The organism is Dactylosporangium sp. NPDC006015, assembly GCF_040614215.1.
Lineage (GTDB): Bacteria > Actinomycetota > Actinomycetes > Mycobacteriales > Micromonosporaceae > Dactylosporangium > Dactylosporangium maewongense.
Genome location: NZ_JBEXUD010000001.1, coordinates 1 through 53,826 on the forward strand (window position 1 = coordinate 1; position 53,826 = coordinate 53,826).

Consider the following 53,826-nt stretch of genomic DNA (forward strand, 5'->3'; position numbering starts at 1 on the left):
ATGTTCTTGAGGACGTCCGCGCCACCGATCTTCGCGGCGCTGGTGAGGATGATGTTCCACTGGTAGTACGCGGCGTTGGCACCGGCGTAGGCGTAGGGGGCGATGCCCTTGGCCTTGATCTTGTCGCACAGCGCGGTGAACTCGGCCCACGTCTTCGGCGCGGCCCAGCCGTTGTCGGCGAAGAGCTTGCCGGAGTACCAGATGCCGAACACGGTCGAGACGTAGTACAGGACGTACGGCTTGCCGTTGAACGAGCCCGTGTCCACCGTGCCGGGGACCAGGGTGTCGCGGACCTTCTTGGTCGGGTCGTCGACCGACGGCGCGTCGAACAGCGCGGTCAGGTCCTGCAGCTGGCCGTCGGCGACGAGCGCGCCGAAGTCCAGCGACTTCTCGCCGGAGTTGTTCACGAACTCCGGCGCGTTGCCACCGGCGATGAGGGGCTGCACCAGGGTGGAGATCGCCTGGCTGGACTGGTGCTTGACCTCGGACTTCGGGTGAGCCTTCTTGTACATCGGCTCGTGCACGTCGGTCGCGTACTTGTCGCCGTAGCCACCGTTGAAGATGACGACGTTGATCGGCTGGTCCTCGGGGGCACCCAGCGGGTTGGTCGCGCTGACGGCACCGGTGTTGCTGGTGCCCGGCTCGTCGTCGCTGCCGCTGTCGGCGCACGCGGCGAGGAAGCCCGCCGCGGGCGTGGCGACGAGGCCGGCAACGGCGGCGCGCTGCAGGACAGTCCGCCGCGAGAGCGCGTTCGGCGTCGACGGGGACTCGGGGGTAACGGACATGATCTGTCTCCTCGGTTCGGGTCAGGCGGTGCGCCGGACACGTCCGGCGTACCGCGACTCGAGGGTGTGGTTGTGCTCGTCCCCGCCGGGGACGTTTGCGGACAGGTAGACGGGAGCCACCTCGCCCGCAGCCTCGATGCGTCGCACGACCTCGGCGACCACCAGCTGCGCCATGAGCGCGTTGGTGACCGAAGAGACCGGGCAGACCGCGCCGCCGCTATCCAGCGACAGCAGTGCGTCACCGTACGGCGCGCCGTTGTCCAGCACGACGTCGGCGATATCGGCGAGTCGCTTGCCCGAGGGGTGCCTGGGGGACACCCGCTCGGTGTGCTCGACCGACGTGATTGCGATCAACTTGTGTCCACGCTGCTTGATCAGCAGCGCCATTTCGACGATCCCCCCGTTGATCCCGGACTGTGAGGCCATCACGAACACGTCCTCGGGACGCGGCGCGGCGATCTCGTACAGCTGGGCGGCGATCCGGGGATCGCGTTCCAGCTTCTCGTCCTCGAGGATCTGCGGGTCCTGGCCGCCGTAGACGACGAGGTCCCGCAGGAGGATCTTGTTCGTCGGCACGAGCCCGCCGGCGCGGCCGGCGAAGTCCACCGCCACCGCCTCGGAGTGCCCGGTGCCGAACGCCTGGAGGAGGCCACCGGCGCGCAGCGCGGTGACGATGTGGTCGGCCGCCTGGCTGACGTTGCCGACCTGGGTGGTGGCGATCCGGTCGATGACCGTCTGGATCGCGGAGACATAGCCATGGGCAGTGACGGTCATGCGGATGCCTCTTTTCCACTGGCCGACCGGTGACCGGCGACCGCCTGCGCGGTGACACTGAAGGCCGCGTGCGCGCGTTCGTGCGTGCGCTGCGCCACCGCGATGTACAGCAGGTCCAGCACCACCAGCTGGGGGTGCCGGGCGGAAAGGGCATCGGGCCGGAAGGTCGTCGCCTGCGTCGCGGTGAGCATGACGATGTCGGCGACCTCGGCGAGCGGCGAGCGCGGGAAGCTGGTCAGCGCGATCGTGGTCGCGCCCCGGCTGCTCGCCTCGGCGATCATCTCGATGGTCTCGCGGGTCTGGCCGCTGTGCGAGACGCCCAGCGCCACGTCGCCGGACTTCAGCAGCGCCGCGCTGGCCAGGCCGTTGTGCACATCGGTCCACGCCCACGCGGCGATGCCGATGCGGTGCAGGCAGAACTGCATCTCGCCACCGACGAGGGCACTGCCGCTGGCGCCGTAGATGTCGACCCGGTCGGCCCGGGCGATGGCCTCCGCGGCGCGCTCGACCTCGGTGAGGTCCAGCAGCGAGGCGGTGTCGTGCATCGCCTGCGTGTCGGCCGCCATGATCTGGCCGAGGACACGCTCGAGGGGGTCGGTCGGCTGGATCTCGCGGCCGATGTCCATCGTCCAGCCGCCGGTACGCGACGCGCGGCCGGTCTCACCGGCGATGGCGAGGCGCAGCTCGGCGTACCCGACGAAGCCCAGTGCCCGGCAGAAGCGGGTCACGGTCGCCGGTGAGGTGCCGCTGCGCTCGGCGAGCTCGACGATCGTCGAGCGGGCCGCGGCGGCGGGGTCGGCGAGGATCAGCTCGGCGACCCGCTGCAGGGCACCGGTGAGCTCGGGCAGCTGCGCCCGGACCTTCGCCAGGACGCTGTCGCCGGTGACGATGGCCGGGAAGCCGTCGGCGCCAGAAAATGGGCCGGACGGTGCGCCCGCCGGGATCGACGACACCGGCGAGGCACTGACAGCGGTGTGCACCGCCGTCGTGAGCTCCTCGCGAGATGCCATGTCGTTCCCTTTCAGCAAAGTTCCTTAACTGTTAGTGGTAAAAGTTCTTACTGAGGGGCCCTTCTTGTCAAGGAGTTGGGCGAAGTTTTCAAACTGTTACCTAAGAAGTGGATCTTAAAGACAGCTAAACGTGCAGCTCAGAGCCGTTCGACACGTGTCTGCACCCCGGCCGCCGAGCGCTGGCCGACCCGACCAAGAAGACCAGACGCGACCGGGTGATCGTCAGGGTGAGCCGCAGATATAGCCCGTTTTGTTACAAGCGGGGATGCCGCGGTGATCGGTGGTTTTCATGAAGAAGGGCCGAACAGACCCTTTCGGTCCGTTCGGCCCTTTGCACCGCTTGTGAGCGCACTCAGTCGGAAGCGCTCCCATGCGCCGTCAGTACCTTGGTCAAAATTTCCAGCCCTTCACGGGCTTCCTGCTCGCTCAGGTTCAGCGGCGGGCCCATCCTGATCGTCGTGCCGTACAGGCCGCCCTTGCCGACCAGCAGCCCTTCGCGCTTGCACGCCTCGAACACCGCGTTGGTCGTGGCGACGTCGACGAGCTCCACGCCGAGCATCAGGCCCTTGCCGCGGACCTCGACGACGGCCGGCGAGGACACCGCCCGCAGCCCGTCGAGCAGGATGCCGCCGACGCGCGCGGCGTTGGCCTGCAGGTCGTGGTCGAGGATGTAGTCGAGCACCGCGTTGCCGGCGGCGGTGGAGATCGGGTTGCCGCCGAACGTGGAGAACGAGATGCCCTGCACCGACTCCATCACCTCGGCGCTGCCGACCACACCGGCGAGGGCGAAGCCGTTGCCGATGCCCTTGGCGAAGGTCAGCAGGTCCGGCGTGACGCCGTGTGCCTGGTAGCCCCAGAAGTGCTCGCCGGTGCGCCCCCAGCCGGTCTGCACCTCGTCGGAGACGAGCAGGATGCCGTGCTCGTCGAGGATCTCCTTCCAGACCCGGAGCAGGCCGTCAGGGCCGCTGGTGAAGCCGCCGACGCCCTGGATCGGCTCGGCGATCAGGCACGCCACCGGGCCGGCCGTGGTCGTGGCGAGGACCTCGCGCAGGTCCTCGGCGGCGGCCCGCAGGTAGTCCTCGTCGGAGAGGCCCTTCAGCACGCCACGCAGCCGGTCGCCGGAGTGCAGGTAGCTGACGTTGAACGGGCTGAGCGGCGACGCGGACCAGGCCCGGTTGCCGGTCACGCCGATCGTCGCCGCGGTCCGGCCGTGGTAGCTGTTGCGCACGGCCAGGATCGTGTTGCTCTGCCGCCGGTTGGTGGCCAGCTGCAGGGCGGCCTCGTTGGCCTCGGTGCCGGAGTTGGTGAAGAACACCCGGGCGTCGGGGATGCCCGACAGCCGCGCGATCTTCTCGGCGAGCTCGACCTGCTGGCGGATCAGGTACAGCGTCGACGTGTGCGCGATGCCGGTCCGCAGCTGCCGCTCGACCGCCTCGCGGACCTCCGGCACGTCGTAGCCGAGGGAGTTGGTGAGCACCCCGCCGAAGAAGTCGAGATAGCTCCGACCGTTACTGTCAGTGACTCTTGCGCCCTTACCGGTGACGAGCTCGATCGGCTCGGCGTAGTAGATCGGCATCCACGAGGGCATGACGCCCCGGTGCCGGCGGAGTAGGTCATCCATACCGCACATTCTCGCGCTGGCGTTTTCACGCTGCTTCGATATGCTGTCCGGCGATGTTGACGGCGCCGCGACGGATCCTCACGTTCCTGGTCACCACATGCATGCTGGTGATCGTGTTCGCCGACCCCGCGGCCGCCGAGCCCGGCGAGGACGGTGGCAGCAACCTCACTGTCCGTCAGGCTCTCGACAAGGCGCTCGGCGAGTACAACGACGCCAAGGGCCGCCTGGACAAGTCGACCGCCGACCAGGCGGCGATCGAGGCCGAACTGGGCAAGACCCAGGCCCGCCTCGCCGAGCTGGAGGTGTCGGCCGGGTCGGTCGCCAGCGCCGCGTACCGCGGCCGCCGCGTCAGCCTGTTCAACGTCCTGGTCGGCAGCGACAACCCCGACCAGCTGCTGCACGACATGTCCACGATCGAGTACATGATCTCCCGCGACGACAAGGCCCTGCACGAACTGGCCGAGACCCGCAAGAAGCTGGAGCAGCAGAAGGCGGACATCGCCGCGGCGGTCGCCAACCAGCAGGCCCAGCTGAAGGTCATGGAGGCGAACAAGAAGGCCGCCGAGGACGCGCTGAAGAAGGCGGGCGGCGGTGGAGCGACCACCGGCGCCCCGACGGGCGGCACGGTCACCACCAAGCCGGTCGCGCGCAACTCCGACGGTTCGTATCCGAAGGAGACCTGCAGCCTCAAGGACCCGACGACCGGCAACTGCATCTCCCCGCGGATGCTCAACGCCTACAACGAGGCGAGGCTGGCCGGGTTCACGCACTACACGTCGTGCTACCGCAGCGGTGGCGGCGGCGACCACCCGCTCGGCAAGGCGTGCGACTTCTCCGCCAACAAGAGCACGTTCGTCAACGCCCGGGCGACCGGCGACGACCTCGCCTACGGCAACCGGCTCGCCGCGTGGTGCGTCGCCAACGCGAAGAACCTCGGCGTCAAGTACGTCATCTGGTACAAACGGATCTGGCAGCCCAGCAGCGGCTGGAAGTCGTACGGCGGCGACGGCACCCCCGCCGGTGACCACTACAACCACGTACACCTGTCGATGCAGTGAGCTAGTCCCGCTGCGCGTCCAGGGCCAGCAGCGCGACGTGCAGCGACAGGCACGCCTGCACGTCGTCGAGGTCCGCGCCGATGATCCTGCGGATGCGGGCCAGCCGCTCGTAGAACGCGGGCCGTGACAGGTGGCTGTGCTCCGCCGCCGCCGACTTGTTGCGCCCGCACTCCAGGTACACCCGAAGCACACCCAACAGTTGCTCGCGGGGGTTCCTGGCGTCGTGCGCGAGCAGCGGCCCGAGCTCCCGCTCCACGAACGTCTGCAGCCGCGGCTCGTCACGCAGCATGTGCAGCAGCCCCGGCAGGCCCACGTCGGCGAGGCGGACGACGTCCCCCGGTCCGGCCGCCGGCCGCCGGACCGACACCGCGACCTGGCTCGCCTCCAGCAGCGAACGGCGCGCCTCCCTGGGCGTCGCGACCCCCTCCCCCGCCGCGACCACCACCGCGCCGCCGGCGAGCTCACGCACCCGCACCGCGAGCCGCCGCAGCGCGTCCGGCTCGTCCTCGGCGGCCCGCAACGCCAGCAGGACCCCGACGAGATCGCCGTCGAGCGCCCCGGCGAGCCCGGCCAGCGACGTGTCCCGCAACGCCCGCGCCGCCACCCCGGCGGAGCACCCACGCAGCACCACCCCGACGAGTTGCCGTCGCTCCAGGTGTACGCCCAGCGCCTTCGCCCGCACGATCACGTCCGCCACCGGGGCGGTGTGGCCCACGAGCGCCACGAGCAGCGCCGACTGCGCCTGCCGCTCCAGCGCGTCCTGGTGCTCGTCTCTCTTGGTGAGCCGCGCCAGCGCCAGCGTCGCCGCGGCCCGCTCGATCAGCGTCACGTCACGGTCCCGGGCCACCGGCAGCCGGATCAGCAGCCGCCCCCAGTCCTGCCCGCGCGCCCCGACGACCGTCACGAGCCAGCCCTTGCCGGCGTCGTGCCCGGTGCGCCCCGCCGGCTGCACCGCCCGCGAGTGCGCCTCCCAGTTCGCCAGGAGCAGCTCCGCGGACCCGCCCGCCGCGTCGTAGGCGAGGACCTGCCGCGACAGGTTCTCCAGCACGACGGGAGCCCCCGCGAGCGCCGCGGTCTGCGCCACCACCTCCGCCGGCGCCGCCCCCTCCACCGACAGGTCCGTGAACCGCTGGTGGATCTCGGCGGTCGCCCGCAGCTCGGCCAGCTGCGCATCCACGATCATCCCGTGCACCGCCTGCGTGATCAGCACGAACGGCGTCCCCCGGTGCAGCTCGACCAGCGGAAACCCGAGCTCCTCGGCGGTCCGCACCATCACCGCCGGCAGCCGCTGCTCGAACCGCCGCCCCATCTCCACCGCCAGCCCGCACGCCCCGACGTCGGCGATCTCGGCCACGAACCGCCGCAACCCCGCATCATCAGGCGGCAACCCGATCCCGGTGATGAGGATCAGCTCCCCACCCCGCAGCAGCGTCGCGATGTCGGGCACCTCGGAGCTGTGCACCCACCGCACCGCCTGATCCAGCCCACGCTCCCCCGCCACGACCCGCGGCGCACCGTTACGGACCGGGTCGAGCTCGAGCACCTCACGCACGGACGGGAACATCAGCGCGGATGCTACAACTTCCCACCGCACCCCCGACCGCTCCCGCCGCCACGCCCTCGCCCTCGTCGAGCCGTCGCCCCCATCCCCCGCCCAGGCCCCCGGCCTCCGTCGCCCCCACGCGAACCCACCGCGCTCCCGTCGCACCCGCCGGCCCTGCCCGAGCCCGCCGCGCGTTCGTCGAGCCTCCCCGCTCGTCGAGCCCGCGGACCCCAAGATCCCTGCGCGAGGCCCACTGCGCCCTCGTCGAGCGCCCGCCCTCATCGCCTCTGCGCGAGTCATCGAGCCCTGCCCCGTCGAACCCGCCGCGCCTTCGCCGAGCTCTGCCATCATCGAGCCCGCGGACACCGTGACCCCTGCGCGAGTTTCGTTGTGTTCCCGTCGAGGCCCCGCCCTGATCGCCCCCTGCGCGAGCCACCTATGCCGTCATCGAGCCCGCCTCCGTCGAACCTTCGCGAGCCCCCGCCGCGGCCTCGTCGAGCCCCGGCAAACATCGAGCCTGAGCCCTGCGCGAGCCCGCCACCCCGTCCGCCCGGTCGCCCGGTCGCCCACAGCCCTGCCCCAGCCTCAACGACCGTCACGAGCCAGCCTTGCCGGCGGCGTGCCCAGTACGCCCCGGCTGCCGAAAGCGGGCTTCCCAGTTCGCCAGGAGCAGCCCTGCCGCTCACCGCGTCGCAGGCCGAGCCCGCCGGCCCTGCGCGAGCCCGCCGCACCCTCGAACCCGCCACATACCGTCAGGCCCGCTGCACCCTCTCGGACCGCCGCACCCTCGGACCGCCGCACCCTCGAACCCGCCACATACCGTCAGGCCCGCTGCACCCTCTCGGACCGCCGCACCCTCGGACCGCTGCGGCCCCGGACTGCTGCGGCCCCGGACCGCCGCGGCCCCGGCCGTCCCGTCGCCGGATCCGCCGAGAGCCCTTGCCGCCCCGGGCACGCCCGGCTGTCCCGGCCGACCCGCCGATCCCCGCCGCCTGCCCTCAGGGCCATTGAGCCCCTGGCTGTCCCGTCGCGCCCATTGCGAGCCACGACGCGGTCCCCGTCGAACCCATTGCGGGCCGGGAGCCGCTGCGGGCCGAGACCGGTGCTCGGCGGGTACGCGCGCGGGAGCGGCGGCGGATGGCGGCGGTGTCTGGTCGGCTGGCGTTCAGGGGTCCACTTGTGTCGGGCACGGAGGTGGGTCGGTGCCCGGGCGTTCCGCTCTTCGAGACCGTAACACTGCCGACCAAATCGCGGACACGCGTTGTCATGGGTTGCCGACTCATCGCGACTACGTGCTGGTCAGCATAACTGAGGGGAGGCGGTGGCGGAGGGGGGTGCCGGGGCCTGCGGTGAGGAGGTGGCCGGCGTGGGCGGTCAGGGTGCGGGCGGCGCCGGCGTCGCACACGTCGGTGAAGGCGTGCGGGCGGGGTACCGGTGGGCGGGCGGCGATCCGGTCGTCGCCGGTGATGGCGTACAGGCGGCCGCCGAGGGTGGTCAAAGAGACGCTGCCGCCCGCGGTGCCGATCTGGCGCCAGGCGCCGGTCTCCAGTTCCAGGGCAGGCAGGTACCAGAGGGTGTCGCCGCGGGCGGCGGCGAAGAGGCCGGCGTCGCACAGGGCGAGGGCGCGGGCGCCCGGGGGTGCGTCGGTCACGTCGGTCCACGTCGTGGCGTCGAAGGCCGGGTCGCGGTAGATCAGCCGGCCCGTGGTGGTGAGGGCCCACAGGCCCTGGCGCATCCCGCCGGCGGCCTCGCGGGGGGAGGCCAGGCACAGGACGTCGGGGGCGTCGCCGATACGGTGCCAGGGGAGGTTCTGGCCGCAGGCCTCGCGGGCGAGGAGGGCGCCGTCGGCGTTGACGGCGTAGAGGGCGCCGCCGCAGGCGGTGAGGGCGTGCAGCTCGGCCGGGGGGCCGATGACGGTCCAGCCGGCGGGGGACGTCGCGGTGAAGCGGTCCAGGACGTTGCGGGTGATGCGGTCGACGACGGGGTCGGTGAGGCCCTTGCCCCAGTTGACGGTGGCGGCCGTAAAGACCGTGCCGGCGCCGAGGTCGAAGACGCCCATGGTGGCGGCGCCGCCCTGGCCGTAGCGGCGCCAGTGGCGCAGGTCGGCGGTGGCGAGCACGACGAACGACGGCGGGGTCCCGTCGCGGCCGGTGGCGCGGGGCACCCCGCCGACGTCGGCGATGTCGGCGGCGTCGGTCTCGTAGCCGAGGGTGCCCTGGCCGAACTTGTCGCCGTCGCTGAGGCCGGTGCCGTCGAAGACCCAGTGGTCGGCGAACCTGGCCGTGAACGTCTCCCGGCCGATGACGGCCATGCCGTCGCCCCAGGCGCCGGCGCCGCGGCGGAAGCTGACGCCGGTCATCGCGTTCTCGGGGCGGTTGACCGGGGCGCTGGACCACTCGACGGTGACCCGACCTGGGTCCACTGTGGACATGGGGTCGGTCGTGGCGTCGCGGTGGCAGACCATGGTGCGGCCCCCGTCCTCCAGGCGCATCTGCCACCAGGCGGTGTTGGCGCCGAAGACCGCGAGGTTGCCGCCACGGCGGACGAAGGCCTCGACGGCGTCGCGCTGCTCCCAGGTCCAGTACTCGTCGTGGGCGCAGACGACGAGGGTGCGGTGGCCGTCGAGGATCGCCGGGTCGAGGTGCAGGTCCAGATTGGAGCAGTAGTCGACCTCGTACCGCGCGGCCCGCAGCCAGCGCAGCAGCGGCTCCTCCCAGCGCTCCGGCGGTGGCCCGCCGCCCGGCCGGTCGAAGCTGACGGCGGCCGCGCGGGTCGGCTCCTCCGCGTAGTAGAGACCTTCGCCCGGCACGCCCGCGCGGTTGTACGCCTGCCACGTCGAGAACGGCACCGACACCAGGATCGGCGCCCGGGCGGCTGCCGGTCGCACCACGAACCAGGCCTCGTCGTCGCCGGCGGCGTTGATCCGTGGCAGGGTGCCCGGAGCGGCGAACGTCGCGCGGTACAGCGACGACGGCCACGACACGGGAACCCGCAGCGTCCACGTCGGACCGTCCGCTGTGTCCCGGCACATGACGAGCCCGGTGACGGCGTCGGTGACGACGACGGTCGCGGCGCCGGTCGTCACGAACGTCAGCGCGGCCCCGGCCACGACCGAGGTGGCCCGGGCGTACGCCGAGACGGTGACCGCGGCCCCGTCGGCGACGGTCACAGCAGCCCCGTCAGCGTGGACATCGGCACGTCCGAACCGGCGGCGCGGACCAGCAGCTCCTCGATCGCCCGCAGGTGCGCCTCGATCGCGGCCGGTGGCAGGTACGCGGTGTCGGCCGTGAGCGTGACGACGAGCGCCTGCCCGTCGAGCGTGACGTGCAGGCAGTAGCGGCACGCGACGCGTTCCTGGGTGGCGGGGAAGTCGAAGCGGGTGTCGCGCTGCAGGGCCCTCAGGTCGGTTGCCGTTCTCAGGGGCCGGCCGTCGATGAGCCGCATGTCGTTGAAGCAGCAGTACGGGTGGACCGGCTCGCCCCGGGCGGCTTCCGCGTCGGCGAGCATCGCGTCCCACCCGGCGGGGTCGTAGGCGGCGGCGCGGTACCCGCGCAGGGCCGCCTGCCAGCCGGGGCGCAGCAACGCGCCGAACGTGGGCCGGTCGACGTCGAGGACGAACAGGCCGTCCTGCGACAGCGTGCTGACGAGGTCGCGGTGCCCGGTGGTGAACCGGTTGCCGACGATCGGCATGACGGCGGTCGTCGGGTGCCCGCCGGCGGCCGCGGCGAGCGCCCCGGCGGCGGTGAGCAGCACGGTGGAGCCGCTGACGCCGTGCTGCGCGGCGAGCGCGTCGACGGCGCCGGGCAACGCGGTGGAGACGATCCGCCCGGTCCAGTAGCGGGGCGCCTGCGGCGGCGCCGCCGTGGTGGGGAACATGGTGGCGGGGATGCGGGTGAACTGTTCGGCCCAGTACGACAGGGCGGCGGCGCCGCGGCGGTGCCCCTCCGGCGACTGCTGCTCCTCGGCAAGGTCGAGGGGGTTGGTCTCGGGGGCGCGCAGGCCGCGGTCGCCGCGCAGTGCGAGCAGCCGCAGCTCGCGGGCGAGGACCTCGGCGCCGTGGCCGTCGGTGGCGAGGTGGCACAGCACCAGGACCAGGTGGCTGACGGCGCCGCCGCGGGTGACGAGCGCGGCCCGCACCGGCCACTCGGCGCGGTAGTCGAAGGCGGTGCCGGCAAGCGTGTCCCGGGCGCGGGCCGCGGCGGCGGCCGGGTCGTCGCCACCGTCCACCATGGACACGTCGAGGACGCCGGCCGCGGCGAGCACCTGCTCCGGTGTGCCGCCGGTGGAGCCGAGCCGGGTGCGCAGCGCCTCGTGGCGGGCGACGAGCGCGGCCAGAGCGCCGAGGGCGGCGTCGACCGGCACGGTCCGCGGGCCGAGGTCGACGATCCGGTCCAGGTTGAAGTAGTGGTCGTTGGGCACCGTGCGACCGATCGCGTTCCAGATGGCCCGCTGCCCCCACGTCAGCGAGCCAGTGCCCGATCGTCCGCCCGCGAACGGCAGCCGGTGCAGCGTGAGCGGCTCAGTCATCACGCACCGCCCGCTCCTGCACAGTGCCCCCGAGGTCGTCGGCGACCGCCCGCTCCTGCGCGGTGCGCACGAGGTCGTCGGCGACCGCCCGCTCCTGCACGGTGCGCACGAGGTCGTCGGCGACGGCCTGCCCCTGCACGGTGTGCCAGAGGTCATCGGCGACCGCCCGCTCCTGCACGGTGCGCACGAGGTCGTCGAAGTCGTCGAAGTGCGTGCCGGGCGTGTCCAGGTCGAGCTGGACGCCGAGCTCGTCGTCGAGGGCGTCGACGAGCCGCAGCACGGCGAGGGAGCCGACGCCGAGCGCGGCGAGGGACCCGCCGCCGGTGAGGATCTCCTCGGTGGTGACCTCGCCGTCGGTGGCGGTGCTGACCATCGTCGCGACCCGGTCGCGGAGCGCCGCGTCGACCGGAGGCGCGCTCATCGGGCGGCCAGCCGCTGCCGCAGGCTCAGCGGGCGGATGTCGGTCCACACCTCGTCGATGTGGGCGACGCACTCGTCCCTGGTGCCGGTGAACCCGGTGCGCCGCCAGCCGGCCGGCGGCTCCTCGGCGGCGTTCCACAGCGAGTGCTGCTCCTCGTCGTTGACGACGACGGCGAAGGTGTCGGTCATCGGGCCTCCCGCAGGTCGGCGATCGCGGCGACGACGCCGTCGATCGTTGGGGTGTCGAAGAAGACGTCGAGCGGCACGTCGACGCCGAGACGCTTGCGGATGCGGACCGCGATCTGGGTGATGGTGAGGGAGTGCCCGCCGAGGTCGAACAGGTCCTCGTCGGGCCCGATGTCGTCGATGCGCAGCACCTCCTGCCAGATGGCGGTGACCGTTGCGGTGGTGTCGTCGCCGGTACCGGCGGAGCCCCCGGCCACGGCAGCGACGGCGGGACCGGCCGCGGGAGGATCCGCTGGCGCGGGCAGGGCGGCCCGGTCGAGCTTGCCGTTCGGGGTCAGCGGGAAGGCCGGCAGCGCGACGACGGCCGACGGCACCATGTAGCCGGGCAGGGCCTGCGCCACGTGCTCGCGCAGCGCCGCCGGGTCCACGGTGCCGCCGGCGGGCACGACGTAGGCGACGAGGCGGGCTCGGGGGCCGTGCGGGTCGGCGAGGACCACCGCGGCCTGCGCGACCGTGGGGTGGGTGGCGAGCCGGGCCTCGATCTCGCCGGGCTCGATCCGGTGGCCGCGCAGCTTCACCTGGTTGTCGACCCGGCCGAGGAACTCCAGCCCGGAAGGCCCGCGCCGGACCCGGTCACCGGTGCCGTAGACGCGGGCGCCGGGCGCGCCGAACGGGTCGGGACGGAACCGGTCCGCGGTCAGGCCGCCCCGGCCGCGGTACCCGTGAGCGACGCCGACCCCGCCGATCCACAGCTCCCCGGCGATGCCGTCGGGGACCGGCCGCAGCGCGTCGTCGAGCACGAGGAGGGTGGTGTTGGCGACGGGCCCGCCGATGGTGACGGGGGCGCCGGGCCCGATGTCGGCGAGGGCGGACCACACGGTGGTCTCGGTCGGCCCGTACGCGTTGACGAGCCGCCGCACGAGCGGGGCGAGCTGGTCCGCGAGGTCCGCCGGAAGGGCCTCTCCGCCGGTGACCGCGACCAGGTCGCCGCGGGTCAGCCCGGCCTCGAGCAGCAGCCGCCAGCCGGACGGGGTGGCCTGCACGTGGGTGACGCCGTGCCGCTCGACGAGCCGCAGCTGGGTGGCGGCGTCGCGGTGCCGGTCCGGCGGCACGAGGACGATCCGGGCGCCGACGGTCAGGGGCAGCAGCAGCTCGACGGTGGAGATGTCGAACGACAGCGACGTGAGGCCGAGCCAGGTGTCGCCGGCGCCGGAGCCGAGGTGGTCGCGCATCGAGTCGACGAGGTTGGTGAGCGCGCCGTGCGGGACGGCGACGCCCTTGGGCTTCCCCGTCGACCCCGAGGTGTAGATGACGTAGGCGACGTCGTCCGCGGCCGGAACGGCCAGCGGGGTGCCGCCGCCGGACGATGCCACGTCGTCCGCGGCGGGGACGGCGGGCGGAGTGTCGCCGGACAGGGTCACGTCGGCCGGGGTCAGGACGAGAGCGGCGCCGGCGTCGTCGCGGATGAACGCGATCCGCTCCGCCGGGTAGTCCGGATCGAGCGGCAGGTACGCGGCGCCGGTCTCCAGGACGCCGAGGACCGCGACGAGCAGCTCCGCGGTCCGTGGCAGGGCGATCCCGACGAGGGACCCGGGCCCGATCCCCTGCCGCCGCAGGCGGTCCGCGAGGTCGCCGGCGGCGGCGGCGAGCCGCCCGTAGCCGATCCGCCGGTCCCCGCACACGACGGCCTCGGCGGCGGGGTCGGCGGCGGCCCGGGCGAGGAACCTGTCCACCACGGTGTCCCGCGGCGCGGGGCCGACCGTCGACACGTCCACCGTGGACGGCAGGGCCAGGTCGGCGACAGGGGTCTCGGGGACGGCGACGGCGGCCGCGAGCAACGCCTGGAACTCCGCCGCGACCTGTTCGGCGGCGAACGATCCCGCGACGAGGTGCAGGCTGCCCTCCACGACCGTGGGGCCCTCGACGAGCTGCAGGTTGGCGGTGCCGCGCACGGCGCCGGGGAACACCAGCCAGTCGACGGTGGTGTCGACCCCGTCGAAGGTGGGCGGTTCGGCCCGCCGCCGGTAGCTGACCGTCAGCGGGGCGAGCGCCGCGCGCGGGGTGAGCCGGACGGCGTGGCTGAGCGGGACGGCGCGGTGCGGGTACAGCTCCCGCAGCTGGGTCCGCAGTGCCCGGGCGAACGCGGCGAACGACTGCGCGGGGTCCGGCGTGGAGCTGACGGGCAGCTCGTTGACGTGCAGGCCGATCCGCGGCACCGCCCGGTCCGCGGTGGACAGTTCGAGGGCGGTGGTGACGGTGCCGTTGCCGTACCGGCGCAGCAGCGCGTGCCAGGCGGCGAGGAGCAGCTCGAAGTGGGTGATCCCGAGGGTGGCGGCGGTCTCGGCGAGGGCGGCCGTGCCGACGGTGAACGGGACCGCGACGGCCCCTGCGCCGGGCGCGGGGTGCCGGAGACCGGGCAGCTGCGGCGGGAGCGGCTCCTGCCACCGCGTGGCCCAGAACGCGGCCGCGGCGGCGGTGTCCACGATGGACGAAGCTGCCGGCGTGTCCCCGATGGGCAGGGTGCCGCCGTTGTACGCGGTGGCGAGGTCGGCGACGAGGACCTGCTTGGAGGTGCCGTCGAAGACGAGGTGGTGCGCGACCACGCACAGCAGGTGCTCGCCGGGCGCGGTGCGCAGCAGCGTGAACCGGGCCAGCGGCCCGCGGCGCAGGTCGAAAGGCGCCGCGACGAGGTCCGCCACGTCCGCCACGCCACCGGACCGGACCACGAGGGTGACCTCGGCGCTGCCCGGCGCCAGCGCGACGAGGTCCTCGTCGACGGCCCCGGCCAGCACCGGGTGGCGGGCGACGACCGCGGCGACGGCGGCGCTCAGCCGGTCGACGTCGAGGGCGCCGGTGAACCGGATCGTCACCGCGAGGTGGTAGGCGGGCCCGGCGGGCAGGGTCTGCTCGGTGACCCACACGCCGTGCTGGGCGGGCGTCAACACGGCTGGGGCGGTCACGGTGGTCACGGTGGTCATCGGCCCGCCCTGTCGTCGTCGGGAAGCTCGGAAGGAGAGGAAGGCGAAGAAGGAGAGGAAGGAATGGGGGAAGAGGGAGACGAGGGAGGCTCGAGAAGCTCGCGAAGCGAGCGCTTGAGGATCTTGCCGTTGTCGTTGCGGGGCAGCCGGTCCAGGAACAGCACGCGGCCGGGGATCTCGTGCCCGGCGAGCCGTTCGAGCAGGAACGTGCGCAGCTGCGGCGCGGTCAGCGGGCCGTCGGTGACGACCGCGGCGGCGACGGCGGCGCCGAGGACCGGGTGCGGCACGCCGAACGCGGCGGCCTCCCTGACCAGGGGGTGCTCGTGCAGGGCGTGCTCGATCTGCAGCGTCGACACCTTGTGCGCGCCGGACTTGATGACGTCGCGGTCGCGGTCGACGAGGTACAGGTAGCCCTCGTCGTCGAGCCGGCCGACGTCGCCCATCCGGACCCACCGGCCGTGGAAGACCTCCGCCGTGGCCTCGCCGTCGCCGTAGTACGAGCGGGCGGCGACCGGCGAGCGCAGCCACACGTCGCCGGCCTCCCCCACCGGCAGCGGCCGCCGGTCCGGCCCGGCGATCATCAGGTCGGCGGCGACGGTCGGACGGCCGAGCGCGGCGGGTCGTTCGGGGTCGAACACCATCGACGTCTGCGCCGGGGCGGCCTCGGTCGAGGTGTAGTAGTTCACGATCGTCGCGCCCGGGAACGCGGCGGTGAGCTCCAGGGCGACCGCCGGCGGCAGGGCGGCGGCGGTGGAGCCGATGAGCCGCACCGTGGACAGGTCGTGTGTCTTGTGCACGCCGGCGTGCAGCAGCTCGATCGCCATGGCGGGGACGAGGAACACGGTGCCGACGGCGTGGCGCTCGACGAGCTTCGCGAAGCGGCCGGGGGTGAAGGTGCCGGCGGTGAGGGCGGCGGCGCGGGCGTTGAGCGCGTTGACGAGCATCGTCTGGCCGGCGTTGCTGCCGACGGGGAACGCGTGCAGGAAGTGCGCGGAGTGCGCGAGCGGGCGGCGGCGCGGGTCGAGGGTGCAGCCGTGGGCGAGGTTGGCGTGGTTGGCGCCGACGCCCTTCGGCACGCCCGTGGTGCCCGATGTGTAGAGGATCTGCGCCAGGTCCCGCGGCGAGGGCGGCGGCCCGTCGAAGGTCCCGCCACCGAGGTCGGCCAGGGCCGCGGCCCAGACGCCGTCGGGGAACGGGACCGCGCCTGCGGAGGGCGGGGCCGCGCCGGCGGGGTGCAGGACCGCGCGGGCGCCGCTGTGGGTGAGCACGTGGCGGACCTCGGCGGGGGCGAGCCGGTCCGACATCGGCACGGCGACGAGCCCGGCGCGCAGGACGCCGGTGAACGCGACGGCGTACTCGTGCCAGCCGCCGGTGCCGTAGTGCAGCGCGACCCGGTCGCCGGGCGCGAGGCCGCGGTCGCGGAGCCCGGCGGCGACCGCCCCGGCGCGGGTGTGCCACTCGCCGAACGTGACCCGCTCGTCCCCGGCGACGAGCGCGACCCGGTCCGGTTCGCTCGAAGCGCGATGGGCGAGCAGCTCCACCAGGGTCGCCGGCACCGCCGGCGCCCGTCCGCCCGCCCTGGGGGCGGGGATGGCCGCGGAAGTGGTGGTCATCGGGCCGGCTCCAGCCGCCGGGCGTCCTCAGGAGCGGACTGGTCGCGGCGGCGCAGCTCCTGGATGCCGACGAGGTCGTCGGGCAGGGCGTCGGGCACGTCGGCGTCGAAGCGGCGCAGCACCGGGATCCGCAGCCCGGCGGCGACCATCGCGGCCATCGCGAGCCCGAACACGACGTACATGAGGGCGATCCCCCGGCCGGGCCCGGTGCCGATGACCGCGCCGACGGTCCCGGCGAGCGCGCCGCCGGGGGCGAGGAGCGGCTCGAAGAGCTTCGTGCCGAGGGGCGCGACGATGCCGTGGCCGATCGGCAGCGTCGACCAGGCGACCATGGTGTTCAGGGCGAAGACCCGGCCGTGGTACCGCTGCGGCACCTTCACCTGCACGATCGTGGTGTAGACGCCGTTGACGAGCGACAGCGCCGCGGAGAGGCCGAAGGCGCAGGCGCCGACGACCCACACGCTCGCGTGGGTGCCGCCGAGGACGGCGGCGGCGGCGAGGAGGGCGGCGAGGCCGAGCATGCCGCGCAGCCGCTGCCGGCGGGGGCCGCCCCAGAAGCCCATGGCGATGCCGCCGACGATGACGCCGGCGCCGCCGCACATGGCGACCCGCGCGGCGGTGCCGAGGTCGGCGAAGGACAGCACGAGCGGGGTCATGAGCAGGAACAGCGGGGCGAGGAAGATGTTCAGCCCGGCGAACCACAGCAGCATGGCCCGGAAGCCGCGGTGGTGCCACGAGTAGGCGAAGCCGTGCCTGATCTCCGCGAGGAGCGTCTCGCGGCGCCGCCACGGCAGGGTCCGCGGGAACTTCACGACGGCGAGGACGGTGATCGCGACGGTGTAGCTGAGCACGTCGATGACGAGGATGCCGCGCAGGCCGATGCCGGCCATGAGCCCGACGGCGATCAGCGGCACGACGAAGGCGCTGACGCCGCCGGCGAGCTGGACGATGCCGTTGGCGTGACCGAGGTACTGCTTCGGCACGAGCTGCGGGACCGCGGAGGCGTACGCGAGCCGCTGGAACGTCAGCGCGATCGACAGGGCGGCGAGCAGCGGGTAGATGTGCCACGGGACGAGCGCGCCGGCGACGAGCAGGGCGAGCAGCGCGGCCTGGGTGGCTCCGGCGGCGATGTCACCGGCGAGCATCACCTTGCGCCGGTCGAACCGGTCGACGATCGCGCCGGCGACGGGCCCGGCGAGGATGCCGGGGAGCATGCCGATGACGGCGTAGAGGGCGTACCGGGCGACGGACCCGGTCTCCAGGTAGATCCAGATCGGCAGGGCGAACTCGGTCAGCGCGGAGCCGGTGATGGAGACGAGCTGGCTGAGCGCGACGATGAGGAACCGCGCCATTCCGGGCTGCGCGACGGGTTTCGCCGCGGCCGGGTCGGCGGGTGCGGGTGCCGCGGCGCCGGTGCCGTGCAGCCACCACGACGTGTCCCCCGCCGTCGCCGGCAGCACGTCCGCGGGTGCGGGGCCGCCGGGGGCGAGCGTCGGGTGGGTGCGGCTGACGATGTCGGCGAGCTCCTTCGCCCGGTACTTGAGGAAGAAGTGCCCGGCCTCGTCGAGGAGCACGAGCGCGACCCGGTCGGAGACGAGCAGCCACTCCTTGTACCGCTCCTGGTAGAAGTCGGCGGCGGGGTCGCGGGTGCCCATGACGGACACGATCGGCGCGCGGAGGCGGGCCGCCGCATGACCACCGCCGCCGTCGAGGGTGGCGGTGAAGTACTCCTCGGCGGCGACGGAGTCGCGGCGCATGTTGCCGATGATGAACTGCTTCTGGGTGTCGTCGAGGTCTGCGACGTCGGCGCCCATCGACGTGAGCCAGTTCTCGTAGACCCGGTTGCCGAGCAGCGGTTCGAGGGCCGCGAACCGGCTCAGGGCGCTCAGCACGCGGCTGCGCGGGCGGGCGAACGGGAACTGGGCGCCGATGTAGACCGCTTCGAGGTCCCGGCCGGCGTTCTCGAGGCGGCGGGCGACGGCGACGATGAGGGCGCTGCCGACGCCGCAGTGGCCGTACAGGGCGATCGGGCCGCTGACGCGCTCCTGGATCTCGGCGGCGACGCGGTCGGCGAGCTCCTCGAAGGGCAGGCGCTCCTCGGTGAGGCCGACGTCGTGCCCGGGGATCGCGACGGACCAGAGGGCGTGCCCGGCCGGCAGCGCGTCGGCGAGGGGCTGGTAGACGACGGCGCTGCCGCCGCCGTACGGGACGCAGACCAGTGACAGGTCCGGCGTGGACGAGGCCTTGGTGAGCTTGTGCAGCAGCCGCCGCGGCCCGCGGTCGTCCTCGGACATGGACGCGAACGCGGCCAGCTCGCGGATCGTCTTGAGGGTGAACACGTCCATGACGCTGACCGGCTGCCCGATGCCGTCCAGCTGCTTGCGGGCGCGGGCGACGACCTGGGTGGCGAGCAGCGAGTGCCCGCCGAGGTCGAAGAAGTCGTCGTCGACGCCGACGGACGGCAGTCCCAGGACGTCGGCCCAGATGGCGGCGAAGACCAGCTCCGCCGGGGTGGTCGGCGGGGCCGACTCGGAGCCGCTCGCGGCCGCGACGGGTGCCGGGAGGGCGCGGCGGTCGAGCTTGCCGCTGGGGCCGAGCGGGAGTTGGTCGAGGCCGACGTACGCGCTGGGCACCATGTAGTCGGGCAGGCTCGCCTTCAGCGCCGACTTCAGCGCCGGCGCGTCCGGCTCGGCGATTCCGGTGAGGTAGGCGACGAGCCGCTTGTCGCCGGGCCGGTCCTCGCGGACGGTGACGGCGGCCTCGGTCACGCCGGGCTGGGCGCGCAGGGCGGCCTCGATCTCGCCGAGCTCGATCCGCAGCCCGCGGAGCTTCACCTGGTGGTCGATGCGGCCGAGGAACTCGATGGTGCCGTCGGTGCGCCAGCGGGTGAGGTCGCCGGTGCGGTACAGCCGGTCGCCGGGCGGCCCGAACGGGTCGGGGACGAACCGGGTGGCGGTGAGCCCGGGCCGGTCGTGGTAGCCCAGCGCCAGGCCGACGCCGCCGATGTGCAGCTCGCCGGGGACGCCGGGCGGCACCGGCTGGCCGGCGGGGTCGAGGACGTAGAGGCGGATGTTCTGGATCGGCGCGCCGATCGGGACCGTGTCCAGGTCGCCGGAGCACTGGAAGGCGGACACGTCGACGGCGGCCTCGGTCGGGCCGTACAGGTTCCACAGTTCGGTGCCGGGCAGCGCGGCGGCGAAGGCCCGGACGGCGTCGAGCGGGAGCTCCTCGCCGCTGCAGACGACCCGGCGGAGGCCGGTGCAGGCGGCGACGCCGTCCTCGGCGAGGAACATGGCGAGCATCGACGGCACGAAGTGGGTGGTGGTGACGCCTTCCCGCACGATCAGGTCGCGCAGGTAGGCGGCGTCCTTGTGCCCACCGGGCTTGGCGAGGACGAGCCGCGCGCCGGTGATGAGCGGCCAGAAGAACTCCCACACCGACACGTCGAAGCTCGCCGGGGTCTTCTGGAGCACGACGTCGGTGCCGTCGAGCCGGTAGGTGCGCTGCATCCAGTCGAGGCGGTTGACGATGCCGCGGTGCGTGTTCGGCACGCCCTTCGGCTTCCCCGTCGACCCCGACGTGTAGATCATGTACGCGACGTCGCCGGCCTCGGGCGTGTCCGGCACGGGCGGGAGCTTCCGGGCGAACGCCGACGGGTCGTCGAGGAAGATGACGGTCGCGGTCGTGTCCGGCACGGGCAGCCGGGACTGGGTCAGCAGCACCGGTGCGTCGGCGTCGGCGAGCATGAACGCGAGCCGGTCCGGCGGGTAGTCGGGGTCGAGCGGCACGTAGGCGGCGCCGGCCTTGAGCACGCCGAGGAGGCCGACGACGAGGTCGGTGGAGCGCTCGGCGCTGACCGCGACGAGCCCGCCGGGGCCGGCGCCCTCGACGCGCAGGCGGCGGGCGACCCGGTCGGCGGCGGCCTCCAGCTCGCGGTAGGTGAGGCGCCGGTCCTGAAACTGCACGGCGACGGCGTCGGGGGTCCGGGCGGCCTGCGCGGCGATGAGCCCGGGCAGGGTCGCGCCGTCCGGGAAGTCGGCGGCGGTGTCGTTCCAGCGGTGCAGCACCTGGTCGCGCTCGTCCGCCTCCAGCAGGTCCACGGTGGACACCGGCAGGCCGGGCCGGGCGACGACGGCGCGCAGCAGCTTGTCCAGGTGCCGGCCGAGGCGGGCGATGGTGGCCTCGTCGAACAGGTCGACGTTGTAGTTGAACGCCCCGCGCAGCCCGCTCGGGTCCTCCATGACGAACAGTTCGAGGTCGAAGCGGGTGCCGGTGGCGCGCAGCCCGAACGGGGTGACGTCGAGCGGGCCGGTGCCCCCGGCGAGGTTGGCGGCGGCGTAGTTCTGCACCGCGAGGACGGCCTGGAACACCGGTGAGCGGCTCACGTCGCGGGGCACGCTGAGCTCGGAGACCAGCTGCGCGAAGGGCAGCTCCTGGTGCGCGTACGCGGACAGGCACGTCTCGCGGGTGCGCTCGATCAGCTCGTCGAACGTGGGGTCGCCGTCGAGGCGGGCCCGCATCGCGAGGACGTTGACGAACATGCCGATGAGCCGTTCGAGCTCCGGCTCGGGCCGCCCGGCGATGGGTGAGCCGACGGCGAAGTCCCGCTGGCCGCTGTGCCGGGACAGCACGACCTGGAAGGCGGCGAGCAGCACCATGTAGACGGTGGCGCCGTGGGCCTTGGCGAGGCGGGTGAGCCCGTCGAGCAGCTCCCGGTCGATGTCGAAGCCGTACCCGGCGCCCTCGAACGTCTGCTGCTTCGGGCGCGGCCGGTCGGTGGGCAGCGCGAGGGGTTCGACGCCGGCGAGCTCGGTGCGCCAGTAGTCCACCTCGCGGGCGAGCGCGTCGCCGGTGAGCCGCCCGCGCTGCCAGGCGGCGAAGTCGCCGTACTGGACGGGCAGCGGCGGCACGGGTGACGGGACGCCGGCGGCGTGGGCGTCGTAGCCGGCGAGGACCTCGCCGACGAGCACCTCGCTGGACCAGCCGTCGCTGATGCTGTGGTGGGTGACCAGCAGTAGCACGTGGTCGTCGGCGGCCATGCGGACCAGCAGCGCGTGCAGCAGCGGGCCGTGGACGAGGTCGAAGAGCCGGCCGACGGCCTCGTCGACGATCCTGGCGGCGGCGTCCTCGCCGGCGGCGTCGACGACCGTCAGCGTGACCGGCCCCGGTTCGGCGAGCTCCAGGACGGGCCGGCCGTCGTCGGTGACGGGGTAGCGGGTGCGCAGCGACTCGTGCCGGGCGACGACGTCGTCGAGCGAGCGGGCGAGCGCGGCCTCGTCGAGGGCGCCACGCAGCCGGCGGGCGACCGGGATGTGGTAGGCGGCGGTCCCGGGCGCGAACTGCTCCATGAACCAGAGTCGTTCCTGGGCGAACGACAGGGGCGGGACGGTGCCTTCGGGCCGGGCCGGGACGGTGGGCCCGGTCTCGGCCGGGCGTCTGCGCAGTCGTGCGGTGAGCAGTGCCCGCTTGGTGGCGGACAGGTCTTCCACGGTCATAACAGGTCCCCCGTGAGCATGTGCCGTGCAGTCTCTTCGTCCATCGCCTCGATCTCGGCGATGAGCAGCGCCTCGACGGCCTGGGCGAACCCGGCGACGGTGCGGTGGGTGAACAACGTGCGGATCGGGACGCTCAGGTCGACGGCGGCGCGGACCCGGGCGACCATGCGGGTGGCGAGCAGCGAGTGGCCGCCGAGGTCGAAGAAGTCGTCGTGCGCGCCGACCTTCTCCACGCCGAGCACCTCGGCCCAGACCCCGGCGACGAGGTCCTCGGCGTCGGTGCGGGGCGCGACGTAGCCGGCCGACGAGCGGACCTCGGGATCCGGGAGGGCGGCCTTGTCGAGCTTGCCGTTGACGGTCAGCGGCAGGGCCTCCAGCGGCACGACCGCCGTCGGCACGAGGTGCGCCGGCAGCGTCGCGGCAAGCGCTTGCCGCACGGCCGACGGGTCCAGTGACGCCGGTGTCACGTAGCCGATGAGGGCGTCGGTGCGGGCGACGACGGCGGCCTGGCCGACGTCCGGCAGCGCCAGCAGGGCGGCGGTGACCTCGCCGGGTTCGATGCGGTAGCCGCGGACCTTGACCTGCTCGTCGAGCCGGCCGAGGAACTCCAGCTGCCCGTCGGGGCGCCACCGGACGCGGTCGCCGCTGCGGTACCGGCGGGCGCCGGGCGGGCCGTCGGGGTCGGGTTCGAACGCCTCGGCGGTGCGGCCGGGGCGGCCGAGGTAGCCGTGGGCGAGGCCGGCGCCGCCGATGCGCAGCTCCCCGGGGACGCCGGGCGGCACGCGGCGGCCGTGCCGGTCGGTGACGGCGAGAGTGGTGTTCCACAGTGGACGGCCGATCGGCGGCCGTTCGCCGGACCGGTCGCCGGTGAGGTCCGCGGCGGTGGCGATGATGGTCGTCTCGGTGGGGCCGTAGGAGTTGACGAGGCGGACCCGGTCGCCGAAGGCCGCGGTCCACTGGGCGACGGCGGCCGCCTCGACCTGGTCGGCCCCGAGGATGACCAGGCGCAGCCCGGCCGGCCACGGCACGCCGCCGAGGTCGTCGACCAGGCGGTGCCAGTACGGCGTCGGCAGGTCCAGGACGGTGACGCCCGCCCCGGCCGGGGACGCGAGGAAGTCGGGCAGGTCGGCGTCGGCGAAGACGACGGTGCCGCCGGCGGTCAGGGCCGGCCACAGCTCCTCGGCGTGCGTGTCGAAGCTCAGCGCCGCGAACTGGGCGACGGTGTCGGCGGCGGTGATGCCGTAGCCGTCGCGCATCCAGGCGGCGCGGGCGGCCAGGGCCCGGTGCGGGACCAGGACCCCCTTCGGGGTGCCGGTGGAGCCGGAGGTGTAGATGACGTAGGCGGCGTCCTCGGGGTCCGGGGCCACGGGCGCGGCGGCGCCGGTCGCCGTCACCGGGATCGTCCGGACGCCGTCGAAATGCTGCCCGTCGGTCACGACGACGCCCGCGCCGCTGTCGGCGACCATGAAGGCGAGGCGGGCCGGCGGGTACGACGGGTCGAGCGGCAGGTAGGCGGCGCCGGCCCGCCAGGCGGCGAGCATCGCGACGACGGCCTCGGGGCCGCGCGGCAGGCAGACGCCGACGATCCCGGTCGCGCCCGCCTCCCGCAGGGCGCCCGCCAGGCGGCCCGACGCGTCCCAGAGCTGCGCGTAGGTCATGCCGTCGAGGGCGGCCTTGTCCGGGTGCCCGGCCGCCCGGGACGCGACCCCGTCCAGGACGGTGCCGGTCGGCGGGCCGCCGGCCGTGCCGGCGAAGACCGCAGAACTCAGGAACACCTCGTCGGCCTCGGTGAGGACCGGCAGGTCACGGACCGGGGTGTCGGGGGCGGCGACCGCGGCGCGCAGCAGCACCTCGAAGCGCTCGGCGAGGGCGGCGACCGTCCCGGGGCGGAACAGGTCGCTGCGGTAGCCGAAGACGCAGACGAGCTCGTCGCCGGAGCGCCAGACGTCGAGCATCACGTCGACCTTCGTCTGCGCGTGGCCGCCGTCGATCTCCACCGCGGTCAGCGGGCCGAACGCGTGCGGCCCGCCGTGCCGGTCGCCGTCCTGGCTGTGCACGGTGAGCAGGGTCTGGAACAGCGGGTTGCGCGACAGGTCCCGCTCGACCCGCAGCTCGTCGAGGAGCCGCTCGAACGGCATGTCCTGGTGCGAGAACGCGCCGAGCGCGGTCCGGCGGGTGGCCTTCAGCAGGTCCCGGAACGTGCCGCCGCCGCTGAGGTCGGCGCGCATGACGAGGGTGTTGGAGAAGTAGCCGACGAGCGGCTCCAGGTCGGGGTCGTTGCGGCCGGCGACCGGCACGCCGACGCTGACGTCGTCCTGCCCGGTGTGCCGCTGGAGCAGCAGCTGGTAGGCGGCGAGCAGCACCATGAACGAGCTGACCCGCTGCTCGCGGGCGAAGGCGTCCAGCGCCGCGGCGCCCGGGACCCGGCGGGTGTGGAAGGCGCCGTCGGACGTCTTCGAGGTGGGCCGCCGCAGGTCGGGCTGCAGTTCCAGCGCGGCGGCGCCGGCGAGCTGCTCGCGCCAGAACGTGGTGTCCTGCTCGGCGCCGGCGGCGCGCTGGGCCCGCGCGTAGGCCGTGTACGTGGTGGGCAGCGGCGGCTCGTCGAAGGTGCCGGCGTAGCGGCGGGCGAGCTCGTCGCGCAGCACGTTGAGCGACCAGCCGTCGGCGACGATGTGGTGCACGACGAGACTGAGCACGTGCTCGTCACCGACAGTGACCAGCGTGGCACGCAACAGCGGGCCCTCGGCGAGGTCGAACGGGGCGTTGCTGCGCTCGGCGAGCAGCGCGGCGAGGTCCTCCTCGGCGCAGGCGACCTCGTCCAGGACGGGGGCCGGGCCGGCCGTCGCGAACGGGCGGCCGTCGACGGCCGGGAACCTGGTGCGCAGCGTCTCGTGCCGCTGGACCAGCCCGTCCAGCGCGGCGCGCAGCCTGGCCGGGTCGAACTCACCGGCGAGCCGCAGCACCAGCGGGATGTTGTAGGAGGCGTCACCTGGGTCGAGCTGGTCCAGGAACCAGAGCCGTTCCTGCCCAAAAGACAAAGCTCCCGACACGAGTCCCCCTCTCGTCGGCGTGACCATCGGTAAGGTACGAGTCGATACGTAAACTGTCAACAATCCTTACGATTAACCTAGTGAATCGACGACGATGAGCCCGTCGATGCCGGTACGCGCCGAGGCGGGCCCGCATCGTCGCGCGGCGGTACGATGAGGGCCGGTTCGGACATGAGCCGCGGGCGCGACAGCGCCCATTCCGTGCACGGGCCGAGTGGGTCGGCTGTGAGCTCCGAGGAATGCGCCTCATGTCCGCGTATCGATCCGTCGACCGACCAGACATCTCTCCCGCGGCACCGCGGACCCAGCCGCGGACCCAGCCGCGGACCCAGCCACAGACGGAGCCACAGACGGAGCCGCTGCGGCTGAGCGGGTCGGCGGCCCGGGCGAGCGCGCGGGTCGCCGCGGAGGCGAGCCGGGCGGCCGCCGGGCAGGCGCGGCTGGCCTCCGCGATGCTGCGGGAGCGGCAGCGGGAGGTCGCGGCGGCCCGGGCCCGGCTGCTGGAGCTCTTCGAGCAGGTGGCCCCCCGCCTCGCCCGCGCGCCCGGCTCCTTCCCGGTGGGGGCGGCCACCCGCGTCCCACCCGCCGTCGAGAACACCGCGCCGCCGCCCGGGCAGGACCGGCGGTCACCGACCCAGGCGTGATCGACTCGGGGTGATTGCTGCGATTCGGCGGCCATCCGCGGGTATCACCTCTTCAAGCGCCCCGGCGAGAGGGAGACTTGAGGGAGCGCGCGGCGCGACCGCCCCCGCGTGCCGCCACAGGGAGTCAGATGGACCTGACGATCACGGTGTCATCCCAGCGCGACGAGGACCTCGTGGAGGTCGCCGGCTCGGTCGACTACGCGACCGTGCCGTACGTGCGGCAGGTGCTGTTCGAGCTGTTCGACGCCGGACGGTGCCGGATCGTCGTCGACGCCTCCCAGCTGCGGGTCATCGACGCCGCGTCGATCAGGAACCTGCTGTGGCTGCGCGAGCGCGCCGGGCAGCTCGGCGGCGAGCTGCGGCTGGTGGGCGCGACCGGCGCCGCGCTGACCGCGCTGGAGATCACCGGGGTCGCGAAGCAGTTCGGGGCGTACGACCGGGTCTGCCGGTCCGAGCGGGCCGACCGTCGCGTCGTCGACCTCGGCAGCCTGCGCCCCGGTCCCGACCAGTGGCCCATCGAGGTGACCGGCCTGCTCGACCGGCTGCACGCGATGCCGGCCGGCGGGCCCGACCACGGCCGGGCCCGCGGGTCGATCATCGAGCTGTGCCTGCCCGCCGCGCACCGGCTGGCGCGGCGCTACGCCGGTGCCGGGGAGCACCTCGACGAGCTCACGCAGATCGCGTCGCTGGCGCTGGTCAAGGCCGTCGACGGCTTCGACTCGTCCCGCGGGGTGGAGTTCGGTGCGTACGCGACGCCGACCGTCGTCGGCGATCTCAAGCGGTTCTTCCGCGACCAGACCCCGGGCATCAGGATGCCGCGCCGGCTGCAGGAGCTGCGCCTCGCCGCGGGACTCGCCCGCGACGACCTCACCCAGCGGCTCGGCCGCTCGCCGACCGCCGCCGACGTCGCCGCGGACCTGGGCGTCGGCGAGGAGGAGGTCGTGGAGATGCTCGGCGCGACGTTCGCGGACCGGCCGCTGTCGCTGAACGCGCCGGGCCCCGGGTCCGACTTCGACAACGCGACGCTGATCGACGCCCTCGGCGGCGACGACCCGGCGTTCGGCCTGGTGGAGTACCGCAGCTCGATCGCGGTCGTCATGGCCGAGCTGCCGGAGCGCGCCCGGCGGATCATCGGCCTGCGCTTCTACGGCAACCTCACCCAGGCGGAGATCGCCCGCGAGCTCGGCCTGTCGCAGATGCAGGTCTCGCGGCTGCTGCAGCAGACGCTCGACCTGCTGCGCCGACGGCTGACGGAGTGAGCACGGTGGCCGCCCCGAGGGCCGTCGTCGTGGTCGGCGCGTCCGCGGGCGGCGTCGAGGCGCTGCGGACGCTGATCGCCGGCCTGCCCGCCGGCCTGCCGGCCGCGGTCTGCGTGACCCTGCACATCCCGCCGACCATGGTCAGCGCCCTGCCACGGATCCTGTCGCGGGCCGGCGCCCTGCCCGCCAGCCATCCGCCCGACGGCGCGCCGCTGCTGGCCGGTCACGTGTACGTGGCACCCGCCGACCGGCACCTGCTGCTCGACGGCGACCACGTCCGGCTGTCGCCGGATCCGCAGGAGCACGGGCACCGGCCGGCGATCGACCCCCTGTTCCGGTCGGCGGCGCGGCACTGGGGGCCGCTGGTCGCCGGGGTGGTGCTGTCGGGCAGCGGCGACGACGGCACCGGCGGGCTGCGGGCGGTCGTGGCCCGTGGCGGTGCGGCCTTCGCGCAGGCACCGCAGGAGGCGCTGTTCCCGCGGATGCCCCGCAACGCGGCCGAGCGCGTCTCCGGCTGCCACGTCCTGCCGGTGGCCCGCCTCGCCCCCGCGCTGGCGGCCTTCGCCGCGGCTGTCGCCGGCGCCGGCGTCACGCGTCCGGACCCGCTGCCCACCGAGCCGCCGCGACCGGTGCCCGGCCTGCCGGACCTGCCGGCGGGGGTGACGGACGCGCTCCGGGTGGCGGTGCGCAGTCTCGAGGAGAAGGCCGAGCTGAGCGAGCGCATGTCGGCGACGGCGCTGGACCGCGGCAGCGTCACGACCGCCGAGCGTTACCAGAGGGCCGGCGCCGAGGCGTCCCGCGCCGGCGCGGTGATCCGCGAGCTGATCATCCGGATCGGCGCCGCCGGGCAGTAGCGCGACGCGCCCTGTGGCGACCGTGTCGACGCCGGCCCCTGGCGGTACGGTTCGTCAGTGGCGGCTCTACGGAAGGGTGACGATGACCGGGCCGGACTATGCCTTTGAGGCGCTGCTCACGTACCTCAAGGAGGCACGGGGCTTCGACTTCACGGGGTACAAGCGCTCCAGCCTGATGCGCCGGGTCGACCGGCGGATCACGCAGCTCGGCATGCACGGCTACAGCGAGTACCTCGACCAGCTCCAGGTGCACCCGGACGAGTTCACGACGCTGTTCAACACGATCCTCATCAACGTCACGAGCTTCTTCCGCGACTCGGAGCCGTGGGACTACCTGCGCACCGAGCTGATCCCGCGGATGCTGGCCGAGTCGAAGCCGGACGCGCCGCTGCGGATCTGGAGCGCCGGGTGCGCGTCCGGCGAGGAGGCGTACACCCTGGCGATGCTGCTGTGCGAGGTGCTCGGCCCCGACGAGTTCCGGCGCCGGGTCAAGATCTACGCGACGGACGTCGACGAGGAGGGCCTCGCCCAGGCCCGGCAGGCCGTCTACAACGAGCGCGACGTGCAGGCCCTGCCCGACGGGATGCTGGAGCGCTACTTCGACGTCACCGGCAACCGGTACAGCTTCCGCAAGGACCTCCGCCGGTCGGTCATCTTCGGCCGCAACGACCTGGTCCAGGACGCGCCGATCTCGCGCATCGACCTGCTCGTCTGCCGCAACACCCTGATGTACTTCAACGCCGAGACGCAGGCGCGGATCCTCACCAGGTTCCACTTCGCGCTGGCGCCGGCCGGGCTGCTGTTCCTCGGCAAGGCGGAGATGCTGCTGAGCCACACCACCCTGTTCGCGCCGGTCGACCTGAAGCGGCGGGTGTTCCGCCGGGCCGCCCGCCCGGCGTTCCTCGGCGACCCGGTCCTCGCCGTCCCGGTGCCGGCGCTCGACGCATCGCGGCTCACCGGCCTGGACCGGCTACGGCACGAGGCGTTCACGGCCGGCCCGGTCGCGCAGATCGTGATCACCAACACGGGGGTGGTCGCGCTCGTCAACCATCAGGCGGAGACGCTGTTCGGGCTGTCGTCCTCGGACTGCGGCCGGCCGTTCCGCGACCTGGACCTCTCCTACCGGCCGGTGGAGCTGCGCGGGCACATCGAGAAGGCCAGGACCGACCGCCGGGTCGTCCGGGTCGCCGACGTGCAGTACACCACCGGCCAGGGTGAGAAGTTCCACCTCGACGTGCAGATCCACCCGCTCACCGACGGCTCCGGCGAGCTGCTCGGCGCGGCGATCGTCTTCCAGGACATCACCACCGCGCGGCGCCTGCAGCAGGAGCTGGAGCACTCGAACCAGCAGCTGGAGGCGGCGTACGAGGAGCTGCAGTCCACCAACGAGGAGCTGGAGACCACCAACGAGGAGCTGCAGTCCACGGTCGAGGAGCTGGAGACCACCAACGAGGAGCTCCAGTCCACGAACGAGGAGCTGGAGACGATGAACGAGGAGCTGCAGTCCACGAACGACGAGCTGCAGGCCATCAACGAGGAGCTGCAGGACCGCACCGGCGAGGTGCACGAGTCGAACGTCTTCCTCCAGGCGATCCTCAGCAGCCTGCGCTCCGGGGTCGTCGTGCTGGACCCGGAGCTGCGCGTCATGGTCTGGAACCGGCGCATGGACGACCTGTGGGGCATCCGCGCCGAGGAGGCCGTCGGCCAGCACTTCCTCAACCTCGACATCGGCCTGCCCACCGACCGGCTCCGGCCGCTGATCCGCTCGGTCCTCGGCCCCGGCCCGGCCCAGGACCACCTGACGCTGAGCGCCATCAACCGCCGCGGCCGCCCGACCTCGCTGCGCATCGCCGCGAACCTGCTGGTCGACGGCAACGACACCGCCGCCGGCGCCATCCTCGTCATGGACCCGGTGACACCCACCGACGACCCGGCCCAGCCGGACCCGGCCGCCACCCCTGACGGGCAGCAGACCGGGCACTAGACCCCGGTCCCGCCCCTCAGGGGCGCAGGGTGCACCAGACGGTCTTGCCGTCCGCGGTGCGGGTGGCGCCCCAGGCCACCGTCAGCGCCTCGACGATCATGAGGCCGCCGACGCTGCCGGCCGGGGCGGGCAGGCGGGGCAGCGAGGGCGCCCGGTCGCGGACCGCCAGGTGCAGGTACCGCCCGCGGATCGACACCCAGGCGGTGACCGGCGCGGCCCCGTGCCGGAACGCGTTGACGACCAGCTCGGTGATCACCAGCTCGGCGTGGCCGGTGAGCGCCTCGCGGCCGTGCCGCCGGCAGAAGGCCCGCACCACGTCGCGGGACTGGGCCAGGCCCCCGGCCAGGCCCCCGGCCAGGCCGTGGACGTCCCACCCGACCTGCACGGCCCCCTCCTGCCGGGCGGCGAGGGCCTCCGCCTCCGCCAGGCCCGCGGCGACCGCGGTGTGCCGGACGATCGCGAAGCTGTCGAGGTCACGGGCGACGGCGGGCGCGGCCGAGTGGATGACGATCTGCGCGCCGGGCCAGGCGGCCGCCGCCCGCGACAGCGAGAGGAACACCGTCAGCGCGACCGGATCGGCGACCGTCACCCCGGCGAGGTCGACGAGCACCGCGGCCGGCTCCCCGGTCAGCGCCTTGAGCACGGACTGCCGGAGCACCGTGGCGGAGAGCGGGTCGAGCGTGCCCCGCGCGGTCACGTAGGCCAGCGGCGGCCTGTGCTCCAGGTCGCAGACGAGGAGGTCGGCCGGCACGGGTCGACTGTAGCCCCGACCCGGCCCCGCCGCGCGCGGGGCCGGCCAGGGGCGTCAATCTCTGCCCACCGCACAGTGACGGGCGAAGATTTCCTTCACCAGGCCATTGACATCGATGACGCTGACTGAAGACACTCATCAGCAATCGATTTCTCACCTCCTCGCGACAGGTGCCCCGGATCCCGGGACACCCATCTTGAGCTGCCCAAGAACCCGAAGGAGCACCGTGAGACGCACCCCTGCGGCGTTGCTGGCCGCGCTCTGCCTCACCATCACCGCGGCGGTCGCCGCCGCCCCACCGGCGGCGTCGGCCGCGCAGGACCGCATCCTCGCCTGCCCGTCCATCCCGTCCGGTCACGACCCGGCGGTCACCACGATCGTGTACCGCGTCGCCCGCGGCTTCAACGCCGACGACAAGGTCATGCTGTCGGCGTTCGAGGCCGGCTGGGTCGAGTCGCACATGAACAACCTGCCGTGCGGCGACAAGACCTCGCTCGGCGTCTTCCAGCAGCGCTGGGACTACGGCTGGGGCACCGCCGAGCAGATCATGGACCCGGTCCACGCCTCGACGCAGTACGTCACGCGCGCCATCACCTGCGACCGCAACAACCCCGGCTACAGCGCCGGGCAGGTCGCCCAGTGCGTGCAGCGCTCCGGCTTCCCCGACCGCTACGACCAGGTCGCCGCCAAGGCGCGCACGCTGCTCGCCGAGGCGGCCCGCACCGCGTCCATCGCCGCCGGTTCGAGGACCGACGTCAACGGCGACGGCCGCGACGACATCCTGACGTTCACCCAGAACGCGAGCGCCGACGTGTACGTGGCGCCCTCCACCGGCAGCGCGTTCGCGGGCACGTCGGTGAAGTGGCACGACTTCTTCTCCATCGGCGGCGAGACCGCCTCGACCGGCGACGTGAACGGCGACGGGAAGGACGACATCGTCACGTTCGCGCACAGCAACACCGGCGACGTGTACGTGGCGCTGTCCACCGGCACGTCGTTCGGGGCCGCACAGAAGTGGCACGACTGGTTCGCGCCCGGTGCGGAGATCGGCGCGGTCGGCGACGTCAACGGCGACGGGAAGGCCGACATCATCACGTTCACGCACAACCCGGCCGGCGACGTCTACGTGGCGCTGTCCACCGGCACCGGCTTCGGCCCGGGCGTGAAGTGGCACGAGTTCTTCGCCCCGTTCGGCGAGTACCCGGCCGTCGGCGACGTCGACGGCGACGGCAAGGCCGACATCATCACCTTCACCCAGGGCCCGGCGAGCGCCGCCGACGTCATCGTGGCCCTGTCCACCGGCACGTCGTTCGGGGCCGCACAGAAGTGGCACGACCTGTTCGCGGTCGGCGCCGAGCTGCCCCGGGTCGGCGACATCAACGGCGACGGCAGGGCCGACATCGTCACCTTCACCTGCGACGCCGACGCCGACGTCTACGCCGCGGTCTCCACCGGCACGGGTTTCGCCGGCACGACCGTGAAGTGGAACGACTTCTTCTGCCTCGCCGGTGAGTTCCCGTACCTCGCGGACGCCAACGGCGACGGGAAGGACGACATCGTCGTGTTCACCAAGGGCGCCACCAACGACGTGTACGTCGGCATCTCGACCGGCACCGCCTTCCTCGGCGGCGCGAAGTGGCACGACTTCTTCGGCCTCAACGGCGAGGCGACCCTGTGAGCCCCCGACGGGAGACCCCCATGGCATCGACCTGGTTGCGCCGCGGCGCGACCGCCCTCCTCGCGGCCGCGCTGGCCGCGACGACGACCACCACGGCGGCCGCGGCCGCACCCGCGCGAAGCCCTCTCGACGCCGCGTTCGACCGGGCCGCCGGCGAGTCCGGCGTCCCGCGCGACCTGCTCGTCGCCGTCGGCTACGGCGAGACCCGCCTCGACGGGCACGGCGGCAGGCCCAGCCAGGACAACGGGTACGGCGTGATGCACCTGGCGAGCAACCCCGGCAACCACAGCCTGGAGCGCGCCGCGCGGCTCACCGGCGAGCCCGTCGCCCGGCTGCGGCTGGACACCGCCGCCAACATCCGCGGCGGCGCGGCGGTCCTGCGCGACCTCGCCGACGCGCAGGGCCTGAAGGCCGGGGACCGGGGCCGGATCGCCGCCTGGTACCCGGTGGTCGCGGCCTACGCCTCCGCCGTCGACGACGCGACCGCCCGCCTGTCCGCCGACCACGTCTACGACCTGCTGCGCGACGGCGTCACGGGCGTGCTCGCCGCCCGGAAGGTCCAGCCCGAGCTGGGCAGGTTCGCCGCCGTCCAGCCCGCCGGGGCGCCGAAGGCGTCCCTGGCCGCCCTGCCCGAGTACGGCCCGGCGCGGTGGGTCCCGGCCAACGCCGCCAACTACGGCGCGGGCCGCTCCAGCCGGATCACCACGGTCGTCATCCACGTGACCCAGGGCTCCTACGCCGGCACGGTCAACTGGTTCCAGAACCCGGCCGCCGGCGTGAGCGCGCACTACGTCGTCAAGTCCAGCAACGGCGAGATCACCCAGATGGTGCGGGAGGGCGACACCGCCTACCACGCCCGCTCCGCCAACGCGTACGGCGTCGGCATCGAGCACGAGGGCTACGTGGACAACCCGGCGTGGTTCACCGACGCGATGTACCGCTCGTCGGCGGCGCTCACCCGCTACCTCTGCGACAAGTACGGCATCCCGAAGAACCGCACCGGGATCAAGGGGCACAACGAGATCCCCGGCAACGACCACACCGACCCGGGCCCCAACTGGAACTGGAACTACTACATCTCCCTGGTCAACCAGGGCGGTGGCGGCGCGGGCGGCAGGTACTTCGCCGGCTCCCCGACGGACTTCAACGGCGACGAGCTGGACGACATCGTCACCTTCACCCAGGGCACGCTCAACGACGTGTACGTGTCGACGTCGACCGGCACGGGCTTCGCCGGAACGTCGGTGAAGTGGAACGACTACTTCGGGCTGACCGGCGAGACCCCGCTGACCGGCGACTTCAACGGCGACGGCAAGGACGACATCGTCGTGTTCACCGGCGGCACCCTCGGCGACGTGTACGTGGGACTGTCCAACGGCACGTCGTTCGGCGCCGGGGTGAAGTGGCACGACTGGTTCGCGCCCGGCGCGGAGGTGCCCGCGGTCGGCGACGTCAACGGCGACGGCAAGGACGACATCATCACCTTCACGCACGACGCCGCCGCCGACGTCTACGTGGCGCTGTCCACCGGCACCGGCTTCGGCCCGGGCGTGAAGTGGCACGAGTTCTTCTCCATCGCGGGCGAGTACCCGGCGGTCGGTGACGTCGACGGCGACGGCAAGGCCGACATCATCACGTTCACCCAGGGCCCCGCGAGCGCCTCGGACGTGATCGTGGCGCTGTCCAACGGCGCGTCGTTCGGCGCGCCGCAGAAGTGGCACGACCTCTTCGCCGTCGGCGCCGAGCAGCCGCGGGTCGGTGACATCAACGGCGACGGCAAGGCCGACATCGTCACCTTCACCTGCAACGCCGACGCCGACGTCTACGCGGCGACCTCCACCGGCACGGCGTTCGCCGGCACCACGGTGAAGTGGAACGACTTCTTCTGCATCGCCGGGGAGTTCCCGTACCTCGGTGACGTCAACGGCGACGGGAAGGACGACATCATCGTCTTCACCAAGGGCACCACGAACGACGTGTACGTCGGCCTCTCCACCGGCACCGCGTTCCTCGGCGGCGCCAAGTGGCACGACTTCTTCGGTCTCAACGGCGAGACCACGCTGTAGCGCACGAAAGAGGCGCCTCACCCCGGCCGGGTGGGGCGCCTCTCCATGACCCGTCAGGAGCCGCCGAGCTTGGTGTACACCTCGGCGGCGTTGTCCTTGGTGATCTGCTGCGTGCCGAGGGTCGTGCTGCGCGGGACGTCCTTGGAGCAGTCGACCAGGATCTTCCTGGCCAGGTCGACCGCCTCGCGGCCGCCGGTGGCGTACTGGAACGTCGCGCTGAGCCGGCCCTGCTCGACGGCCTTGATGCCGCCCGACGGCACGGGCAGCGCGTCGATGCCGGTGAACTTGATCTTCGTCTCGAGGCCCGCGGCCTTGGCGGCGAGATACGCGCCCTCGGCCATCGGGTCGTTGTGCGCGTAGACGGCCGCGACGTCCGGGTGCGCCTTGAGCAGCGCGTCCGCCACCGACTGGCCCTTCTCCCGCAGCCAGTCGCCGGGCTGCGACGCCACGATCTCGATCTTCGGGTTGCCCGCGATGCCGGCGCGGAAGCCGTCCGCCCGCTCCTTCGCCGGGGTCGAGCCCGGCAGGCCGGCGATCTCGATCACCTTGCCGCCGTTGGGCAGCAGGGTCTTGGCGTAGTACTCGCCGGCGGCCTTGCCGATGGCAACGTTGTCTCCCCCGATGAACGCGGTGTAGGCGTCGCCCTCGACCTTGCGGTCCAGCACGATGACCGGGATCCCCTGGTCGTACGCCTTCTTCACGACCGCGGTGAGCGGCTTCGCCTCGTTCGGCGAGATGATCAGCAGGTTGATCTTCTGGGTCAGGAAGCTCTCGACGTCGGCGACCTGCTTGCTGTTGTCCTGCGCGGCGTCGGAGACGACCACCTTGAAGCCGGGGACCGCCTTCGCCGCGGTCTGGACGTCGTTGTTCATGACCTGCCGGTACGGCTCGGCGTTGTTCGCCTGCGACATGCCGATGAGGAACTCCTTGCCGGTGCCGCAGGCGGCGGCTCCCGACGCCCCGGCGGCCTTGTTCTGCTCCGACTGGGTCTCCACGCTGCACGCGGAGGTGGCGAGCAGCGCGCCGGTGGCGAGCAGGGCGAGCGTGCTGGTACGGGTACGCATTGATCGCTCCTGGTGGATGGGGTTGGGGTGTCAGACGACGCTGCGGTGCAGCTTCTGCAGGCCGGCGGCGGCCACGATGACCAGGCCCTTGATGAGCAGCTGGACGTTGGCGTCGATGTTGTTGAGCGCGAGGATGTTGTTGAGGATGCCGAGCAGGAGCGCGCCGGCCAGGGTGCCGCCCATCGAGCCGGAGCCCCCGGACAGGCTGGTGCCGCCGATCACCACCGCGGCGATGGCGTCCAGCTCGTACCCGGCACCGTCGTTGGGGCTGCCCTGGTTGAGCTGGCCCGCGTGGACGATCCCGGCCACCGCCGCGAGGAGCCCGGCGATGGCGAACACGGCGACCTTGACCCGGGCGACCGGGACGCCCGAGAGCCGGGCCGCCTTCTCGTTGCCGCCGATCGCGTAGACGTGCCGCGAGAACGCGGTGGTGCGCAGCACGACGACGGCGGCGACGCCGATGGCGATGAAGAGCACGGCCGGCACCGGCACCACGCCGTTGATCGAGCCGTTGAGGATCTCGAACGCGGGCGGCGCCTCCTTGGGGCCGTCGCCGTACGCGATCGGGATGCCGAGCCCGCCGGACCAGATGCGGGCCAGGCCGCGGGCGACCTGGAGCCCGGCGAGCGTGACGATGAACGACTGGATGCCCAGCCGCGCCGTCGCGTAGCCCTGCAGGGCGCCGAAGACCGCGCCGATGGCGAGGACCGCCAGGACCGCCGGCAGGATCCCGTAGCCGGAGTCGACCATCAGTGTGGCGGTGCCGACGGCCGACAGCCCGAGGATCGCGCCGACGGACAGGTCGATGCCGCCGAGCAGCACCACGAACGTCATGCCGATCGCGATGATGCCGATCTCCGACACCGCCCGGACGATGTTGCCGAGGTTGCCGGTGGACAGGAAGAGGTTCTCGCCGCCGCGGGTCGGCGACGCGATGACCGCGGCGACGAACACCACCACGAGCGCGAACAGGCTCTGCACCGCGAAGAGCCGGTCGATGAGCTCGCGGCGGCTGCGGGGGCGGCGCAGCCAGCGCGCCACCGAGGTGCTGAGGGATGCCTTGAGCCCGGTGGTGCCGGCGGCCGGCGTCTGCTCGTCGATCACGCTGACTCCCTCGAAGAGTGATCCGGCTTCTCGTGTGTGGCCACGCCTTCTCCGGTCGCGGCGGCGGCAGGTGTACCGGCGGCGCCGGCCCCCTCGATGTCCGCTCCGGGCGCGGGGGCGTCCGTCGCGCTGACGGCGGCGGCGCGGGTCGTGCCCATGGCCGCGGCGAGGACGGCCGCCGCGTCGGTGCGCGCCGCCGGCAGGTCGGCCACCGTCCGCCCGGCGCGCAGGACCACGATCCGGTCGCAGACGCCGAGCAGCTCCGGCAGCTCGGACGAGGCGAGCAGGATGCCCATCCCGTCGTCGGCGAGCCGGTGCAGCAGCCGGTAGATCTCGGCCTTGGCGCCGATGTCGACGCCGCGGGTCGGCTCGTCGAGCAGCAGCAGGCGCGGCCGCGCGAGCAGCTGCCGGGCGAACACGACCTTCTGCTGGTTGCCGCCGGACAGCGCCCCGACGGGCACGGCCGGCGACGGGGTCTTGATGGCCAGCTCGGCGATCTTGCCGAGCACCGCCGCGCGCTCCCGCCGGCGCCGGACGATCCCGGCGGTGCTCAGCCGGTCCAGCGCGGTGAGCGCGATGCTGCGCCCGGTCGAGTGGCCGAGCACGAGCGCCGAGCCGCGCCGGTCCTCCGGCACGAACCCGACGCCGTGCCGCAGCGCCCGGCGCGGGCCGCCCGGCGCGTACGGCGCCCCGTCGAGGCGGACCGAGCCGCTCCGGCGCCCCGCCGGACCGGCCCCGAAGAGCGTCTCGAGCAGCTCGGTGCGGCCCGCCCCCATGAGCCCGGCGAGGCCCACGATCTCGCCCGCGCGCACCGTGAGCGTGACCCCGGCCGGCTCGCACCGCCCGGGCCGCCGGGTCCTCGGCCGCACGGCCAGGCCGGCGACCTCGAGCAGCGGCGCGCCCTCCTCCGCCCTGACCTCCGTCTCCGCCGAGCCGAAGAGCGTCTCCACGGACCTGCCGACCATCAGCGAGATGATCTCGCCCGGGCCGGCGGCGCGCGGGTCGACCGTGCCGGCGACGCCGCCGTTGCGCAGCACCGTCGCCCGGTCCGCGATCTGCTCGATCTCCTCCATGCGGTGGGAGATGTAGACGATGCCGACTCCGCGGCGGCGCAGCTCGTCGATGGTGGCGAAGAGCCGGCGCACCTCGGCGTCGGCGAGCGCCGCGGTCGGCTCGTCCATGACGAGCACCCGCGCGTCGAGCGACAGCGCCTTGGCGATCTCGACCAGCTGCTGCTCGCCGACGCGCAGCGCGCCGACGGGCCGGCGCGGGTCGAGCTCGGCGCCGAGCTGCCGCAGCTGCTCCCGGGCGTTGCCCAGCATCGCCCGGCGGTCCAGCAGCCGCAGCCGGTTGCGCGGCTCCCGGCCGAGGACCAGGTTCTCCGCCACCGACAGCCCCGGCACCAGGTCGAGCTCCTGGTGGATCGTCGCGATGCCGGCCGCCTGCGCGTCGGCCGGCCCCTGGAAGCGCACCGGCTCGCCGCCGACCGTGATCTGCCCGGTGTAGTCGGTGACCACACCGGACAGCACGTTCATGAGCGTCGACTTGCCGGCGCCGTTCTCGCCGAGCAGCGCGTGCACCTCACCAGCGCGGACCGAGAAGTCGACCCCGGCGCAGGCGACCACGCCCCCGAACTGCTTCGTGATGCCGGTCATCGTGACGAGTGCCTGGGTCGCGCTCATAGGCATCACTCCAACGAGACGTCTCAACAGCGAGAAATCGATTTCTCACCGTGGAACGTAGAAGACCGTCACTACCCTGTCAAGGTCTCGTAGCGGTGTCGTAATGATCAACATGAATCACGGTGCCGCGTTGATCTGGGCCTGGACGGTGCCGGCGAAGGCGACGTCCCGGCGGACCCCGCTGGCGGCGAACCGCCACGTCCCGCCCGGGTACTGCCCCGGCGCCCACGCGGTCCCGCCGGAGCGCCACAGCGGCTGCCACGCGGCCCCGGCGTGCCCGGCGTCGTACCAGATGTTGTCGCCCCGCCACGCCGACGCCCAGCGGTGCGACGACACCACCGACAGCCCGTCGGCGGACAGCATCGACCAGGGCGGCATCCCGCTGACGTCGCCGGTCGGGCGGGCCTCCACCGACGGGTCGCCGACCATCGGCAGCGCGCCGTCGACGTTGAACGCGACCTCCCACACCCCGGCGGTCGTGGGGCCGCGGACCGACCAGACCACGTCGCTCTGCAGCGCCGGGCCGGTCCAGCGCGGCGCGACCGTGAGCAGCCAGTCGGCGGTCACCGGCTCGTCGCCGAACGGGATGCCGGCCAGGTTGATCCGGGACCCGTCCGCGGACACGTCGATTCGCGCCGGCGCCCCCGCCGCGTCGGTGACCCCGAAGCCGCCGACCGCCAGGTACGGCCCGGTCCCCCGGAACGACGAGTCCAGAGCCGGCCGGTACGCCCCGCCGCCGCCCGGGTCCACCGCCAGGGAGGCGATCCGCGCCGACGGCCAGGTGCGGATGTCGGCGCGCAGGAAGCCGGTGCTGACCACCCGTCCCCGCGCGACCACGCCCGAGGTCCATTGCAGCGGCGCCAGCCACAGCCCGCCCATGCCCCAACCGGCGTGGCTGAGGTACCAGGCGGACCCGTCGACCACCACCTCGGCGGCGTGCGCGTCGAGGACCGCCACCCGTTCCGCCCCGTCGAAGCGCAGCGGGTCGCGGCTGCGGTAGACCGCCGTGCGCCGGTACGCGGCGCCGTAGTCGGCGCCGTCGCAGCAGACGAACAGGTACCACCACTCGCCGCGCCGCACCACGAACGGCGACTCGGTCTGCCCGGCCGCCTGTCCCGTGAACGGCGAGGTGAACGCGGTGCCGCGGGCGCTCCACGTGCGCAGGTCGGTGCTGGTGCGGTAGCCGACGAGGTGGTTGCCGCCGCCGGGCGCGGTCGTGGCCGTGTAGTACATGACCCACTGGTCGCCGACCCGGGTCACCATCGGGTCCCGCGCCTCCCACCCGTCGGTGAACAGCGGGTTCGCCGGGCTGCGCGTCCAGGTGACCAGGTCCGTCGACGTCGCCAGGTGCATCCGGTACCGCGTGTAGTCGGGGTTCCCGGCGGCGTAGAACATGTAGTAGACGCCGTTGTCGTGGACGACGTGCGGCGCCCAGATCCACTGTTCCCCGGCGGCCGGCGACGCCACGAGGGCCGGCGGCTGTTTCGTCCACGGCCCGGTCGGCGACGGCGCGGTCGCGTGCCCGAACATCGTCTCCTGCAGCGGCGCGCCCGGCTCGGCGTGCGTGATGCCGAACGCGTGCCACACGCCGGTGCCCTGGTGCCGCACGATCGTGTGGTCGTTGAAGTACCAGGCGGAGGACTCCCCCACGCCCGGGTCGTAGACGCGGGTGAGCGCGCCCCGCGACGGGGTCTCCGCGACGGTCTCGTAGGTCGTCGTGGTCACCGCCGGCAGCGCCCCGACCCGCTGCAGCGTGATCGTGTCGAGCCCGGCGAAGAAGCCCGACGAGGCCGGGGCCCGGCCGGTGACGGTGACCGTGAACCGGTGCGTGCCGGCCGTGAGCGCGACCGAGCCGAGCGGCACGGCGCCGGTGCGCTGCACGGACGGCGCGTAGCCGTCGAAGAGCTGGCCGACCGCGACCCCGTCGACGGCGAAGCGCAGCGTGCCGTAGTCGGCGGCGCGGGTCAGGACCCCGCCCAGGTCGTACTGGCCGGGGGTGACGGCGGGCAGGGTGACGGTGACCGTGTCGCCGGCCCGGGCGGCGCGGAACCACAGCTGCCGCCCGCCGGACCAGGTCACGCCGCAGCAGTCCGGCTGCGCCTCGACCGGCGCGGTGGCGGACACCGCCGGCAGCAGCGACTCCGCCTCGAGCTTCACGGGCGCGTCGGCGGCCCGGGCGGGCCCTGCCGGAATCAGCAGGGCCCCCACGGTCACCACAGCGGAGCAGAGGGCGGCGGCGCGCATCACGGCACGCTCGGCCGCGCGACCGTGGACGCGCCGCCGCCCAGGTTGTCGTGCCACCGCCAGGCGTTCTGCACGAAGCGCCCGCCGTCGGAGAGCGACACGTACACGTCGGCCGCCGGATCGCCGGTGAACGTGACGATGTCGGCCTTGCCGTCGCCGTTGAAGTCGCCGACACCCGGGCGTTCGGCGTTGACGGCGAAGTTGTCGTGCCACTTGCCGGGGGTACCGAAGCCGCCGCCGGACGACAGTGCGACGAGGACGTCCGCGGTCGATCCGCGGGTGAAGACCGCCACGTCGTCGCGCCCGTCGCCGTTGAAGTCCCCGGTCGCGACGGCGTCGCCGCCGAAGCCGGACCGCCACAGCCAGCCGTCCTGCACGAAGCGGCCGCCGTCGGACAGGGCGACGTAGACGCTGCCGCCGGACCCGCCGGTGAAGGTGGCGATGTCGTCGCGGCCGTCGCCGTCGAAGTCGCCGACCACGGGCGTCTCGGCGCCGACGGCGAAGTGGTCGTGCCACTTCACGCCGGGGCCGAACCCGGAGCCGGTGGACAGCGCGACGTACACGTCGGAGGTCGTGCCGCGGGTGAACGTGACGATGTCGGTGCGCCCGTCGCCGTCGAAGTCGCCCACGAGCGGCACCTCGGCGTCCACGGCGAAGAAGTCGTGCCACTTGACGCCGGCGCCGAAGCTGCCGGAGCCGTTGCCGAGCGCCACGTACACGTCGGCGGGGCCGCCGCGGGTGAAGGTGATGAGGTCGGTGCGGCCGTCGCCGTCGACGTCGCCGGTGAAGGGCACCTCGCCGTCGAGTGCGAAGAAGTCGTTGCCCTTCACGGCGGGCCCGAAGGCGGTGCCGGACGACGTCGCGCTGAACACGTCCGCGTCGGCGCCGCGGGTGAAGGCGACCGCGTCGTCGCGGCCGTCGCCGTTCACGTCGCTGACCGTGCGGCCGCGGGTCGTGCCGGAGACGACACCCGACGCGGGACCCGCGTTGCCGGCCGCGTCGACCGCGACGACCCGGTAGTACCACGTCTGCCCGACCGGCAGGGGGCCGTGCCGGAAGCTCGTGCCGCTCACCGTGCCGCGCAGGTTCGCCGCGGTGACCGGGACACTCGCGTTCGTCGAGCCGTAGACGCGGTAGGCGGTCACGCCGACGTTGTCGCTCACCTCCGTCCAGCTGAGGCCGATCGCGTGGGTCCTCCCTCCGGCGGTGGTCAGGCCGGTCACCGTGCCGGGGGCGGTCGTGTCGGCGAACGGCGCCACCATGCTCAGCGCGCTGTACCTCGACGCCGTCCACGCCCCGCCGGAGGGCGTGAGGGTGACCGTGACCGTGGACTTCCCGGCGGTGAGCGCGACGGGCAGGGCGAACTCGTCGGTGAGCCAGCGCTGGGCGGCGTTGCCGAGCGGTTGCAGCCACACGCCCGCGCTGACGCCGTCGACCGCGACCGCCGCCTGCTGGTAGGCGCGCTGCTGGTCGCCGGTGCGGCGCAGCCGGACGCCCGAGTTGCCGGGGTCGGTCGCGACCCGGAACGAGATCGCCGCCGAGCCGGCGCGCACCTGGGCTGTGGTGGACACGTCGTCGTTGTCGCCCTCGAAGACCGACGTCAGCCCGTACTGGGTGGCGGCGCCGTCGCCGTAGGCGTGCGCGCCGCGGCTGGCCGCGTCGCCGGTGACGACGGTGTCGGTGAGGCGCAGGGCGGCGGTCGGCTGGGTGTACAGGAACGCGGTGGAGGCGTAGTCGGCCGGTTCGTTGGCGGTCGGCCCGTGCTCGATGCCGAAGCGCAGCCCGGTCGTGTACGACACGGCGTCGCCGATCATGAGCCGGTACGCGGCGTCGCACTCGTCGGCGCAGCCCGCGGTGCGGAAGCGGTGCCCGGTGTTGCCGGTGAAGACGCCGGAGTACTCGCCGCGGTTGAAGTACCAGCCGGACTCGTAGAAGTCCTCGGTGCCGGTGCCGTACAGCTGCGGGGTGGCCGACCCGTCGACGTACACCCGCTCGTCGCCCTCGAGGTAGTTGCGGGTGTTGCCGCCGGTGATGTGCGCGCGCATGGTCTGCGCGACGCCGACGAAGCGCCCCCGGCCGGCCTGGTCGGCGATGACCCAGTCCTTGCCGTTGACGGTCTCGCCGCGGCGGGACTGGGTGGTGAAGTAGCCGAGGTCGCCGCCCCACGCCGTGGGTGCCGAGGTCACCTCCGCCTGGACGCCGCCGATCGAGGTGCCGCCGGTGTTCGCGATCGCGACGGTGGCGCCCGTGCCGAACGGCATCGGCCACCAGGCGCTGTACCAGCCGCCGGGCGCGGCGTCCATGGCGAACATGAGCGAGCGCACGGTCCGCTCGCCGAGCCCGGCGCCGAAGAACTCCGCGACCGGCGCGTCCACCGTGGTGCGCCCGTCGAACGTGATGCGGACCCGCAGGGCGGTGAGGTTGGCCTCGGTCGCGGCGGCGTCGGGGATCCGCAGCCGCAGCGCGGTGATCGCCCGCGGCCCGGAGAGCGTGGCGAGGGTGGCCTGGCCGCCGGCGGGGGCGGTGACGGTCACGGCGGTGGTGACCGCGCCGGGCTGGGCCGGCTTGGGGTCGCGCAGGCCGGCCTGGCGCAGGTTGTCGACGACGTCGGTGGCCGGGTCGGCGGGGTTGAAGCGGGTCACCCCGTCGGCGTCAGCGAACTGGCGGTAGCCGACGTGGTAGAAGAGCGGGTTGTTCTGGGTGACGACCCGCATGCTGCTGCGGTACGGCATCGGCACCTTGACCGTGACGCCGCCGGAGGTCTGGTCGGCGTTGGTGACCAGCGGCCAGCTGAACGGCGCGCCGAGGTTGCCGTTGACGAGGTTCTGCAGGCCGGTGTCGACGACGGTGACGCCGTCGAGCTCGATGCGGATCCAGCCGGTGGCGCTGACGTTGCCCTCGTCGCGGGTGAACCAGATCGACTGGATCTCCCCCGGGCCGCGGTCCTCGGCGAGCACGCAGCCGCCGTCGACGCGCAGGCAGGAGTAGGTGCCGCCGAACCCGTCGTCGTTGGAGCCGTCGTGGCCGAAGCTGGAGAACTGCTTGGTCCTGGTGCCGGCGGACAGGGTGGGCAGCCGGTCGAGGCGGCGGTAGGTCTCCCAGCCGACCGGGCCCTTGTCGTCGGCGACCGCCGCGACCGCCGGCGGGGCGGCGCCGATGACGGTGAGCAGCGGGATGAGCAGGATCGCTACGGCGGCTCTTCGCAAGACTCGCATGGGTGGCGTCCCTTCGGGGAAATCGATTACCCGCTAGTAGACGACTAACATCCAGGTCCGTCAATATGTAGGAAGGTTTCACCGGAGAAATCGATTTCCAGCACCGTAGCCGCGCTTCTCCGGGGGTGTCAACGGCGAGGCGTGGCATCATTGCGCTCCGGAGCCGCCTGGAAGGATGTAGGTCATGGCGACCATCTACGACGTCGCACAACGGGCGCAGGTCTCCCCCGCCACCGTCTCCCGCGTGCTCAACGGGCGGGCCAGCGTCGACCCCGACATGGTCGTGCGCGTGCAGGACGCGGTGCGCGAGCTCAACTACCGGCCCAACTCGGTGGCCCGCAACCTGCGCCGCAGCCGCACCACGCTGTGGACGGTGATCATCTCCGACGTCGGCAACCCGTTCTTCACCGCGATGGTCCGCGGCGTCGAGGACGTCGCCCAGCGGGCCGGCTACTCGGTCGTGCTGTGCAACAGCGACGAGGACCCGGCGAAGGAGGCGCAGTACGTCACCGCCGCCCTGCAGGACCAGATGGCCGGGGTGATCATCTCCAGCTCCGGGCACGCCGCGAACGTGAACCGGCTGATCGAGGCGGGCACGCCGGTCGTCGCCATCGACCGCCAGATCAGCGGGGCCAACGTCGACAGCGTCCTGGTCGACAACGAGCACGGCGCCCACATGGCCACCGCGCACCTGCTCGAACGCGGCTACCGCCGCATCGCCTGCATCACCGGCCCGCGGAAGGTGTCCACGGCCGCGCAGCGGCTGCGCGGCTACCAGCAGGCGCTGCGCGAGCAGGGCTTCGCGACCCCGGCGGCGCTGGTGCGCTACTCCGACTACCGCGAGGAGGGCGGCTACGCCGCGATGGCGTCGCTGCTGGACGCCGGCGACCCGCCGGACGCGGTGTTCGCCGCCAACAACCTCATGACCGTCGGGGCGGTCGAGTGCGTCGTCGACCGCGGCATCGCCGTCCCCGCCGGCATGGGCGTCATCGGCTTCGACGACATCCCGTGGGCGCACCTGGTGCGGCCGTCGCTGTCGACGGTCTCGCAGCCGACGTACGAGCTGGGCCGGACCGCGGCGATGCTCCTCGCGGAACGGATCACCGAACCGGACCGGCCCGCCTCGACCGTCACCCTTCAGACGACGCTGAAGGTGCGCGAGAGCAGCCTCAAGCCCTAGGACCTAGAGCTTCACGTCCCCGCACAGGTGCACGACGACGCCGAGCCCGTGCAGCATGGCCGCCTTCGCCAGCAGGGCCCGGTCGGCCGCGGCGGCGTCCGGGGCGTAGGCGACCTGCACGTGGTTGGCCTTGTGCCGGGCCATGAGCTGGTCCCGGCCCACCCCGTGCAGCACCGCGTGCATGATCGGCCACTGCCGGTCGGTGGCGTCCAGCCGGCGCTGGGTCTCCTCCGCCGGCAGCTCCCGCACGCTCGCCCGGCCCAGGTCGGCGTGCAGCACGCCGTCCATGATGAACACCCGCGACCACACGATCTCGCCCGGCTTCGACACGCCACTGAGCGTGCCGCCACCGAGCGGGAAGAACATCGGCGGCTGGCGCATGCTGTAGCTCTTGTCGTAGCCGCCGTTGTGCGAGGCGGGCACCGAGCCGGAGATCTCGAAGACCCAGACGAACTCGCCCTCGTACTGCTCGCCCCAGCGGATGTCGTGCAGGGTGGTCGCCGGGTCGAAGCCCATCGCGTTCCACAGCCGGTTCGTCAGCAGCGCGTCGACGGCGACCCCCTCGTCGACCTCGTTGAAGTGCGGCAGGGGCGCGCCCGCGTACAGCTCCCTGGCGCCGTCACGGCTGCGCACCGGCGGGCGCTCCACGTTGTTGAGCAGGCCCTCGGCCAGGTCGCTGGCCGGCACCACGTCCTTCAGCCCCTGCTGGTACTGGATCCCGACCGCGTCGAGGCCGAAGTCGTCGCTGATCCGCAGCGCCGCGACGTACATCCTGCACTGGCTGAGCACCTGCGCCTCGGTCAGCTCGGTGGCCTCGTCGGTGCCGAAGTGGAACGTGAACCCGCGGTCGTCCAGCCACGACGTGACCGCGGCCGCCTCCGCGTCGGGGACCTTCAGCATCTCCGCGACGAGCGCGCTCTGCGACAGCCGCTCCTTGTAGATGCCGAGCGGGTTGAGCAGCTCGTCGTCGAAGATCGCGTTGTACATGCCCATGCAGCCCTCGTCGAAGACGCCGATGATCGCCTTCTCGTCGCGCAGCTGCTCGGCGAGCGCGGTGCCCAGGACGACCTCCGGTGCCTCCCGGTCGAGCGCCGGCAGGTCCCGGACGTGCGACAGGTCGTGCACCACGGTGCCGGTCTCCAGCCACTCGCGCAGCCCGTCGACGGCCCAGTCGTCGGTGAAGTCCTCGCTCCACAGCGCCGAGTGCGCCACGCCGGCCTTGGTGAGGCTGGCGGTCAGGTTGAGCAGGCCGACCAGCCCGGGGAACGCGCCGGACCAGTTCGCCACCACCAGGATCGGGCCCTGATGGGTGCGCAGGCCCGCGAGCACGTGGTGGCTGTACTGCCAGACGGCCTCCACCACGATGAGCGGCGCGTCGCGCGGGACGTGCTTGAACACCTCGATCCCCATGCGCTGGCTGTCGATGAAGCCGTGCCCCTTGACCTCGTCGAACTCGTGCGCCCGTCGCGCCTGCCAGCCGAGCCGCGCCAGGGCCGCGGTCACGTCGGCCTCCAGCCGCTGCTGCGTCGGCCAGCACCGCAGGTTGGCGCTGGGCCGCAGGTCGCCGCTCGTCACCAGGTACGCGGTGACCGGCTCGGCGGCCGGACGCTCCAACGGGACCGGGAGCTGGTACGGACTGGTCATGGGGTTCCTCCGGTTGACTCGGTGCCGGCTGCCAGGCGGTGGCTGATGTCGGCGGTGGCCGGGTACAGGTCGAGGTACAGCTGGTAGCGCTCGTCGTAGACCGCGGCGGCGCCCGGGTCCGGGCTGATCCGCTCGACGACGGGGTTCCAGATCCCGACATCTGTCGTGTTGCTCGCCAGGAATGCGGCGCCGTAGCTCGCGCCGATGGTCTTCTCGGGGATCAGCTGCTCGCGGCCGGTCACGTCGGTGACGATCTGCGCCCACAGCCCGCCCTGCGTGCCGCCGCCGACCGCGACGATCCGCTCGATGGTGCCGCCGGCCGCCTCGATCGCCTCGATGTTGTGCCGCACGCCGAACGCGGTCGCCTCCAGCACCGCCCGGTACAGGTCGCCGCGGGTGTGCCCGACCGTCAGCCCGGCGATCACCCCGCGCGCGTGCGGGTCGGCGATCGGCGTGCGCTCTCCCGCGAAGTACGGCAGCATCAGCAGCCCTCTCGCACCCGGCCCGGACTCGCGCGCCTCTTTCAGGAGCCGCGGGTAGCCGGGCGCGCCGAGCAGGTCGTGCAGCCAGCTCGTGATCGCGCCGGACGTCGCCATGCCGGCGGCGAGGTTGCGCGTGCCGGGGAACGCCCCCGTGGTCCCCCACAGCACGGGCGACGTGTTCCGCACGTCGGTGGTGTGCACCAGGAACATCGTCGTGCCGTACATCAGCATCAGGTCGCCGAGCCGCTGCGCGCCGACGCTGACCGCCTCCGACCAGGCGTCGATCGTCCCCGCCACGACCGGCGTGCCCTGTCGCAGCCCGGTCTCGGCGGCGGCCGCCGGGGTGACGCCGCCGATGACGTCGCCGGGCCAGACCAGCGGCGGCAGCGCGACGCTCCCCGCCAGGTCCGCCGCCCACGGCTCGTGCCAGGCCTGCGCCGCGGCGTCGTACATCGGCGTGCACTGGCTGGCCGAGTGCTGGTCCAGGTAGTACGCCCCGGTGAGCCGCCACCCGAGCCAGCTGGCCGGCATGAACAGCCGCCGCGCGGCCCGCCACACCTCCGGCTCGTGCTCGGCGACCCAGGCCAGCTTCGGCCCGACGCTCTGCGTCGACAGCGCCGACCCGGTCCGCTCCCGGATCACGTCCGGCCCGCCGAGCTGCGCCGTCAGCCGCGCGATCTGGGCGGTCGCCCGGGTGTCGACGCCGTACAGGATGCCGGGCCGCAACGGGAGGCCGGCGTCGCCTGTCAGGACGACGCACGGCCCCATCCCGCTCACCCCGACGGCCGTCACTTCACCCGGATGCGCCGCCAGCAGCTCCCGGACGATCGAGACGGCCTCGCCCCACCACAGCTCCGCGTCCATCTCCACATGCCCGGGCCGCGGCGTCTGTACGTCGTGCCCGCGCACCGCGGTCGCGATGATCGCACCGTCCCCGGCGACGAGCACCCCTTTGGTACTCGACGTCCCCACATCGATGCCGATAACCATCCCGCTGCCCGACATGGCAACAAGATGTCAGAAATCGATTTCCCCGTCAATGCCGTGCTTCCGCCCCACCGCTGTCGCGACGGTTCCCGGCCGGTCTGACGTGCCACCCCCCGCACAGACGTTGGTCACTACGAGCTTGCTCGATGGCCCAGCGGTGCTCGTCGTGTGGGGCGATCTCCGCTTCCCCCGCCGCGGAGCGGGCGGGGTCAGGTTCGGAAGCGGCCGACCAGTTGGGTGAGGCGGGTCGAGACCTGGGTCAGTTCGCCCGCGGCGCCTGTCACCTGGCTGATGCCGTCGGCCGTCACCTGGGCGATGTCGGCGATGCTGCGGACGCTGCCCGCGATGCTGATCGCGCTGTCCGCGGCGCCGCCGATGTGGGTGCCGATGCTCGCGGTGCTCGCCGACTGTTCCTCGACGGCGCTGGCGATGCTGCCCTGGTAGGCGTTCACGGTGCCGATCACCTCGCCGGTCGCGGTGATGGCCTCGACGGCGCGGGCGACGTCGCGCTGGATGGCGGCGATGCGGGACGTGATGTTCTCGGTGGCCTCGGCGGTCTGCTGGGCCAGGGCGCGCACCTCGTCGGCGACCACGCCGAAGCCCTTGCCGGCCACGCCGGCCCGCGCGGACTCGATGGTGGCGTTCAGCGCGAGCAGGTTGGTCTGCTTGGCGATCGCGCTGATCATGCCCAGGACCTCGTTGATCGCGGCCGAGGACTCGCCGAGGCGGGTGACGGTGGCTGTGGCCTCGTCGGCGCGGGCGACGGCGTCGGCGCCGGCGGTGCTCGCGGCGGCGGTGCTGCGGGCGATCTCGCTGATCGAGTTGCCCATCTCGTTCGCGCTGGCCGAGACCGTGTGGACGCTCTGCGAGACCTCCTCCGCCGCCCCGGCCGCGGCCTGGGCCTCGGCGTGGGTGCGCTCGGCGTTCATGGTCATGCCGGCGCTGATCACCGACAGCTCGTGCGCCGCCGCCGAGGCCGTGTCGGCGGTCTCGGCGATCTCCCGGACCAGCCGGGCGATGTTGTCGGCGAACCGGTTGAAGCGCTTCGCCAGGTCGCCGACCTCGTCGCGGCGGGACTCGTCGACGCGGCGGGTCAGGTCGCCGTCGCCGTCGGCGATCTCGGCGATGCGTTCGGAGAGCACGTTGATCGGGCGGACGATGCCGCGGGTCAGCCACAGCGAGACCATCAGCAGCAGCACCGCGGCGATGAGCGTCCCGCCCAGCACGGTGCGCTCGGTCGAGTCGACGACGGAGTTCGACCTGGCCTGCAGCGCGGCGATGCACTGGCGTTGCGCGGCGAGGAGCTCGCCGGTGACGCTCTGCACGCCGGCCGTGAGCCGCTGGGCCCGGTCCGCGTCGGCGACCTTCCGGGCGGCCTCGAAACCACCGGACTGGCGGGCCTGCACGACGCGGTCCATGAGCGCGAACCGCGCGTCGAGCAGCGGGCGCAGCTCGCGGATGCGGTCCCGCTCGGCGGGGTCGGCGCCGATGCGCCGGGCGATGTCGGCGAACTTCGCGGTCGCGGCGTCCTGCGCCTGCTGGTGTGCCTTCAGGTCGGCGTCGGCGCCGGAGACGAGGAACGCCTGCGTGCCGCTGGAGGAGGCCTGCAGCGCGTTCCACAGCTCGTCCAACTCGGACATGAACGCGTGCGCCGCCTCGACCTGGCGCTGGTCGTCGGTGAGCCGCAGCGTGTTGCGGTACGCCACCGCGCCCACGGCGATGAGCAGGACCAGCGCCACCGCGAACCCGGCCAGCAGCCGCCGCCCGATCGTCCACCGGATGTCGCGCAGCGCCCCGGTCAGACCCCCGCTCGGGGCCGCCATCAGGCGTCCCGCCGGAACTTCGTGATGGAGCTGTCCCGGGCGACCCCGTCGGCGGCGGCCTGCATCCGGGCCGCGAAGTCCGCGGGGCGTTTCAGCGCGCCGGACATCACGTCGGCGATGGTGGCCTGCCAGGCCTTGTCCAGCGCCCCGTACCAGTCGTTGAACTTCCAGGTCATGAGGTTGTTCCCGGCGCCCTTGACGACTTCGTTGGCCGACGCGAGGCCGCTGGAGCCGGCGACCCCGTCGGCCGAGCCCTTCCGGCTGGCCAGAGAGTTCGTGAGCTCGCTGAAGCGGCCCGCGCCGGCCTTGGACAGCATGACGCGCAGGTACTCCAGCCCGCCGGCCTTGTTCTTCGCCATCGTCGGCACCGCGAACGTGCCGGAGGCGCCCGCCCGGGCCGACCCGTAGGGCATCGTGTCGCCCGTGCCGACGCTCCACACTGGCACGATCGTCAGCTTCACCGACGCCGGCAGCGTCGCCTTCATCTCGTTCTCCAGCCAGGTGCCGCAGGGCAGCATCGCCGCCCGGCCGTCGATGAGCGCCTGCTGCGACTCGGTGTGCGACAGCTTGTCGCTGCCGGCCAGCACGAAGCCGCGCCCGACGAGCTCGATCGCCAGCTCCACCGAGGCGAGCACGGCCGGGTGCTGCCAGGCGCCCGGTTCGAGGTTGTCGATCGCGGCCGCCGCCGCGGCCCCGCCGGCCTTGTGGATCCAGTCGGCGATGGTCCAGCCCATGTAGTACGGGTACTTCCCGGCATGGGCGAACGGCGCCACCCCGGCCGCCTTGATCTTCGGGGCGAGCTCCAGGAACTGCTCCCACGTCTGCGGCGGCGACCAGCCGGCCGCCTGCCAGCGGGTGGCGTCGTAGAAGAGACCGAAGACGGTGTACATGTAGTTGAGCCCGTACACCTTGCCGTTGAACGTCCCCGACTCCACCGTCCCGGGCAGCAGCGTGTCGCGCACCTTCACGCCGGGGTCGTCGAGGCTCGGGCTGTCCAGCAGCTCCGTCAGGTCCAGCAGGGCACCGTCGTTGACCAGCTCGCCGGTCGTGAACTGGTCGGCGCCGTCGTTGTTCATCACGTCGGGCGGGTCGCCGGAGTCGAAGCGGCCCTTCAGGTCGCCGACGATCTTCTTCGTCGACGTGTGCTTGATCTGCGCCCGGGGGAAGCGCTTGCGGTACAGCTCCTCGTGCGCCTTGGCGTAGTCGTCACCGAAGCCGCCGTTGAAGATCACCACCTCGAGCGCGCGCTCCGGCGTGATCCCGAACGGGTCGAACGCCGCCGTGGGCGAGCCGTCGTCCCCGCATCCTGCGAGCAGCCCCGCGGCCGGCAGCGTCGCCGCGGCCAGCAGCGCCCGTCGTGACAAGTGGTTCACGCACGTTCTACTCGGCCGGGAACCGTGCCGCTTGAGCATTCGCACCGGCGCGGTCCTCCCGCAGGGTGCCTCCGCCCACCCGGCGGCCGGTTCAACCAAACCCGGTGGTGTTCGCCGGTGCGCGGCGAACATTCCCCTGTCCGCGCAGCCGGTGCGCCCACCCGCAGGTTCGTTGTTCGCCGGCGGCCGGGCGAACGCCTCTTGCCGCGTGTACTGGGCGCCGCAAGCACTTCGCGACCAGTACACCGGAGGACGAACATGCGAACGAAGCCCTGGACACTCCGTCAGGCCGTCATCGTCACGACCGCGCTCTCGCTCGGCTCCACCGCGGGGGCGGTCGCCGAGCAGGCCGCGACGCGGTTCGGGTTCACGCACCCCGGCCCGGGCCAGCTCGCGGCGGCCGTCACCACCCTGTGGATCCTCGGCCGGCTCGACGCGCTCATCGACGAGCGGCGGTAGAGGAGTCCGCGTCCAGGTAGTCCTCGGCGGCGCGCAGGACCACCGGCGCGGCGACCTCGGCGAGCCTGAGCAGGCACTGTTTCCAGCCGCTCAGGCCGAGCGAGCCGGCGAGCAGCCGGTGCGCGTGCGCCGGCGGCACCACGGCGACCAGGGCGTTGACGGCCTGGACCCGCCGGTCGGGCTGGGTGATCGTCCGCACCACCGCCTCGGCCTCCGCCGCGAGCTGCTCCGCCCGGTGCGGGTCCCCCGCCGCCCGCACCGCGGCGATCAGCGGTGCCAGCGCCTGCACCCGCTGCTCCGCGACCGGCATGCCGCGGGTCAGCCGCTCGGCCCGGCCGAGGTCGCCGGCCTCGATGGCGGCCAGGCAGACCTGGGCCAGCGCCCACGACTGCTGCTCGGGGTCGCTGACGGCCAGCGCGACGGCCTCGGCCCGGTCGTGGTCGCCCCGCTCCGCCAGCGACGCGGCGACGTCCGTCATCGCCTCGGCCTGCCGGTACGGGTCGGGCAGCATGAACGCGATCGCCTCGGCCCGCCTGCCTGCGGCGGCACCGCCGGCCCGGACCAGCCGCGCCAGCGCCCTGGCCCGCTCGTCCGGGTCGTCGAGCCCGTACGCGACCGCCTCGGCCCGCTCGGTCTCGCCCGCCGCGGCGAGCGTCTCGATGAGCTGTACCAGCGCCCAGGTCCGCTGCCCGGGGTCGGCGACGGCCCGGGCGACGATCTCGGCCCGGTCCGCCTCGTCGTTCGCGGCGAGGACCTCGACGAGCTGGACGATCAGCCACGCCCGCTGTTCCTCGTCGGGCAACTCGTCGATGGCGTCCCGGACCTCCGCGGTCAGCCGCCACGCACGGACCCGGTCGGCGACGAGGACGGCACCGACGAGCTGGATCATCGCCGGGATCCGCTCGTCGGCGTGCGGCAGCTCCCGGATCGCCGCGTCGACGTCCGTCGTGAGCCGGGCGGCCTCGTCACCGCCGAGGCCGGACGCCAGCTTCATCAGGGCGATGCGGGCGAGCACCCGCTGGAACGGGTCGGCGAGGTTCGAGGCGACGCGCTGCGCCCGGTCGTGCAGCCCCTGGCGGGTCAGCGTCTCCGCGAGCTGCGTCCGCGCCTCGGCCTGCTGGTCCGGGTCGTCGACGGCGTCGACGAACGCCTCGGCCCGGTCGGGCTGTCCGGCGGCCGCCGCGACCGCGGCCAGCTCGCAGGTGGTGCGGGAGCGCAGCGCCGGGTCGGGCACCGCGCCGGCGAGCTTCTCCGCCAGCGGGAACGCGCCGGTCCTGGCGGCCGTCGTGGCGAGCCGGGCGAGGGCCTGCGCCCGGAGCTGCTCGTCCGGGATCGACCGGGCGAGGCGTTCGGCCAGGCCGAGGCGCCCCGTGACGGCGACCGCCGCGGCGAGGGCGCCGAGGGTGTGCGCCCGGGTGAGCACGTCCACCGTCCGGCCGGCCGTTTCGGCCTGGACCGCGAGCGCCGCCGCCCGCCGGTGGTCGCCGGCGGCCGCGACCGCGTGGCCGACCTGGGTCAGCGCCGCCGCGCGCTGGTCGGCGTCGGGCAGGGCGGCGGCGTACCGCTCCGCCCGGTCCGGGCCGCCGGCGGCGATGATCGCGGCCATGAGCTCGGCCATGAGCTCGGCACGGACGGGTGTCCGCTGCGCCCGCTGCAACCGGCCCGCGGCGGCGTGGGCGGCGGCGACGTGCCGCTCGATCTCACCGGCGCCGGTGAACGGGCTGAGGCGGATCAGCGCGATCCACACCGCGGCCTGCTCCGCCGGGTCGGCGATCCTCGGCGCGGCCGCGGCCACCTCGGCGGCGAGCCGTCGCGTCTCGTCGGGGCGGCCGGCGGTGTACAGCGCCGCGGCGAGCTCCGCGTACGCCAGCGCCCGCGGTCCCCTGCCGCCGATGCCGCCAGCCGAGGCCAGCGCATCCACGACCAACGCGTCCACGACCGACGCGTCCACGACCAGCGGCGCGGCACCGTCCACGACCAGCGCGTTCACAGCCGACGGGTCCGCGACCGGTAGAGCGGCACCGTCCGCCGCCGGCGCGTCCACGACCAGCGGTGGGGCGCCGTCCACGACCAGCGCGTTCACAGCCGGCGCGTCCACGACCAGCGGCACGGCGCCATCCGCCGCCGACGTGTCCACGACCGGTGCGTCCACGACCGACGCGTCCACGGCCAGCACGTCCACGACCAGCGGCACGGCGCCATCCGCCGCCGACGTGTCCACGACCGGTGCGTCCACGACCGACGCGTCCACGGCCAGCACGTCCACGACCGAC

Annotated in this window: 32 protein-coding genes and 1 pseudogene; 9 read left to right on the forward strand and 24 right to left on the reverse strand. The window is 73.5% G+C overall.

Features of this window, described 5'->3' with window-relative positions:
• From ABZ321_RS00005 to ABZ321_RS00020, 4 genes are all read right to left on the reverse strand, one after another.
• The coding region (locus ABZ321_RS00005) for an extracellular solute-binding protein (RefSeq protein ID WP_354887971.1) at positions 1 to 785 on the reverse strand (785 nt) is incomplete at its 3' end.
• Positions 786 to 806: 21 nt separating this feature from the next.
• Positions 807 to 1,559, reverse strand: coding sequence for an SIS domain-containing protein (locus ABZ321_RS00010; protein ID WP_344502896.1), 753 nt, complete (start codon positions 1,557 to 1,559; stop codon positions 807 to 809).
• A complete protein-coding gene (locus ABZ321_RS00015; protein ID WP_354887974.1) occupies positions 1,556 to 2,569 on the reverse strand; it encodes a MurR/RpiR family transcriptional regulator in 1,014 nt (337 codons plus the stop codon). The genes ABZ321_RS00010 and ABZ321_RS00015 overlap by 4 nt, the downstream gene beginning before the upstream one ends.
• Positions 2,570 to 2,921: 352 nt before the next feature.
• Entirely contained in the window at positions 2,922 to 4,190 is a 1,269-nt protein-coding gene (locus tag ABZ321_RS00020) for an aspartate aminotransferase family protein (protein WP_344502898.1), read from the reverse strand.
• A 53-nt stretch (positions 4,191 to 4,243) separates the two neighbouring features.
• On the opposite strand from ABZ321_RS00020, the gene ABZ321_RS00025 reads away from it, so the two are divergent.
• Positions 4,244 to 5,248: a hypothetical protein gene (locus ABZ321_RS00025; RefSeq protein WP_344502899.1), complete on the forward strand. Its 1,005-nt coding sequence runs from the start codon at positions 4,244 to 4,246 to the stop codon at positions 5,246 to 5,248.
• A 1-nt stretch (position 5,249) separates the two neighbouring features.
• Here ABZ321_RS00025 and ABZ321_RS00030 read toward each other — a convergent pair whose 3' ends face one another.
• From ABZ321_RS00030 to ABZ321_RS00070, 9 genes are all read right to left on the reverse strand, one after another.
• Positions 5,250 to 6,812, reverse strand: a complete 1,563-nt coding sequence (locus ABZ321_RS00030) for a PucR family transcriptional regulator (RefSeq protein ID WP_354887977.1) — start codon at positions 6,810 to 6,812, stop codon at positions 5,250 to 5,252.
• Between the two features lie 1,267 nt (positions 6,813 to 8,079).
• Complete coding sequence (locus ABZ321_RS00035; protein WP_354887980.1) at positions 8,080 to 9,960, reverse strand: N,N-dimethylformamidase beta subunit family domain-containing protein; 1,881 nt, start codon at positions 9,958 to 9,960, stop codon at positions 8,080 to 8,082.
• A complete protein-coding gene (locus ABZ321_RS00040) occupies positions 9,957 to 11,318 on the reverse strand; it encodes a condensation domain-containing protein (RefSeq protein WP_354887983.1) in 1,362 nt (453 codons plus the stop codon). The genes ABZ321_RS00035 and ABZ321_RS00040 overlap by 4 nt, the downstream gene beginning before the upstream one ends.
• On the reverse strand, positions 11,311 to 11,739 hold the full coding sequence (locus ABZ321_RS00045; protein ID WP_354887986.1) for a hypothetical protein: 429 nt from the start codon (positions 11,737 to 11,739) through the stop codon (positions 11,311 to 11,313). The genes ABZ321_RS00040 and ABZ321_RS00045 overlap by 8 nt, the downstream gene beginning before the upstream one ends.
• Positions 11,736 to 11,927 (reverse strand): MbtH family NRPS accessory protein, encoded by a 192-nt coding sequence (locus tag ABZ321_RS00050; protein WP_344502904.1) that lies wholly within the window; start codon positions 11,925 to 11,927, stop codon positions 11,736 to 11,738. Before ABZ321_RS00050 ends, ABZ321_RS00045 begins: the two co-directional genes overlap by 4 nt.
• Positions 11,924 to 14,902, reverse strand: coding sequence for an amino acid adenylation domain-containing protein (locus tag ABZ321_RS00055; RefSeq protein WP_354887989.1), 2,979 nt, complete (start codon positions 14,900 to 14,902; stop codon positions 11,924 to 11,926). Before ABZ321_RS00055 ends, ABZ321_RS00050 begins: the two co-directional genes overlap by 4 nt.
• A complete protein-coding gene (locus ABZ321_RS00060; RefSeq protein WP_354887992.1) occupies positions 14,899 to 16,515 on the reverse strand; it encodes a class I adenylate-forming enzyme family protein in 1,617 nt (538 codons plus the stop codon). The genes ABZ321_RS00055 and ABZ321_RS00060 overlap by 4 nt, the downstream gene beginning before the upstream one ends.
• A complete protein-coding gene (locus ABZ321_RS00065; RefSeq protein WP_354887995.1) occupies positions 16,512 to 22,010 on the reverse strand; it encodes an amino acid adenylation domain-containing protein in 5,499 nt (1,832 codons plus the stop codon). The genes ABZ321_RS00060 and ABZ321_RS00065 overlap by 4 nt, the downstream gene beginning before the upstream one ends.
• Positions 22,007 to 25,060 (reverse strand): amino acid adenylation domain-containing protein, encoded by a 3,054-nt coding sequence (locus tag ABZ321_RS00070; RefSeq protein ID WP_354887998.1) that lies wholly within the window; start codon positions 25,058 to 25,060, stop codon positions 22,007 to 22,009. Before ABZ321_RS00070 ends, ABZ321_RS00065 begins: the two co-directional genes overlap by 4 nt.
• Before the next feature lie 248 nt (positions 25,061 to 25,308).
• Here ABZ321_RS00070 and ABZ321_RS00075 point away from each other — a divergent pair, with 248 nt between their 5' ends.
• From ABZ321_RS00075 to ABZ321_RS00090, 4 genes are all read left to right on the forward strand, one after another.
• Positions 25,309 to 25,704 (forward strand): hypothetical protein, encoded by a 396-nt coding sequence (locus tag ABZ321_RS00075; protein ID WP_354888001.1) that lies wholly within the window; start codon positions 25,309 to 25,311, stop codon positions 25,702 to 25,704.
• A gap of 128 nt (positions 25,705 to 25,832) precedes the next feature.
• Positions 25,833 to 26,963 (forward strand): sigma-70 family RNA polymerase sigma factor, encoded by a 1,131-nt coding sequence (locus ABZ321_RS00080; protein WP_344502910.1) that lies wholly within the window; start codon positions 25,833 to 25,835, stop codon positions 26,961 to 26,963.
• Between the two features lie 5 nt (positions 26,964 to 26,968).
• Positions 26,969 to 27,817 (forward strand): chemotaxis protein CheB, encoded by an 849-nt coding sequence (locus ABZ321_RS00085; protein WP_344502912.1) that lies wholly within the window; start codon positions 26,969 to 26,971, stop codon positions 27,815 to 27,817.
• 82 nt (positions 27,818 to 27,899) lie between these two features.
• Positions 27,900 to 29,801 carry a CheR family methyltransferase gene (locus tag ABZ321_RS00090; RefSeq protein ID WP_354888005.1) on the forward strand — a complete coding sequence of 634 codons (1,902 nt, stop codon included), beginning with the start codon at positions 27,900 to 27,902 and terminating at the stop codon, positions 29,799 to 29,801.
• A 16-nt stretch (positions 29,802 to 29,817) separates the two neighbouring features.
• Here ABZ321_RS00090 and ABZ321_RS00095 read toward each other — a convergent pair whose 3' ends face one another.
• A complete protein-coding gene (locus ABZ321_RS00095; RefSeq protein ID WP_354888008.1) occupies positions 29,818 to 30,552 on the reverse strand; it encodes an STAS domain-containing protein in 735 nt (244 codons plus the stop codon).
• 226 nt (positions 30,553 to 30,778) lie between these two features.
• Between ABZ321_RS00095 and ABZ321_RS00100 the strand changes: the two genes are divergently transcribed.
• Both ABZ321_RS00100 and ABZ321_RS00105 read left to right on the forward strand, forming a co-directional pair.
• On the forward strand, positions 30,779 to 32,230 hold the full coding sequence (locus ABZ321_RS00100; protein ID WP_354888011.1) for a VCBS repeat-containing protein: 1,452 nt from the start codon (positions 30,779 to 30,781) through the stop codon (positions 32,228 to 32,230).
• A 20-nt stretch (positions 32,231 to 32,250) separates the two neighbouring features.
• Positions 32,251 to 34,296 (forward strand): N-acetylmuramoyl-L-alanine amidase, encoded by a 2,046-nt coding sequence (locus tag ABZ321_RS00105; protein ID WP_354888014.1) that lies wholly within the window; start codon positions 32,251 to 32,253, stop codon positions 34,294 to 34,296.
• A gap of 53 nt (positions 34,297 to 34,349) precedes the next feature.
• Here the strand turns inward: ABZ321_RS00105 and ABZ321_RS00110 are convergent, their stop codons facing one another.
• From ABZ321_RS00110 to ABZ321_RS00130, 5 genes are all read right to left on the reverse strand, one after another.
• Positions 34,350 to 35,360, reverse strand: coding sequence for a substrate-binding domain-containing protein (locus ABZ321_RS00110; RefSeq protein ID WP_354888017.1), 1,011 nt, complete (start codon positions 35,358 to 35,360; stop codon positions 34,350 to 34,352).
• Positions 35,361 to 35,390: 30 nt separating this feature from the next.
• Positions 35,391 to 36,464, reverse strand: coding sequence for an ABC transporter permease (locus ABZ321_RS00115; protein WP_354888020.1), 1,074 nt, complete (start codon positions 36,462 to 36,464; stop codon positions 35,391 to 35,393).
• A complete protein-coding gene (locus tag ABZ321_RS00120) occupies positions 36,461 to 38,146 on the reverse strand; it encodes a sugar ABC transporter ATP-binding protein (RefSeq protein ID WP_354888023.1) in 1,686 nt (561 codons plus the stop codon). Before ABZ321_RS00120 ends, ABZ321_RS00115 begins: the two co-directional genes overlap by 4 nt.
• Positions 38,147 to 38,263: 117 nt before the next feature.
• Entirely contained in the window at positions 38,264 to 40,390 is a 2,127-nt protein-coding gene (locus tag ABZ321_RS00125) for a glycoside hydrolase (protein WP_354888026.1), read from the reverse strand.
• Positions 40,390 to 43,605 (reverse strand): DUF2961 domain-containing protein, encoded by a 3,216-nt coding sequence (locus tag ABZ321_RS00130; protein WP_354888029.1) that lies wholly within the window; start codon positions 43,603 to 43,605, stop codon positions 40,390 to 40,392. Before ABZ321_RS00130 ends, ABZ321_RS00125 begins: the two co-directional genes overlap by 1 nt.
• 184 nt (positions 43,606 to 43,789) lie before the next feature.
• On the opposite strand from ABZ321_RS00130, the gene ABZ321_RS00135 reads away from it, so the two are divergent.
• A complete protein-coding gene (locus ABZ321_RS00135; protein ID WP_344502923.1) occupies positions 43,790 to 44,785 on the forward strand; it encodes a LacI family DNA-binding transcriptional regulator in 996 nt (331 codons plus the stop codon).
• Positions 44,786 to 44,788: 3 nt separating this feature from the next.
• On the opposite strand, the gene ABZ321_RS00140 is transcribed toward ABZ321_RS00135, so the two are convergent.
• The 4 genes from ABZ321_RS00140 to ngcE form a co-directional block, all read right to left on the reverse strand.
• On the reverse strand, positions 44,789 to 46,429 hold the full coding sequence (locus ABZ321_RS00140) for a fucose isomerase (RefSeq protein ID WP_354888033.1): 1,641 nt from the start codon (positions 46,427 to 46,429) through the stop codon (positions 44,789 to 44,791).
• Positions 46,426 to 47,916, reverse strand: a complete 1,491-nt coding sequence (locus tag ABZ321_RS00145; protein WP_354888036.1) for an FGGY-family carbohydrate kinase — start codon at positions 47,914 to 47,916, stop codon at positions 46,426 to 46,428. The genes ABZ321_RS00140 and ABZ321_RS00145 overlap by 4 nt, the downstream gene beginning before the upstream one ends.
• A gap of 191 nt (positions 47,917 to 48,107) precedes the next feature.
• Positions 48,108 to 49,721, reverse strand: coding sequence for a methyl-accepting chemotaxis protein (locus ABZ321_RS00150; protein ID WP_354888039.1), 1,614 nt, complete (start codon positions 49,719 to 49,721; stop codon positions 48,108 to 48,110).
• The gene (ngcE, locus tag ABZ321_RS00155) at positions 49,721 to 51,094 is read right to left on the reverse strand and encodes an N-acetylglucosamine/diacetylchitobiose ABC transporter substrate-binding protein (protein ID WP_344502927.1); all 1,374 of its coding nucleotides are present in this window, start codon (positions 51,092 to 51,094) and stop codon (positions 49,721 to 49,723) included. The genes ABZ321_RS00150 and ngcE overlap by 1 nt, the downstream gene beginning before the upstream one ends.
• A gap of 258 nt (positions 51,095 to 51,352) precedes the next feature.
• On the opposite strand from ngcE, the gene ABZ321_RS00160 reads away from it, so the two are divergent.
• Positions 51,353 to 51,553, forward strand: a complete 201-nt coding sequence (locus ABZ321_RS00160; protein WP_344502928.1) for a hypothetical protein — start codon at positions 51,353 to 51,355, stop codon at positions 51,551 to 51,553.
• Here ABZ321_RS00160 and ABZ321_RS00165 read toward each other — a convergent pair.
• A pseudogene (locus ABZ321_RS00165) lies at positions 51,534 to 53,826 on the reverse strand (hypothetical protein); the annotation flags it as partial. The gene ABZ321_RS00160 and the pseudogene ABZ321_RS00165 sit on opposite strands and share 20 nt — an antisense overlap.

Excerpts from the sequence above, each read along its gene's own strand:
- ABZ321_RS00045 (WP_354887986.1), bottom strand. The coding sequence starts at position 11,739 with ATGAGCGCGCCTCCGGTCGACGCGGCGCTCCGCGACCGGGTCGCGACG.
- ABZ321_RS00090 (WP_354888005.1), top strand. The coding sequence starts at position 27,900 with ATGACCGGGCCGGACTATGCCTTTGAGGCGCTGCTCACGTACCTCAAG.
- ABZ321_RS00105 (WP_354888014.1), top strand. The coding sequence starts at position 32,251 with ATGGCATCGACCTGGTTGCGCCGCGGCGCGACCGCCCTCCTCGCGGCC.
- ABZ321_RS00080 (WP_344502910.1), top strand. The coding sequence starts at position 25,833 with ATGGACCTGACGATCACGGTGTCATCCCAGCGCGACGAGGACCTCGTG.
- ABZ321_RS00015 (WP_354887974.1), bottom strand. The coding sequence starts at position 2,569 with ATGGCATCTCGCGAGGAGCTCACGACGGCGGTGCACACCGCTGTCAGT.
- ABZ321_RS00065 (WP_354887995.1), bottom strand. The coding sequence starts at position 22,010 with ATGACCGTGGAAGACCTGTCCGCCACCAAGCGGGCACTGCTCACCGCA.
- ABZ321_RS00050 (WP_344502904.1), bottom strand. The coding sequence starts at position 11,927 with ATGACCGACACCTTCGCCGTCGTCGTCAACGACGAGGAGCAGCACTCG.
- ABZ321_RS00110 (WP_354888017.1), bottom strand. The coding sequence starts at position 35,360 with ATGCGTACCCGTACCAGCACGCTCGCCCTGCTCGCCACCGGCGCGCTG.
- ABZ321_RS00075 (WP_354888001.1), top strand. The coding sequence starts at position 25,309 with ATGTCCGCGTATCGATCCGTCGACCGACCAGACATCTCTCCCGCGGCA.
- ABZ321_RS00025 (WP_344502899.1), top strand. The coding sequence starts at position 4,244 with ATGTTGACGGCGCCGCGACGGATCCTCACGTTCCTGGTCACCACATGC.
- ABZ321_RS00145 (WP_354888036.1), bottom strand. The coding sequence starts at position 47,916 with ATGTCGGGCAGCGGGATGGTTATCGGCATCGATGTGGGGACGTCGAGT.
- ABZ321_RS00040 (WP_354887983.1), bottom strand. The coding sequence starts at position 11,318 with ATGACTGAGCCGCTCACGCTGCACCGGCTGCCGTTCGCGGGCGGACGA.
- ABZ321_RS00140 (WP_354888033.1), bottom strand. The coding sequence starts at position 46,429 with ATGACCAGTCCGTACCAGCTCCCGGTCCCGTTGGAGCGTCCGGCCGCC.
- ABZ321_RS00120 (WP_354888023.1), bottom strand. The coding sequence starts at position 38,146 with ATGAGCGCGACCCAGGCACTCGTCACGATGACCGGCATCACGAAGCAG.
- ABZ321_RS00125 (WP_354888026.1), bottom strand. The coding sequence starts at position 40,390 with ATGCGCGCCGCCGCCCTCTGCTCCGCTGTGGTGACCGTGGGGGCCCTG.
- ABZ321_RS00055 (WP_354887989.1), bottom strand. The coding sequence starts at position 14,902 with ATGACCACCGTGACCACCGTGACCGCCCCAGCCGTGTTGACGCCCGCC.
- ABZ321_RS00060 (WP_354887992.1), bottom strand. The coding sequence starts at position 16,515 with ATGACCACCACTTCCGCGGCCATCCCCGCCCCCAGGGCGGGCGGACGG.
- ABZ321_RS00010 (WP_344502896.1), bottom strand. The coding sequence starts at position 1,559 with ATGACCGTCACTGCCCATGGCTATGTCTCCGCGATCCAGACGGTCATC.
- ABZ321_RS00030 (WP_354887977.1), bottom strand. The coding sequence starts at position 6,812 with ATGTTCCCGTCCGTGCGTGAGGTGCTCGAGCTCGACCCGGTCCGTAAC.
- ABZ321_RS00160 (WP_344502928.1), top strand. The coding sequence starts at position 51,353 with ATGCGAACGAAGCCCTGGACACTCCGTCAGGCCGTCATCGTCACGACC.
- ABZ321_RS00150 (WP_354888039.1), bottom strand. The coding sequence starts at position 49,721 with ATGGCGGCCCCGAGCGGGGGTCTGACCGGGGCGCTGCGCGACATCCGG.
- ABZ321_RS00135 (WP_344502923.1), top strand. The coding sequence starts at position 43,790 with ATGGCGACCATCTACGACGTCGCACAACGGGCGCAGGTCTCCCCCGCC.
- ABZ321_RS00020 (WP_344502898.1), bottom strand. The coding sequence starts at position 4,190 with ATGGATGACCTACTCCGCCGGCACCGGGGCGTCATGCCCTCGTGGATG.
- ABZ321_RS00130 (WP_354888029.1), bottom strand. The coding sequence starts at position 43,605 with ATGCGAGTCTTGCGAAGAGCCGCCGTAGCGATCCTGCTCATCCCGCTG.